The following is a 55,584-nucleotide window of genomic DNA, read 5'->3' on the forward strand; positions in this document are numbered from 1 at the left end:
TGCGACTCGATGCCTTCACCGAGCCGGTCCACATCCTGAGAGTGAGGGAGCTGGGATCATGATCACCGTCGAACCCGCCATCCGCGAGTCCGTGGCCGGGGGAACCCACCACGACCCGCATTCGATCCTCGGAGCGCATCCCGAGCCCGAGGCCGACGGCCGCCTCACCACCGTCGTCCGGGCGCTTCGCCCCCTCGCGGAGAGCGTCACGGTCCTGCTCTCGGACGGCGGGGAGGTGCCGCTGGCCCACGTCGGGGACGGCATCTGGGAGGGCAGGGTCCGCGGGTCCGTCGGGCCGTACCGGATCTCCGCCGCGTACGAGGACGGATCGGAGTGGGTGGTCGCCGATCCCTACCGCCACACGCCGACCGTCGGCGAACTGGACCTGCACCTGATCCGCGAAGGACGGCACGAGAGGCTGTGGGAGGCGCTCGGCGCCCACCATCGGATCTTCGAGGGCGACCCGGGAACGGCGTTCGCGGTCTGGGCTCCGCACGCCCGAGCAGTCCGCGTGGTCGGCGACCACAACGGCTGGGACGGCCGTCTGCACGCCATGCGCTCGATGGGCGCCAGCGGCGTCTGGGAGCTGTTCATCCCCGACGTGGAGCCGGGAACGCGGTACAAGTACGAGATCCTCACCCGCGCCGGGGACTGGATCCTCAAGGCCGACCCCATGGCCCAGCTCGCCGAGGAGCCGCCCGCGACCGCATCCGTGGTCACCGCGTCCGCGCACACCTGGCAGGACGGGGCGTGGATGACCCGTCGCGCCGCCACCCACGCGGTCGCCCAGCCCCTGTCGGTGTACGAGGTGCACCTGGGCTCGTGGCGCCCGGGGCTGGGCTACCGCGCGCTCGCGGACGAGCTCATCGGGCACGTCACGGCGACCGGCTTCACGCACGTGGAGTTCATGCCGGTGGCCGAGCACCCCTTCGGCGGCTCCTGGGGCTATCAGGTCACCGGCTACTACGCGCCGACCCGCCGGTACGGCACGCCCGACGACCTGCGCTATCTGATCGACCGGCTTCACCAGGCCGGCATCGGCGTGATCCTCGACTGGGTCCCGGGGCACTTCCCGAAGGACTCCTTCGCGCTGGCGCGCTTCGACGGGGAGCCGGTCTACGAGCACCCCGACCCACGACGCGGCGAGCATCAGGACTGGGGCACGCTGATCTTCGACTACGGCCGTGACGAGGTGCGCAACTTCCTCGTCGCGAACGCGCTGTACTGGCTGGAGGAGTTCCACGCCGACGGGCTGCGCGTGGACGCGGTGGCCTCGATGCTCTATCTCGACTACTCGCGCCGGGACGGCGAGTGGGAGCCGAACGTGCACGGCGGCCGGGAGAACCTGGAGGCGATCCGCTTCCTGCAGGAGGTCAACGCGACCGCGTACCGTCGGAACCCCGGCGTCCTCATGATCGCGGAGGAGTCCACGAGCTTCCCCGGCGTGACCGCGCCGACCGACCACGCCGGTCTCGGATTCGGGTTCAAGTGGAACATGGGCTGGATGAACGACTCGCTGGAGTACATCCATCGCGACCCCCTCTATCGCGGCCACCACCAGGGCGAGATGACGTTCTCGTTCGTCTACGCCTTCGGCGAGAACTACATCCTGCCGATCAGCCACGACGAGGTCGTCCACGGGAAGGGAAGCCTCCGGTCCAAGATGCCCGGCGACCACGCCGCGAAGCTCGCGAACGTGCGCGCCTACCTCGGGTACATGTGGGGGCATCCGGGCAAGAACCTGCTGTTCATGGGTCAGGAGTTCGGGCAGCTCGCCGAGTGGTCCGAGTCGCGGGGCCTGGACTGGTGGCTGCGGGATCAGCCCTCGCATGCGCAGCTGGAGCAGTTCGTGGCCGCGCTCAACCGGACGTACCGGTCCCACGCACCGCTGTGGGAGCGCGACGACGACGCCACCTCCTTCACCCGCATCGGCGCTCCGGAGTGGGATCCGAGCGTCGTGGCGTTCGTGCGCCGGGACGCACACGGCGGCCAGCTCGCGGTGATCAGCAACTTCGCGGGCGTGACGAGGACCGGCGTCCCGCTGGATCTGCCGGTCCCCGGCACGTGGACCGAGGTGCTCAACACGGACGCCGCCGAGTTCGGCGGGTCCGGGGCGGGGAACCTGGGCTCCGTCTACGCGCCGGACCGTGAGGACGGCCCCGCCCGGGCGACGCTGACGCTCCCGGCGCTGTCGACGCTGTGGCTGCGTCACGTCCGCGACCCGCACCTGCCGCGCGCGGGCCGGCTCACCTGACGGTCAGCGTCCCCGCACGCCCTGGGCGGTGAGGATGGCCACGGCCGTCAGCGCCGCGAGCCCGAAGACCATCCACTGGGCCGAGCCCAGCGCACTCGCTCCGAAGCTCACGAACGTCCCGCCGAGCGCGGAGGCGATCGTGTTGGCGATCAGCTGCGTGGTCGACAGCGCCGCGGCCGCCTGAGCGCCGACCGCTGCGTCCGCGGAGCTGCGCATCGCCGCGACGCCGAGATGGGGGAAGGCGAGGCCGATCCCGGCTCCGGCCACGAGCAGGGCCAGGGCCCAGCCGATGACCCGGCCGATGTCCGCACCGTCGTGCAGCAGCACGCCGAACAGCACGAGGCCGCCGGTGAGCAGGAGCGGAGCGCAGCGCAGCACGGCTCCGACCGTCCGGTCCGGGAGCGACACGCTGAACAGCTGGGCACCGACCCAGCCGATCGACAGAGCGGCCCCGAGGAATCCGGCCATCAGGGGCGACAGTGACGCGAGCTCCTGCCCGAAGAGCGGGATGAAGTTCTCCGTCATCACACCCGCGCAGATCAGCGCGACCGTCAGGTACACCCACTTCAGCGGGTTCCTGCGCTGGTACGTCAGCTTCGGGAGCACACCGGACGCCGATCGGGCGTCGACGACGAGGAACACCACCAGGAGGACGGCTCCGAGAGCGAGCGCCGCGGCGACGGCGGGGCCGGCCGGGACCACGGACGACATGCTGAACGCCGCCGCGGCGAGCGTCAACAGGACCAGCGACGCGTACGGGACCGACATCCGCGCGTCGGCGGATCGGTCCGCCCCCGGGAGCACGCGGGTGCTCGCGATGGCGAGGACCACGGCCACGGCGGCGAGGGCCGCGAACGCCCACGGCCACGCGTGCAGCTCGGCGAACAGCCCGCCGACGCTCGGGCCGACGAGAGTGCCCACGCCCCACATCGCCGAGACCAGGCCCGCCGCGCGGGTCCACAGCGCGGGTGGCAGGGCGGTGCGGATCACGGCGTACCCGAGTCCTGCGAGCAGACCCCCGCCGAGCCCCTGGATCACCCGGCCCGTGATGAACAGGCCCATGGTCGGGGCCAGCGCGCTCAGGACGGCGCCGGCGGCGAAGACGAGGAAGCCGACCGCGTAGGACGCCGCCGCTCCCCATGCCCCGAGGATGCGGCTGACGAGCATCGAGGAGATCACCGCCGCGAGGAGGAACCCGGTGGCGGCCCAGGCGTAGTAGGCGCTCCCGCCGAGGTCCTGGACGATCGACGGCATCAGGGCCGCGGCGATGAAGAGGTTCATCGCGTACAGGCCGACGCCCCCGGCGAGGACCGCGGACACGGCCAGCCGGCGGCCCGAGAACAGGTCCCGCCAGCGGTCCTGGACGACCTCCGGCGGCGCGGCGACGGGGATTTCACTGGTTTCTGTGCTCACGGTGATCTACCGTAGAACTTCAAGTGTTCTTGAAGTCAAGGAGCTCCGTGCGCACACCGACAGACCTCATGACCATCGGCGACCTCGCGGCGAGGGCCGGCGTCGCCACCTCCGCCGTGCGCTTCTACGAGGAGCAGGGTCTCATCCGCTCCGAGCGCACCGCGGGCAACCAGCGACGGTATCCGCGGCACATGCTGCGGCGCCTGTCGCTGCTTCTGTTCGCGCGACGGCTCGGCATCCCCCTCACCGAGATCGCGGAGGTCTTCGCCGAGCTCCCCGAGGAGCGGATGCCCGGCAAGCGCGACTGGGCGCGCATCTCGGCACGGTGGCACGCGCACCTCGAGGAGCGTCGCCGGGAGATCGAGCGCCTGGAGGCGGAGCTGACCGGCTGCATCGGGTGCGGCTGCCTGTCGTTGCGCCGATGCCGGATCCTCAATCCCGAGGATGCGCTGTCCGACGAGGGCCCGGGCCCGCGTCGTCTGCTCGCCGAGCACGACGACGAGCCCGGGGCCTGACGCCGCGGGCGACGGCTCCGCGGGAACGGCTCGGGCGAGCCGGCTCAGAACAGGAGGGTCGCCAGCCGCTTGCGTGCGGAGACCACCCGCTCGTCGGCGTCCCCGACGAGGCCGAAGAGCTCGACGAGGCGCTCGCGGACGCGGCCGCGGTCGTCCCCCTGCACGGCCGTGAACAGGTCCAGGAGCCGGTCGAAGGCGTCCTGGACGTGTCCGCCGGCGATGTCCAGGTCCGCGACCGCGAACTGGGCGTCCACGTCGCCGGGAGCGGCAGCCGCCGCCTCGCGCACCGCGGTGAGGTCGAGACCCTGCGTGCGGTGCAGCAGCCGGACCTGACCGAGCCCGGCGCGCGCGTCCTCGTCCCGAGGGTTCTCCGCCAGTGCCTTCTCGTAGGCCGCGATGGCGGCGGCGAAGTCCCCCGCCTCGATCGCGTCGAAGGCCGCCTGGTGCAGCGGCGGCAGCGGCGGCTCCTCGGGAGCGGCCGTCTCACCCTCCGCGCGCCCGCCGCCGTCCACGGGGACCGATCCGGTGACGCCGTTCTGCGCCGCCAGGGCGAGAAGCTGGTCGAAGACGTCCCGCACCTGCTGCTCCGGGACCGCGCCCGTGAACAGCGGCACGGGCTGCCCGGCGACGAGGGCCACGACCATCGGGATCGACTGGGCGCGGAAGCTCTGCGCGAGCTGCGGGTTGGCGTCGACGTCCACCTTCGCGAGCACCAGGCGCCCCGCCAGCTCCGTCACGACCTTCTCCAGGATCGGGCTGAGCTGCTTGCAGGGGCCGCACCACTCCGCCCAGAGGTCCACGACCACCGGGACGGTGCGCGAGAGCTCGAGGACGCTTCCGAAGGTGGCGTCGGTGACGTCCACGACGAGGGTGCCGGACGCGGCGCCGGACGGCGCCTCCCCCGGTGCCGGCGACGCGGGACGGTTGCGCAGCGAGGACAGGTCGACGGCGCCGCGCAGCGCGGCGGCGGCGATGTCGGTCACGGGATGACCTCCACAGAGAGCAGCTGCTGCGTGGCAGCGAGCAGGGTGATCGGGGACGTAGAGCCCTGAGCGGGCACGGCGAAGAAGAGCTGCATGCTGTAGGTCGTGCGGAACCCGGTGGCCGAGGTGGCCGCGCCGGCGAGGACCGCCGTCGTGGAGTTCTCCGCAGTCCGGATGTCCACGCCCTCCTGGGTCGGCGTGACGGACTGGATGTCATCGACCGTGACCGCGACGATCGCTCCGCTGTCGATCGTGGAGATCGCGACCGGCTCCTCGTCCCCGGCGACGGCGTCGAACGCGGCGGCCGAGGTCGTCTCCGCCCCGGCGTCGATCAGGTCCTGGGTGACCGAGGCGCGACTGTCGTTCACGGCCTTGACGAACGCGAGCGAGGTCTCGTCGAACTGGTCGTACGCGGCGCTCTTCTCCCCGTTGTCGACGACGTCGGCGAACGTCTCGCCGAGCTTGTCCGGGGCCACGGTGAGGAACGGCGAGTCCGGCGGCGTGAGCTTCGCGCCGAGCCAGGCCGGAGCCATGTCCGGGAGCTTCGCGGAGGCCTGCATCTCGGAGACGTATCCGACCGTGTAGTTCGACCACGGGTCGGCCTGCGTCATCGTGAGGATCAGCGGCGGCACGGTCTCGTCGGAACCGTGCTCGACGAGCATCATGGTCGTGCGCGGCCAGGAGTCGTAGGCCTGGGGCACGAGGATGCGCACCTTCTCCGGCGGGATCGTGGCCGGGAGGGCGAAGTCCGCCACGGTGCCGCGCACGGTGTACGCGGTCTCGCGCTCGGCCAGGGCCGCCCCCGACAGACGCGTGGCCGCGAGCGTCGCATCGCGCTTCTCGTCCGCCTCTGCGACCGTCGCGGCGAGGTTCTCCAGGATGCGTGCCGCCTGCGTCTCGGTGACGGCCGGCGCCTGCTGGGTCGCGTCGGGCGTGGCGGTCGGGGTGGGCGTCGGCGTCGGCGAGGCGGTGAACTGCGGCCAGGCGTCGGGCGTGCACCCGGACAGGAGCGCCGCGGACAGACCCATCGCGGGAACCACGAGCAAAGCCCGACGCACGCGGCGACGAGGCGCAGCCGAGCGCTCGGCCCGGGAGGCGTCCGACGACGCCCCCGTGTCGATGGCCCCCGTCCGGCCGCGGGCGAGCTCGATCGGCTCGGTCGGCGGCATCGGCGGCGGGCCCTTGCGCCGCGGTCCCTTGCCGCGGCGGGAGTGACGCACGGCGAGGACGTAGAGGATCAGCCCGAGCAGCGCGAAGACGCCACCGGCCACCATCAGCGGGCCGGCCCAGGGCGTGGCGTTGTCGAGGGGCCAGGAGACCGCCACGTCCGCCGGCGCCTCGGCCGTGCCGTCGGAGGCGAGGAGAACGCTCACGCCGTCCGGGATCTGCATGCGGTCGATCACGGCGTTCTCGTCGGTGAGCTCGTCCAGCCACAGGTCCGAGCCCGCCGGGTCGCGCCCGTCGGCGGAACCGGCTGCGGCATCGGTCGACTCCTCCGGCTCCACGACCGTCGCCGCCGGCTCGCCCGCGTCGTCGAGGGCGATCCGGTTGTAGGGCACGTCGGACAGCCAGGCCTCGAGGTCGGCGGTGCGCGCCTGGGCCACGAAGATCGTGCCGTCGCCGTGCGCCACCAGGGTCTGCTCGCCCGGGTGGGAGCGGAGCACCTCACCGTCGATCATCGTGTAGCGCTGAGGCTGGTCGACGGACAGCTCCGCGGTCACATCCTTCGGGCCGAGGAAGATGCTCCGCTGCGCGATACCGGTCCCGATGAGGACCGCAGCCAGCACGAAGGCCAGGACGGCCCATACAAAACGCACGAAAAGTCTCCTCCGTGATCCGCCGGCGGACGCCCGGGATCTCCGCTCGACGTTTCAGACTAGCGAAACGACCTGAAAGGATGCCACGAGGGGCACGATCCTGGGGCGTCGCGCCCCGGTTCCGTCCCTGCTCGCGACTACGCTGTGGTCGTCCGAGACCGAGGAGCCGCATGAAGATCCACAACCCGTTCCGCACCGCCCTGGTGGCGACCCTGGGCGTGGGTCTGGGCATCATGCTCATCAACAGCGTCGAGTCGCTGTCCACGATCCTGCTGTACGTCGGCACGGCCCTGTTCCTCAGTCTCGGTCTCGACCCGGCCATCACGTTCCTCACGCGGCACCGCGTCCCTCGGTGGGCTGCGGTGCTCGTGACGATCCTCGCGGTCCTCGGGGTGTTCACCGGCATCGTGCTGATGGTCCTGCCGATCCTGATCGACCAGATCACTCAGCTGGTGCGCCAGATCACGGTCTTCTTGCAGAGCACGGCCCTGGAAGACGTCAAGGACTGGGTGCTGTCGGTCTTCCCCGGCCTCCAGCCGGCCTTCCTCGACGACCTCATCAGCAACGCCACGGACTGGCTGCTGCGCAACTGGGGATCCATCACCGAGAGCGTGGTGGCGGCCGGAACGGCGATCGTGACGGGTCTCGCCGGGGCCTTCATCGTGCTGATCCTGACGATCTACTTCACCTCGGCGATCCCCTCGCTGAAGAGCTCCGTCTACCAGCTCGTCCCCGCCTCCAAGAGGGCGCGGTTCGTGGACCTCGCGGAACAGATCACCGCCTCCGTCGGCTACTACGTGATGGGGCAGGTCACCATGGGCGTCATCAACGGAGTCCTCAGCGCCATCCTCCTGTCGATCATCCAGGCGCCGTTCCCCGCGGTGCTCGCGGTCATCGCCTTCTTCTTCTCCCTGATCCCGCTGGTCGGCACCCTCACGGGGTCCACGCTGATCGTCCTCATCTGTCTCATCCCGGGGCTCGGCGGGCTGCCGTATCCGACCACGGCGATCATCGCCGCGGTGTACTACCTCGTCTACATGCAGATCGAGGCGTACGTGATCTCCCCGCGCGTCATGAACCGGGCGGTCTCGGTGCCCGGTGCCGTGGTCGTGATCGCGGCCCTGGCCGGCGGCGCGCTGCTGGGCCTTCTCGGCGCCCTGATCGCGATCCCGGTGGCCGCGAGCATCCTGATCATCTACCGCCAGGTCCTGATCCCGCGGATGAACGAGCGGTAACACCCGCGATGCGGCTCGTCCCGGCGGTCAGCGGGCAGCCGGCCAGTGCAGCGGCAGCGGCAGGGCCGCCGGGTTGACGGCGGCGACGATCTCCGTGAGCACCCGCCGGGTCTGGGACTCGCCCACCCAGAGGTGCCGCCCGCCCTCGACCGCGATGAGCGTCGCGTGCGGGATCGCTGCGAATCGCCGCGCGGCCTCGTCCGGACGCAGGTAGTCGTCGAGCTCCGGGATGAGGGCGATCACGCGCCGCGGGTCGTCGGCCCACCCGGCGAGCTCGGCGTCGGTGGTCCGATGCAGCGGAGGCGAGAGGAGGATGACCCCGTCCACCGCGTGATCGCGGCCGTACTTCAGCGCCAGCTCGGTGCCGAACGACCAGCCGAGGAGCCACGGAGCCGGCAGGCCCCGCTCGCGGACGAGGGCCATCGCGGCCGCGACGTCGTGCTCCTCGTCGACACCGCCGCCGAAGGACCCCTCGCTCGTGCCGCGCGGCGACCTCGTGCCCCGCGTGTTGAACCGCAGCACCGCCAGGTCGGCGAGCGCCGGAAGCCGGGCGGCGGCCTTCCGGATGATGTGGGAGTCCATGAACCCGCCCGCCGTGGGCAGGGGGTGGAGGGTCACCAGCGTGGCCACCGGATCCCGGTCGAGCGGAAGGGCCAGCTCACCGACGAGGGTGAGCCCGTCGGCCGTGCGCAGGGTCAGGTCCTCTCGCCGCGCAGGAAGGTCCAGAGGCCCACGGATCTCCATCAGCGCCTCCGCCAGCACCCGTTGTGCCAGTGGCGCCGTGCCGCGAGGTCGGCGGCGTCGCCGAGCACGCCGTCCGCGCGCCACGTCACGACGTGGGCGACGCCGGGCAGCACGAGGCTCCGGCATCCGGGGCAGACGTACTCCTTCTGCGCCTGCGCGGCCGAGATCGGCTGCACGTACCACTCCACGCCGCCGCGGATCTCCGTGCGCTTCCACCCCGCGATGAGGCGGTCGAGGGCGTCGTCGCGCGGGCGTTCAGGACGACGACGGTGCGATCGGGGCATGGCGGGCGCGGACGCTCACCACCAGTGGTTGGCGGACCAGAAGCCGACGGCCTCCGCCCAGCTCCCGTACCGGCCCTTCGCATAGCCGTCCGCCCAGCGGAGGTTGTCCACCGGATCGAAGCAGCTGCCCGGCACCTTGTCGCACGGAAGCGCCTGGACGAGCCCGCTCGCGCCGGACGACGAGTTCACCGCATTCGGGTTCCAGCCGCTTTCCCGGCTCACGATGTAGTCGACGTAGCCCCAGTCCTCCGGCGCGATGCCCGCCGCCGCCATCCACGCGGCCGGGTCGCCCCCTCCGGTGTAGTACATGGGGCCGCCACCGCCCCCGCCACCGGACGACTCGCCCGACTCCTCGGACGCGCCGGAGCCCGGATCCGAGGCGGGCTCCGGGGTCGGCGTCGGAGTCGGCGTGGGCGTCACGTACACCTCGAAGCCCTCGCGCGCGATCGGGGTCGCCTGAGCGCCCTGAGCGCCCTGCACCGTGATGTCGAAGGTCTGGGCGTCCTTGGCGGCCAGCGAGTACACGCTCTGCGCGGCCGCCGGTTCGTCGGCGGACGGGGTCGCCATGGCGATGCCTGCCGGCGCGACGATCGCAGCGGAGAAACCGACGACGGCCAGACCGGCGAGGATCGTCGCGGTCGTGCGGCGCCGGGGCGTCGCGGCGCCGCGGCGCGGCGCCTTCGCGCGGACGGAGACGTCGGCTCGGGCAGCGTCCGTCGAAACCAAATCGTTATCGGGAGTCACAATGCGCCCCAGTCTAGCGACCCGATGCTGAATCCACCATGAGCACGCGCGCTCGCGGTCAGCGGACCGCGAGGAGCACCTCGATCGTGGCGTCCAGCAGCGCATCCACCTGCTCCTCGCGGTATCCGCGCCGCTGCATCCGGAAGGCCGTGTGACGGACCTGCTCCGCCGACAGCGCGTCACCGTCGCGGAGGTAGCGGACGATCCGCTCGGCCACGTGGTCCACCTCGTCCACCCGGTAGCCGAAGGTGAGCAGTCCCGTCCGCCCGAAGCGATGCCCCTTCGGGCGGTTCAGGTGGTCCAGGATGACCTGGGCCTCGGAACGCGCGCGGCTCACCCAGGCGCGCGCGCCCTTCTGCGAGAGCGCCGTGCTGCGCTCGCGTCCCGCGAACGCGTCCTCGACCCGCGCCAATGCGGCGTCGACCTCGGCGATGCGGTAGCCGCCGCGGACGAGCGGGAACGAGACGGCCCGCACGCTGGCCGCGTCGAGCTCGGGCGGGTTCGCCTCGAACGCGGTCTTGGCCCGCGCGAGGAAGGCGTCCACCGCGGAACGCTGATAGCCCTTCTCGCGTCCCTGAGCGAGGGGGAAGGGCGCCGAGGCGCCGTCGGCCGGAGAGGAGGAGAGGGTCACGATACCGCCAGGGGGCTGAGGAGATGGAACAGGGCCAGGGCGACCACCGCAGAGGGGAGGATGCTGTCGAGACGATCGAGGAGGCCTCCGTGGCCCGGGAGCCACGAGCTCATGTCCTTGATGCCGAGGTCGCGCTTGAGCATCGACTCGGCGAGGTCGCCGAGGGTCGCGGATGCGACCAGCGCGGCGCCGATGATCAGTCCCGCCCACCACGGCAGCCCGAGCAGGAAGACGCCGAGCAGCGCACCGGCGAGGAGGGAGCCCGCGACCGCGCCCGCGAAGCCCTCCCAGGTCTTCTTCGGGCTCACCCGCGGAGCCATCGGATGCCGCCCGCCCCGGCCGAACAGCAGGCCGGAGGCGTAGGCGGCGGTGTCTGCCACGACCACCACGATGATGAACGAGAGCACCCACCACTCCCCCCGCTCCTCGCGCAGCAGCATGAGCGCGGTCGCAGCGAGGAAGGGGATGTAGATCTGGATGAACCCCGCGGAGACAGCGTCGGTGAGGACGTCGCCGTACGTGCGCCCGTCCCTGGCGGCCATCTGCCCGACCAGGCGCCACACCACGACGACGAACACCGCGACGAAGAGCATCACCCAGCACAGCCACGGGTCGGCGAAGTAGCCCGCCGTGACGAGCGCCGCGCCGACGACGAGCTGCGGCCAGAGATCCGCCCGCCGCCCGCCCGTGCGCAGGGCGAGGACGAGCTCTCCGATCGCCAGCAGCGCCGCAGCGACCGCGAAGATCACGAACGCCCACTTGACGAACACGAGGGACGCCAGCAGGGCCCCGCCGATCAGCAGCCCGATCAGGATCGCCACGACGAGGTCACGGCCCGTCCGCTCCTTGATGCGCTCGTTCGCCTGGTCGAGCTGATCCCGGGCGTGCGAGACCTGAGTGCCGATCTCGGCCTTCTTCGCCTGCCACTGCGCATGCAGCTGATCACCGTGGCGAGGAGCGGGAAGCGGAGGGCGCGGCGGGATGTCCTGCGGTTCGTCCGCCGAAGGACCTGTCATCCCGACCTCACACCTCGAGCAGTTCGGCCTCTTTGCGCTTCACAGCCTCGTCGATGAGGTCGACGTGCTGGCGCGTGAGGGCGTCCAGCTCCTTCTCGCCGCGGGCGATCTCGTCTTCACCGAGCTCGCTCTTGAGCCCGTCGAGCTCGTCCTTGGCCTTGCGGCGGATGCCGCGGACGTGGACCTTCGCGTCCTCGCCCTTGGACTTCACGAGCTTGACGTACTCCTTGCGGCGGTCCGCCGTGAGCTCCGGCATCGTCACCCGGATGATGTTGCCGTCGTTCGAGGGGTTCGCGCCGAGGTTCGGCATGTCGCGGACGGCCTGTTCGATGGCCTTCAGCGCCGACTTGTCGTAGGGCGTGATCAGGAGCGTGCGCGCCTCGGGGTTGGCCAGGGACGCGAGCTGGGCGAGCGGAGTGGGCGAGCCGTAGTAGTCGACCATCAGCTTCTGGAAGAGCTGCGGGTTCGCGCGGCCGGTGCGCACCGTGGCGAAGTCCTCCTTCGCAGCCTCGACGGCGCGCTGCATGCGGGAAGTGGTGTCGGCGAGGACGTCCGCGATCACGGGGGCTCCAATCGTCAGAGGGTTCGTCTCAGTCTACTCGGGGCGGCCCGCCGCCCCCGTGCGGGGCGCCGGGCCGGGCGCGGCGCTCAGGCCGTGACGCGGGTGCCGATGGCTTCGCCGCGCAGCGCACGGGTGATGTTGCCGGCCGGCTCCATGCCGAACACGCGCATGTCCATGCCGTTGTCCATGCAGAGGCTGAACGCCGTCGAGTCCACGACCTTGAGCCCCTTCTGCAGGGCTTCGCGGTAGGTGACGTGGTCGATGCGCTCCGCGGACGAGTCCTTGTTCGGGTCCGCGGTGTAGATCGCGTCCACGCCGTTCTTGGCGACGAGCACCTCCGTCGCGCGGATCTCGAGCGCCCGCTGGGCGGCGACGGTGTCGGTGGAGAAGTACGGAAGGCCGGCGCCGGCACCGAAGATGACGACGCGCCCCTTCTCCATGTGCCGCTCGGCGCGGAGGGGGATGTAGGGCTCGGCGACCTGGGTCATGGCGATCGCGGACTGCACGCGCGGCTCGGCGCCGGCCTGCTCGAGGAAGTCCTGGAGGGCGAGGGCGTTCATGACGGTGCCCAGCATGCCCATGTAGTCCGCACGTCCGCGGTCCATCCCGCGCTGGCTCAGCTCCGCGCCGCGGAAGAAGTTGCCTCCGCCGACCACGACCGCGATCTCGACCTCGTCGGTCGCCGCCGCGATCTCGCGGGCGATCTGGCCGACGATGTCGGGGTTGACCCCGAGCTGGCCGCCGCCGAACGCCTCGCCCGACAGCTTCAGAACGACGCGACGGCGTCCGGGTCCTTGCATCATGGGGTTGTTCCTCTCGTCCCTGATCAAAATAGCGTGCGCGCCTCGCGGCGGGCATGAAGAAGGGGTTCGGATCGCGATGATCCGAACCCCTTCCGCGGTCTTACGCGCCGACCTTGAAGCGCGCGAAGTCCGTCACTGTGATGCCGGCGTCCTTCGCGACCTGGCCGACGGACAGCTTGTTGTCCTTGGCGTAGTCCTGCTCGAGGAGCGCGACCTGCTTGAAGAACGCGGACACACGGCCCTCGACGATCTTCGGCAGGGCCGCCTCCGGCTTGCCCTCGTTGCGGGAGATCTCGGTGACGATCTCGCGCTCCTTCTCCACGTCCGCCGCCGGGACGTCCTCACGGGTGAGGTACGACGGGTTGGCGAAGGAGATGTGCTGGGCGATGCTGCGCGCGGTCTCCGCGTCGTCACCCGTGTAGGCGACGACGACGCCGATCTGCGGCGGCAGGTCCTTGCTCGTGCGGTGCAGGTACACCGAGACGGCGTCGCCGGTCACGGTGCGGACGCGCCGCAGCTCGACCTTCTCACCGATGATGGCGGCCTCGTCTGAGATCAGCTGCTCGACGGTCTGGCCGCCCGCGGAGGCCGCGAGGACCTCCTCGACGGTGTTCGCCGACGCCGCGGCGGCCGCGTCCGCGACCTTCTCGGCCAGCGCGATGAAGCGCTCGTTCTTCGCGACGAAGTCCGTCTCGCAGGCGAGCTCGATCAGCGTGACGCTGTTGCCGTTCTCGCGGGCGACGACCAGACCCTCGCTGGTGGAGCGGTCGGCGCGCTTGGCGTTGCCCTTGGCACCCTTGAGACGCAGGATCTCGGTGGCCTTCTCGACGTCGCCGCCGGCCTCCTCGAGCGCCTTCTTGGTGTCGACCATTCCCGTGCCGAGCTGCTCACGCAGCGCCTTGATGTCGGCGATGGTGAAGTTGGCCATGTGTGGTGGCTCCTTGCTACGTGTCGTGTGTGTACGAGGGATTACTTGTCGGCGGCCTCAGCGGCGGCGACCTCGGCGGGCGCCTCCTCGGCGGCAGCGGCGATCGCCTCGTCGTGCGCGGCGGCACCGGCCTCGTCCGCGGCCGTCTCGGTCGCAGCGGTCTCGGTGGCGGCCGCCTCGGCGTCGCCGCCCTCGAGCAGCTCGCGCTCCCACTCGGCGAGCGGCTCGGCGTCGCCCTGCTCCGGGTTGTGCTTCTGCTGCAGGCCCTCGGCCGCGGCGTCGGCGATGATGCGCGTCAGCAGCGAGACGGAGCGGATCGCGTCGTCGTTGCCGGGGATCGGGTATTGGAAGTCGTCCGGGTCCGCGTTCGTGTCGAGGATGCCGATGACCGGGATGCCCAGCTTCTTCGCCTCGTCGATGGCGAGGTGCTCACGCTTGGCGTCGACGACCCACAGGGCCGACGGGGTCTTGGTGAGGTTGCGGATGCCGCCCAGCGACTTGTGCAGCTTGTCGAGCTCGCGCTTCTTGAGCAGCAGCTCCTTCTTGGTGAAGCCCGAGGCGGCGGGGTTCTCGTAGTCGAGCTCCTCGAGCTCCTTCATGCGGGCCAGACGCTTCGCGATGGTCGAGAAGTTCGTCAGGAGGCCACCCAGCCAGCGCTGGTTGACGTAGGGCTGGCCCACGCGGGTCGCCTGCTCGGCGAGGATCTCCTGCGCCTGCTTCTTGGTGCCGACGAAGAGGATCGTCCCGCCGTGCGCGACGGTCTCCTTGACGAAGTCGTAGGCGCGGTCGATGTAGGCCAGCGACTGCTGCAGGTCGATGATGTGGATGCCACTGCGCTCCGTGAGGATGAAGCGCTTCACCTTCGGGTTCCACCGGCGGGTCTGGTGTCCGAAGTGCACGCCGCTGTCGAGCAGCTGGCGGATGGTGACGACGGCCATGGTCGTACTCCCCTGTTCTGGCGGTTCTCGCCGTTGCGGTTGATCGCCGACCGGGCGGTCGGCTGTCCTGGTGCCCGGCACACACCCCGCCCTCGGAAGGGACCGATGGGGTGTCGCACCACGATGGACGCTGTGGGCACGCGTAGTCACCTCGATCGCTCGAGATGCCTTGTCAGTGTATCAGCCTCGACGCCTCGCGAGCACCGCCCTCGTCCTGCACGAACACCGGTCCCCGGCCCGTCGTCCACCGTTCCGGCGCGGGGTCCGCGCCGACGGCGGCGCCCCGGCATCATCGGGCCATGTCGCCACGTCGTCTCCCTCCCGGTCGCGTCGCTCCGCCGCTCGCTCTCATGCTCCTCCTCGTCCTCCTCGGCTCCCCCGGGTCGGCCGCGGGAGCCGTCACCGCCGCGGCGACCATCTCCGCCCCGTCGGCTCCCGCGGCGACGGCTCCTGCGGGAGCCGACTGGCGATGGCCCGTGTCCGGACCCCGAACCGTCGTCGCCCCGTTCCGCGCCCCGGCGCACGCGTACGGCCCCGGCCATCGCGGGATCGACGTCGCCGCCGCCGGCCCCGTGAGGGCGCCAGCCGACGGCACGATCGCGTTCCGCGGCACCGTGGTGGATCGCCCGCTCCTCACGATCGACCACGGCGACGGGCTCGTCACGACCTACGAGCCCCTGCAGAGCGACCTCGACCCGGGCGCGGCGGTCGCCGTCGGAGACGCCGTCGGCAAGCTCGCTCAGGGAGGACACGCACTGCCCGGGACGCTCCACGTCGGCGTCCGGTGGCACGGCGAGTACATCAATCCCCTGCTGCTGTTCGGCGAGGTGCCGCGCGCCGTCCTGCTCCCCTGCGGCGGGGTCGTCTGCTGAGCGGTTCTCCGCTCACGCCCGGGGATGCGCGAGGCGGTACGTCGCGGTCAGCCGCTCGGCGGACACGTGCGTGTAGATCTGCGTGGTACCGAGGCTGGCGTGCCCCAGGATCTCCTGCACCGCCCGCAGGTCCGCGCCGCCGTCGAGCAGATGCGTCGCCGCGGAGTGCCGGAGCGCGTGCGGGCCGACCGTCTCCTCACCGAGCACGGGGCCGAGCGTGCGGGCGACGAGCGCGTAGACGGTCCGCGGTCCGAGCGCGCCGCCGCGCGCGCCCCGGAAGAGGGCGGGTGACGAGCGGTCCGTGCGCGCCGCCAGGGCCGGCCGGCCGCGCCGCAGATAGGCCGCCACCGCGTCCTTCGCGGGGACGCCGAACGGCACCACCCGCTCTCTGTCCCCCTTGCCCCGCACCCGCGCCGTGGCGCGGTCCAGGTCCACATCGTCGACCGCGAGGCCGCAGAGCTCCGAGACGCGCATCCCCGAGCCGTAGAGGAGTTCCAGGACGGCGCTGTCGCGCAGGCGGACCGGATCGCCGCCCGCGGCGTCGTGGCGAAGTTCGTCGAGCAGCTGCCGGAGCGAGTCCGCCGAAGCGACCACGGGGAGCGATCTGCCGCGCTTCGGCGCGACGAGTCGGAGACTGGGGTCGACCGGGATCCGTTCCTCCTCCCTGGCCCAGGCGAAGAAGGAACGGGCGGCGGCCGTCCGGCGCGCCAAGGTCGCGCGGGCGTCGCCGCGCTGCGTGGCGCGCCAGAGCCACTCCCTCAGGGTCTCGAGGTCCACGTCCTCCAGTTCCGGGTCGCCGGCGGCCCGGACCAGATCGGTCAGATCGTTGCGATACGCGCGGATCGTCGCCGCGGACAGCCGCCGCACCGACGCCAGGTGCGTCGTGAAGTCGTCCACCGCGTGGGAGAGTCGCACCCTCCCAGTGTGCGGCCCCGGCCGTTCGCAACGAGGAGCCTCGCCGTCAGACCGGCAGCCGACGCCACCCGCCGGGTGTGCGTACGACCGCCCCGTCCAGTTCCAGGATCCCGAGCAGCGCCGTGACCCGCTCCAGTGAGAGTCCGGCCGCACGGGCCAGCTCATCGACCGCGCGTCCGTGCCGCGTGCTCAGCGCGTCGGCGATCCGGATCATGTCCGGGTCCTCCGCGGGGATGCTCGGGGGCGCGGACGGGGCGGCCCCGAGCAGCTCCCGGACCTCGTCGGCGGTCGTGACGCACTGCGCCGCGTATTCGCGGAGCAGGCGATGGCATCCGGCCGATGTCGCCGACGTGATCGGTCCGGGAACCGCGCCGAGCGGGCGTCCGAGCGACGCGGCGTGACCCGCGGTGTTCAGGGAGCCGCTGCGCCGCCCCGCCTCCACGACCACGGTGGCCGCGGCGACGGCCGCGATCAGGCGATTGCGGGCGAGGAAGCGCCATCGCGTGGGCGCCGTCCCGCACGGGACCTCGCTCACGACGGCTCCCGAGCCGGCGATGCGAACGAGGAGCCCCGCGTGTCCGCTCGGGTAGGCCCGGTCCACTCCGCCCGCGAGGATCGCCAGCGTCCGGCCATCCGTTCCCAGAGCGACCCGGTGCGCCACCCCGTCGATCCCGTAGGCGCCGCCGGAGACGATGGAGGTCCCGTCGGCGGCGAGCGGGCCGACGATCTCGGCGGCCGCGTGCTCGCCATACGCCGTCGATGCCCGCGCCCCCACCACGGCGACGCCGAGCTCGCCGAGCGCCGACGGGTCGCCGCGGACCCAGAGAGCATGCGGCGCGTGCGGTCCGAGATCGGCGATCCGCCCGGGCCAGTCCGGATCGTCCGGGAGCAGCAGCGACGCCCGCACCCGGGACGCGCCGGCGAGCGCCGCGAGGACCGCCTCTCGCCGGAGGCGTGGCGCCCACCGGCGCCGCGCCTCCTGAAGGGCACGGCGGGCCGGGCGTCCGGAGTCCTTCTCCCCCGCGGAGGACGCGGCCGCGTCGAAGACCTCCTCCAGCGCGCCCCGGGCGCCGAGCGCAGCGACGAGGGCACCGGAGACGCCGTCGCCCGGCTCGGCGATGACGCTCCACACGACGCCGGCGCGGGCCTCGTCGGTCGAGCCCGCCGCGCGGACCTCGTCGAGCCTTCGGCCGATCTCGGGGTCGTCCATGATCGCCATGAGCTCCGCTGCCGGATCCACCCCGCGGTCGTGCCCGGTCACGCCGCCAGCCCCTTCTTCAGGAACAGCGCACGGCCGACGTGCTCCAGCCGCGGTGCGGCCGCACCGTCGAGGTCCGCGACGGACCAGGCCAGTCGCAGGACGCGATCGTAGCCGCGCAGGGTGATCGCGCCCCGACGCAGCGCCCGGTCGAGGGGCTCGCGCACCGGCGTCGGAAGCCGGTAGGCGCCACGTCGGAGCCACGCCCCAGGAACATGTGCGTTCACCCGCCAGGGCGTGCCCCGCCAGCGTCGCGCCGCCCTCTCGCGCGCCTCCCGGACCCGATCGCGCGCCTGCGCCGTGGAGACGGTGCCGCGCGTCGCGGCCGTGGCGAGGTCCGCGGAGACCCGGGCCACCTGGATCTCGATGTCGAGGCGGTCGCGCAGCGGACCGGACAGTCGCGACGCGTAGCGCCGAACGGCCGCGGGCGGGCAGACACACTCTTCCCCGGTCACACCGTAGACCCCGCACGGGCACGGATTGGTCGCCAGGACGAGCTGGAAGCGGGCCGGGAAAGAGGCGGTGAACTCGGACCGATGGATCTCGATCCGCCCCGATTCCAGCGGCTGCCGCAGCGCGTCGAGGACGGCGCGCGGCGCCTCCGACGCCTCGTCGACGAACAGCAGTCCGCCGTGCGCGCGGACGATGGCGCCCGGCCGGACCTGGCGGGACCCCCCTCCCACCAGCGCGGCGAGGGAGGCGCTGTGGTGAGGCGCGACGAATGGTGGCCGACGATCGAGATCCACGACCGCCTCACCCGCCAGGGAACGGACGCACGCGACGTCCAGAGCCAGGTCGTCGTCGAGGTCCGGCAGGATGCCGGGGAGCCGTCGCGCGAGCATCGTCTTCCCCGCGCCCGGCGGGCCGCTCAGGAGCACGTGGTGACCGCCGGCCGCGGCCACGGTCAGCGCGGACACGGCCTCGTCCTGGCCGATGACCTCGTCAAGATCCGGCTCCCGCTCCGTCGTCGTCGAGCTCTCCGCACGGGGGAGTCGCTCCGGTGCTGCAGGAGGATCCAGCTCGGCGCCGTGGAGCACCGCGGCATGGGCGAGCGTCGCGACGGCATGCACGTCCAGCCCGGGGACGAGCCGCGTCTCCGCCTCGTTCGCCCTCGGAACGATCGCTCGGGCGATCCCCGCGCGGACGGCGGCGTGAAGCGAGGGGAGCACGCCCGCCACGGGCCGAAGCCGGCCGTCCAGCCCGAGCTCGCCGATGTGCACGGTGCGGGCCAGCGACGCGATGTCCAGTCTGCCCTCGGTGCCGAGGGCGGCGAGCGCGATCGCCAGGTCGAACCCCGAGCCGTGCTTCGGCAGGCTCGCCGGCGACAGGTTCACCGTGAGCTTGCGCCGCGGAAGCTCCACGCCGCTGTTCTTGCAGGCGTTGTGGACGCGACGCACGGCCTCGCTCAGCGCCCGGTCGCCGAGACCGATCAGATGGAACTCCGGCGTCTGCTGCGAGAGGTCGGCCTCGACCTCGACGAGATGGCCGGTGATGCCGGTCAGAGCGACCGCCCAGGTGCGGGAGGTCCGCGACCCCGAGGTCCCCTCCTCCAGGAGCTCCGCCGTCATCGCAGGTCCGTCAGGTGCTCGAGGACGCCGCAGGAGGGCTCCGATCCGACGATCCCGATGGCCTCCAGCCGCAGCGGCCGGCCGCGCGCCGACAACGGGTGCTCCCGCACCCACGCATGCGCCAGGCGCCACATCCGTCGCCGCTTGCGCTCGTCGATCGCTTCGAACGGGTGCCCGAACAGAAGACTGCGCCGCGTCTTCACCTCGACGAACACGAGGACGTCGCGCCACTCGGCCACGATGTCCAGCTCGCCGAGCTCGCACCGCCAGTTGCGCGCGAGGATGCGGTATCCGAGATCCGTCAGATAGAGGGCCGCCCGGTCTTCGCCGGCTCGCCCGAGGTCGTCTTTCGCTGCCATGCCGACAGCCTCGTGCGCTCAACCGCCGCGTCCGGTGCGGGCCGCGGGATCCGCGGAGAACAACGCCGTCGTCCCCGGGTGTGGAGGACGAGGCTCGCCGACCCCGCGAGAACACGTGCTCTCCGCAGAAACACGGGTCCTCCGCGGAAGCACGGGTCCTCCGCCCGGGGCGTGATCCTCCGTATGAGCGCGTGATCTCCGCGGTACAGAATCCGTCCCGGAGGACAACACCCCTTCGCGCGGACGAATGTCGGTCAACCCTCCGCCGATGCGCGGGATCTCCGCCGACGCGCGCGATCTCCGCACGAGATTGCGACGAGCGACGGCGGGTCGGCCGTCGCTCAGAGCTGTGTCACTCGCCGTCGAGCGAGAGCTCCTGCGGAAGCTCGAACTCCCGCCGGGACAGCTCCTCGATGTTGACGTCCTTGAACGTGAGCACACGCACGGCCTTCACGAAGCGGTCCGCCCGGTAGATGTCCCAGACCCAGACGTCGGTCATGGACACCTCGAAGTAGAAGTCGTGCTCGGTGTCCCGGCGGACGACGTTGACGTCGTTCGCGAGATAGAAGCGGCGCTCGGTCTCGATCACGTAGGCGAACTGCGAGACCACGTCGCGGTACTCGCGATACAGGGCGAGCTCGAGCTCACGGTCGTAGTCGTCGAAGGCGTCCTCATCCATATCCGTCCATCCTAGGCCGTGCGGGCCGCTGCCGACGCCCCGTCGCCGACGGGTCAGAAGAGCGTGGGGGCCTCCGCGATCGCCCACGACGACCGGTGCAGCGGGCTCAGCCCGAGCCGGCGGATCGCGTCACGGTGCTCCGGGCTCGCATAGCCCTTGTTCCGCTCCCACTGGTAGTCGGGGTGGGTCTCGTGGAGGTCGACCATGAGGGCGTCGCGCGCGACCTTCGCGATGACCGACGCGGCGGACACGGAGGCGCAGTCGCGGTCGCCCTTCACGACCGTGCGCACGGTGACGGAGGACGGGTGGACCGCGGACAGGTAGTCGTGGTTCCCGTCGAGGATGACGAGCGCCGTGGCCGGGTCCACGGCGTCGGCGCACGCGGCGATCAGCGCACGCGAGGCGGCGAGCCCGAGCGCGCGCATGATCCCGACCTCGTCGATCTCCGCGTTATCGGCCCAGCCGACGGCGCTGGACAGCACCCACCCCTGGGCACGGGCGGCGACGTCGGCACGACGGGCGGACGGCACGAGCTTGGAGTCGCGCAGCCCCTCGGGCACGCGTCGCCGGGCACCCGAGGCGTCGATGATCGCGGCGCCGACCGCGACCGGGCCGGCCAGGGCGCCTCGGCCGACCTCGTCGAGCGCGATGATGTGCTGGTGCTCGCGCAGCAGGCGGCGCTCCAGCGTCAGCCGAGGCGCGACGACGGTCACCGCGCGTCCTCCTCGCGCTCCCGCTCCTCGACGCCGTTGAACACGGCGTAGTGGCCGTCGATGAGCCCGAACCGGTCGAAGGGCCAGCTGATGAGGAACGCGCGTCCGACGACGTTGTCGAGCGGGACGAAGCCGTTCCCGGGCTGGTCCTGGTTGTACCGGGAGTCCTGGGATCGGTCGCGGTTGTCGCCGAGCACCCACACCGATCCGGCGGGGACGGTGACGTCGAACGGGATCTCCGACGCGAGCGTGTCCCCCGGGGGGAGCTTGAGGTACGACGACTCGTCGATCGGAGAGCCGTTGACCGTGATCTGGCCGAGCGAGTTGCAGCACTGCACCCGGTCGCCCGGGAGTCCGATCACCCGCTTCACGAGGTGGTCGTCCGAGTCCGGCGCCGCGATGCCGACGATCGTCAGGAGCCACTCCCCCGCCTCCAGCAGGGGCGATCGCGGAGGCTGCGGCTCACTCGGCGGCAGCCACCCGCCGGGGTCCTTGAAGACGACGACGTCACCGCGGTGATACGGGTTCCAGCGGGGCGTGATCTCGTCGACGAGGATCCGGTCCTTGACCAGGAGCGTGTCCTCCATGGAGCTGGAGGGGATGAAGAAGCTGCGCACGATGAAGCTCTTCACCAGGAAGGAGACGAGTACGGCGACGAGCACGATGACGAGCACGTCTCTCAGGAACACGAGCCAGCCGCGACGGCGCGACGGGGCACGGCGGTCGCGGCGCAGCGCAGCCGGAGCGGAGGCGGTCTCGTCTGTCATCGGCTTCCTTCACGAGGGGAACGGCCGCCTCGTGACGGCCTCTCTAGCGTCGCACACGTCGGGGAGAACAGAGCACCCCGGGACACCGTGTCCCGGGGTGCTCTGTGATGGATCGGCGCGTCAGTTCTCGCGCTTCTCCTTGATCTTCGCCTTCTTGCCGCGGAGGTTGCGCAGGTAGTAGAGCTTCGCGCGACGCACGTCACCGCGGGTGACGACCTCGATGTGGTCGATCACCGGGGAGTGCACCGGGAAGACGCGCTCGACGCCGACCTGGAAGCTGATCTTGCGGACCGTGAAGGTCTCGCGCACGCCGTCGCCCTGGCGGCCGATGACGACGCCCTGGAAGACCTGGATGCGGGAGCGGTTGCCCTCGGTGATGTTCACGTGCACCTTCACGGTGTCGCCGGGGCCGAAGGCGGGGATGTCGGAGTGGAGCGAAGCCGCGTCGACGGCGTCGAGGATCTGCATGATCGTCTCTCTCTGCACTCGCCTCAGGTCGCGTGCACTCGGAAGGAAGGAAGGATGGTGTGTGTCGAACGGCGCGCAGGGCGTCCGCAGGCTCCCCTGAGGCAGAGCCGGGTCACGGCACAAGGATTCATTCTGTCATGGATCTCGCACCGTTCCAAAACGCGGACGGCGCCGCGCAGGGTGCGCGTCAGTGCCCGCCGGCGTCGCCGGGGCGTCCTGCCTCCGCGATCACGATGACCTCGCCGCGCGGCGTCCCCCGGACCGGCCCGCTGCGGTCATCACCGCCGATCGTGGTCGCCCAGACCGTCTCGGACTCGGCGACGACGCGGCGCCCGCCCCGCGCCTCGGTCCACAGCTGCCAGAGCGACGACCAGAACAGGGCGAGGAACGCCGCGATCGCGCCGGTGAGGAGCCAGGCGAAGGCCCCCTCCGGGAAGCAGCCCACCGCGACCGTGAGGCCGTGCCACACCGTGAAGCCCAGCACGTCCCACCACGACACCGCTCGCTCGGCCCGGACCGAGGGACGCGCGCGCACGAGCAGCAGGAGCACGAGCTGCCCCACCAGCACCGACGGCACGGCGATGAAGAGGACCCAGAGGAACGCCCATCCGCCCGCCTGGAACACGCCCCAGCCCACGAGGAGCCATACCGGCAGCACGGCCGCCGCCAGCGGGAGCCATCGGAAGAACACGCGCCGCAACCACATACCGAGATCGTACGTCGCTCCCGTCCGGCGGGCGCCGATCTTCCGCGATCATGAGCGAAGTCGCAGGCACGGATGCGGGAGAATGGAGGGCGACGAGAGGAACACCCCCGATGATCGAACTGCGCACGCCCACCGAGATCGACGAGATGCGCGCCGCCGGGCGCTTCGTGGCCGAGACGCTGGCGACCCTGCGCGAGGAGACGAAGGTCGGGACCAACCTGCTCGCGATCGACCGCCGCGCGCACGACCTCATCCGCAAGGCCGGCGCGGAGTCGTGCTACATCGACTACCACCCCTCGTTCGGCGCGAGCCCGTTCGGCAAGGTGATCTGCACATCCGTGAACGATGCCGTCCTGCACGGCCTCCCCCACGACTACGCGTTGCGCGACGGCGACCTCGTCTCGCTCGACTTCGCCGTGTCGGTGGACGGGTGGGTGGCGGACTCCGCCGTCTCGTTCGTCGTCGGCACGCCCCGCGACGAGGATCTCCGCCTGATCGACACGACCGAGCGCGCGCTGGACGCGGCCATCGCTGCGGCGACCGTCGGCAATCGCATCGGCGACATCTCCGCCGCGATCGCCGCCGTCGCGCGCGGCGAGGGCTACTCGATCAACACGGACTTCGGCGGCCACGGCGTCGGCCGGATCATGCACGGCGACCCGCACGTGCCCAACGACGGCCGCGCCGGACGGGGCTTCCCGCTGCGCGCAGGTCTCGTCATGGCGCTCGAGCCCTGGTTCCTCGCCACGACGGACGAGCTGATCACCGACCCGGACGGCTGGACGCTGCGCAGCGGCGACGGCTCGCGGGGCGCGCACTCCGAGCACACCATCGCGGTCACGGAGGACGGCCCGATCATCCTCACCGACCGTTCCTTCCTCGGCGTCGACTGACCGCACTCAGGCGGGCGGCGACGCTTCCCCGCCGCGGCCTCGGCTGTCATCCTGGGTCCATGATCCCGCAGGACCGCCCCGTGCCGCATCGGCTCTTCCTCGCGCGCCACGGCCAGACGGCCTGGAACCGGGAGGGACGTCTGCAGGGACAGCTCGACTCGCCGTTGACCTCGGACGGCGTCGCCCATGCCCAGGAGATCGCACGCCGAGTGCGCGGTCGCGGCATCCGGACCATCTGTTCGAGTCCGCTCGGCCGGGCGGTGCGCACCGCCGAGATCATTGCCGAGATCCTGGAGGCCGAGGTCGTCCTCGTCCCCGGTCTCGCGGAGATCCATCATGGAACCCTGGCGGGACGGACCTGGGCCGAGATCGAGGCCGAGCTCCCGGGCACTCGCGCGGAGCGTGCGGACAACCGCTACGGATGGGCCTTCCCCGGGGGTGAGAGCTACGCCCAGGCCCGCGGCCGGGTGCGGCAGGCGCTCGAGCACTGCACGGAGGTCGCCGACGGCGTTCCGCTGCTCATCTCCCACGAGATGATCGGACGGATGCTCCGCGGCGAGATGCGGGGGCTGAGCCCGCACGCCTCGTTGGACCTCCGGCATCCCCACGGGGTGGTCTTCGAGCTCACGCACGAGGCGGAGCGGGTGCTCTGACGCGCTCAGCCGTCGAGCAGGTCGGGCCTGCGGGCGGCGGTCCGTTCCACCTGCTGCTCGCGGCGCCAGCGCGCGATCCGGCCGTGATCGCCGCTGAGCAGGATCTCCGGCACCGCACGGTCGCGCCAGACGGACGGCTTCGTGTAGGACGGGTACTCGAGAAGGCCGTCCTCGTGCGATTCCTCGACCAGGCTGTCCGGATTGCCGACCACGCCGGGAATGAGCCGGCCGATGGCCTCGACCATCGCCATGGTGGCCACTTCCCCGCCGTTGAGGACGTAGTCGCCGAGGCTCAGCAGCCGCACGTCGCCGAGCTCGGCCGCATAGTCGAACACGCGCTCGTCGATGCCCTCGTACCGGCCGCATCCGAAGACGAGATGATCGTGTTCCGCGAGCGTGCGGGCGGTCGCCTGGGTGAAGACCTCCCCCGCCGGGGAGGGGAACACGATGGTGGGACGCGCGGCGGCGCCGTCGGCCGCGACCAGTGCGTCCAGCGCCTCGCCCCAGGGCTCGGGCTTCATGACCATGCCCGCGCCGCCGCCGTAGGGGGTGTCGTCCACGGTCCGGTGGCGATCGTGCGTCCACTCGCGCAGGTCGTGCACGCGAAGATCGATGAGGCCGCTCTCCTGCGCCCTGCCGAGCAGTGACAGGGTCAGGCCGTCGAAGTACGACGGGAAGATCGAGACGACGTCAATCCGCACCGGGCGCGTCCTGCTCGTCCGCGGGCGCCGCCGCCTCGTCGGCCAGCTCCTCGAACAGTCCCGGCGGAGGCGTCACCACCAGGCGTCCGGCGGCGATGTCGACCGTCGGGACGATCGCGGAGACGAACGGCACCATGACCTCCGCCGCATCTCCGGAGACGCCGGCCCGGCGGACGATGAGCAGATCCTGTGCCGGAAGGTGATCGACGCGGATCACGCGCCCGACGACGACGTCGTCGCGCACGACCTCCAGCCCGACGAGCTGATGGTCGTACCAGGCGTCCTCCTCGGGCGCCTCGGTCTCGTCCTGGTCCATCCAGAGGATCGCCCGGACCAGGCTCTCCGCCGCGGTCCGGTCCTCGACGTCCTCGAAGAAGACGACGGAGCTGCCATTCATCACCCGATAGTCGCGCACCGTGAGCGACTTCCCGTGCCAGGGAGACGCCTCGGGGACCTGCAGCGTGAACGACGCCCCGGGCACGAACCGCCCCGCCGGATCGTCGGTGTAGAGCTCCAGCTTGAGCGCGCCCTTCAGCCCGTGCGCCTTGACGAGCCGGCCCACGCGCAGCTGGTTCCGTCCTCCTGCGCGCCCGTTCGCGGGCACGTCAGTCGTCCGCGACGTCGACACGGACGCGCCGCCCGTCCGCGAGCGCGGAGACGAGCGTGCGCAGAGCCTTGGCGGTGCGGCCGCCGCGCCCGATCACGCGCCCACGGTCGTCCGGGTGCACACGCACCTCGAGCAGTTCGCCTCGCGGCGACGTGGATGCGGTGATGCGCACATCCTCCGGGTGATCGACGATCCCCGTGACGATGTGTTCGAGCGCGGCGGCGAGCACGGCGGATTACTCGGCGTCGGTCGCGGCCTCGGCCGCGTCCTCGACCGGCGCCTCGGCGGGAGCCTCCTCAGCGGGAGTCTCCTTCTTCTCCGCCTTGGGCTTGATGACCGACTTCTTGGCGGCGTCGGCCTCGAAGGCCGGCTTCGCCTCGGCGACCTTGAGCGTGGACTTCGCGTCCTTCTCGCCCTTGAAGGTGCCCCAGTCGCCCGTGATCTTGAGGATGGCGGTGACCTGCTCGGTGGGCTGGGCGCCCACGGACAGCCAGTACTGCGCGCGCTCCGAGTCGACCTCGATGAACGAGGGCTCCTCGGTCGGGTGGTACTTGCCGATCTCCTCGATCACACGACCGTCGCGCTTGGTGCGCGAGTCGGCCACGACGATGCGGTAGTAGGGCGCACGGACCTTGCCGAGGCGCTTGAGACGAATCTTGACAGCCACGATTCTCCTGAATGGTGTGGAAGGAACGAACTGGTCACCTGGAGCGTGGGGTGCACACCCGGTGGAAGCTCTTCGGGTGGATGGCGCGCTGGATAGAGGGTCGAGCGGGCCGTCCGACCCTCTATTCTGCCAGATCGCCCGCCCCGCCGCGAACCGCGTCACGGCGCGCCACGGCCGCGTTCGTGACGCCGCGCGTCAGGGACACGGGGAACGGGCGGCGCCGCGTGCCAGACTGTGCGGGTGACGATCCGCTTCGCCGAATCCGCGCGCTCGACGGTCGGCGTCGAGTGGGAGCTGATGCTCGCCGATCCCCTCTCCGGGGATCTCGTCGGGCGCGCCCCCGAACTGCTGGCCGCGCTGGAGGACGACAGCGCGGCGGAGCGCCACACCGTCACCGGCGAGCTGCTCACCAACACGATCGAGGTCACCAGCGGCGTGGGCGCCACCGTCGCGCACGCGATCGACGACGTCCGCCGGGCGATCCAGGCCGTCCGCGCGGCGACGGATCCCGCCGGCATCGCGCTGCTGTCGGCGGGCAGCCATCCCTTCGCACAGTGGTACGACCAGCGGGTCAGCGACAAGACCCGCTACCACACCCTCATCGATCGCACCCAGTGGTGGGGGCGGAACATGATGATCTGGGGGATCCACGTCCATGTCGGGATCGAGGACCGTGACAAGGTGCTCCCGATCATCGGCGCGCTGACCGCCTATCTCCCGCATCTGCAGGCCCTCGCCGCCTCGAGCCCGTTCTGGGCGGGCGAGCGCACCGGATACGCGTCCAACCGCGCGCTCGTGTTCCAGCAGCTGCCGACCGCGGGATTGCCGTGGCCGCTGACCACCTGGGCCGAGTTCGAGGCCTACCTGGAGGACATGCGCAGGACGGGGGTGATGGCCGATGCCACCGAGGTGCGCTGGGACATCCGGCCCGCACCCCGCTGGGGCACGATCGAGGTGCGCGCCTGCGACGGCCTGTCGACGCTGCCCGAGCTCGCCGCCGTCGCGGCGCTGGTCCAGACTCTCGTCGAGAGGTTCTCCCGCGAGCTCGACGAGGGCCGGACCCTCCCGACCCTGCCGCCGTGGTTCCACCGCGAGAACAAGTGGCGTGCGGCGCGGTACGGACTCGACGCCGAGGTCATCGTGGACTCCTCGGGATCGCAGCGGCCGGTCCGCGAGCACCTCGCCGAGACGCTCGAGCTCCTGGCCCCGGTCGCGCTGGACCTGCAGTGCCCCGCCGAGCTCACCCGGGTGGCGGGGATCCTCGACACCGGGGCGAGCTACGCCCGCCAGCTCGCGGTCGCGGACGCGCAGGGCGACCTGCGGGCCGTCGTCGCGCATCTCATGGAGGAGTTCCGTGCAGGGCTCGACTGAGCCCGCCGCTCAGCGCTCGCCCGACTCCGCCAGCCGGCGCGCCAGCCCCTCGTCGAGCACCACGTCGGTGACGAGCCCGGCGGAGATCGCCGCCTGGAGGCTCGGGAGCTTCTGGAGCCCGGCGACGACACAGAGACGCCGCGGCACACGACGCAACCGGTCGAGCGTCGGCCCGGTGGCCCTCGCGTTGAGACGGATGTCCTGCCAGGTGCCGTCCGCACGGAAGAAGACCGTCGCGACGTCTCCGATGGCACGATCCTCGCGCAGGCTCCGGTAGTCGTCACGGCTGAGGTAGCCGCCGACGTACACGCGGCTGGGCACCTCGGCCGTCGGTGAGCCCAGGCTGAACACCGCGATGTCCATCTTCGCCTGAAGGTCCAGCACGCGCCGCGTGCTGCGCTCGCGCCACATCGCCTCCCGCGTGAGGGGGTCGTCGAAGAAGGCCGGCACGGGGAACAGCTGCACCTGTGCGCCGAAGGCCCGACCGAACCGCTGCAGGATGTCGCTCGAATACTCCAGACCGCTCGTCTGCGTGTTGCCCGCACCGTTGAGCTGGACGACGGTGGTTCCATGGGTCTCCTGCTGGCCGAGCTCGCGGCTGACCGCGCTGATCGTCGACCCCCACGCGATCCCGACGACCATGTTCGAGTCCACGAAGGACGTCAGCAGCCGGCCCGCGGTGAGCGCCACGCGCTCGAGACGCTCCACCTCGGTCACGCTCTCCGACATCGGCACGACATGGGCGGAGACGCGCAGACGCTGATGGATGCTCTCCTCGAGCATGCCGGCGCGCTCGAACGGCGAGTTGATCCGGATGTCCACCAGCCCGACCTGACGCGCGAAGCTCAGCAGGCGCGAGACCGACGAGCGCGAGGTGCCCAGCTCCTCGGCGATGACCTCCATGGTCTTGTCCTGCATGTAGTAGAGCTGCGCGGCGGTGAGCGCGGCTTCGAGCTTCGCATCGCGCGTCCGTGCATCCTGAGAGCCCATGTCCGACCCCCTTTCCCCCCGATCCTTGCACATTCGTGCACGGAGGTTGCGCAAAGTGCCGAAGGAGTCGATGCTGTGAGCAAGCTCGACGTGATGAGCAGGCAGGAAAGGGGACGACGATGACCGAGCAGCTCTCGTCCGCGCAGGAGCGCACCGATGTCCGACGGGTCCGGGAGGCCGGCCGCACGACCGTTCTGGTGATCGGCGGCGGGATCAACGGCATCTCGACCTTCCGTGAACTGGCTCTGCAGGGCGTCGACGTCGTGCTGGCCGAGCGCGGGGACTTCGCCTCCGGAGCGTCGGCCGCCTCCAGCCACATGGTCCACGGCGGCATCCGCTACCTCGAGAACGGCGAGTTCCGCCTGGTCAACGAATCGGTGCACGAGCGCAACGGACTGCTGAAGATCGCGCCGCACTACGTCAAGCCCCTCCAGACCACGATCCCGATCTACTCGACCTTCTCCGGGATCCTGTCGGCGCCGCTGCGCTTCCTCACGCACAAGTCCGGCAAGCCGAAGGAGCGCGGCGCCTTCCTCATCAAGATGGGGCTGATGATCTACGACACCTTCTCGCGCGACGGCGGGACGGTGCCGAGGCACCGCTTCCACGGGCGCAAGAAGTCGCTCGAGGCGCTGCCGATGCTCGATCCGAAGATCAAGTACACCGCCACCTACTACGACGCGTCCATGCACGACCCGGAGCGGCTCGCGCTCGACGTCCTCCAGGATGGCCGGGCCGCGCACCCCGGTGCGGTCGCGCTGAACTACGTCGAGGCCGTGGGGCGCGACGGTGACCGGATCCTCCTGCGCGATCTGGAGACGGGGACCGAGTTCGGCGTGGCGGCGGACGTCGTCGTGAACACCTCTGGCCCCTGGACGGACCTCACCAACGAGGCCCTCGGCACGCAGACGCGGTTCATGGGCGGGACCAAGGGCTCGCACATCGTGCTGGACCACCCGGAGCTGCTCGCGGCAACGGGCGGCCGCGAGATCTTCTTCGAGCACTCCGACGGCCGCATCGTGCTGATCTACCCCCTCAAGGGCCGCGTGCTCGTCGGGACCACCGACATCGACGCCGACCCCCGCGAGATCGCCCTGTGCACGGAGGAGGAGGTCGACTACTTCTTCGAGCTGATCCACCACGTCTTCCCGTCGATCTCCGTCGACCGGGGCCAGATCGTCTACCGCTTCTCCGGGATCCGCCCGCTGCCCCGCCACGAGGACACCGCACCCGGATTCGTGTCGCGCGACTACCGCGTCGAGGTCGACCGCGAGGGCGCCGTGCCGCTGGTGTCGCTCGTCGGCGGCAAGTGGACCACCTTCCGCGCCCTGGGCGAGTCCCTGTCCGACACCGTCCTGGGTCTGATCGACCGCACCCGCACCGTCTCCACGGCCGGGCGCGCGATCGGCGGCGGACGCGACTACCCCGCCGACGACGCGCGCGACGCCTGGCTCGCGCGGAACCTCCCCGGCGCCGGTGCCCGCGCCGAGCTGCTCCTGGCGCGGTACGGCACGCGTGCCGCCGAGGTGTGGGAGCACATCGAGCAGGGCCCGGACACCCCCCTGGCCGGCGGCGCCGTCTCCACCCGGGAACTGGAGTGGATGGTCGAGAACGAGCTCGTCGTACGCCTCGCCGACATCGTCCTGCGCCGCACCAGCCTCGCGTTCACCGGCGATGTCGACGAAGCGGTGCTGGAGCAGCTCGCGGCGGCCCTGGCGCCGCTGCTGGGCTGGGACCGCGCCCGGACCGACGCCGAGGTCGACCGCACCCGCGCGCTGCTGAACGAGCGCCACGGACTCGCTCTTCCCTCCCCCGCCCGGGGCTGAGGGCCGCAGGACGCCGCCCTCGATTCGGCTCCACCCACCCAGCACCGGCAGAGGGGTCGGTGCCCCGTGAAAGGTCAAAGAAGACATGACTGAGGTCAACCTCGGGCTCTACTTCCTGTCAGAGCTCGTCGGCACCGCCATGCTGATCCTGCTGGGCTGCGGCGTCGTCGCGAACGTCGCCCTGGTCAAGAACAAGGGATTCGGCGGCGGATTCCTGATGGTCAACTGGGGCTGGGGTCTGGCGGTCTTCGCCGGTGTCCTGGTCTCCGCATACTCCGGCGCGATCCTGAACCCCGCCGTCGGCATCGGCCTGCTGATCGCGAACAAGATCAGCTTCGCGCAGTTCGCCGTCGCCACCGGAGCCGAGCTTCTCGGCGCCATCATCGGTGCGATCCTGTGCTGGCTGGCCTACAAGCAGCACTTCGACGAGGAGCCGGAGCCCGCGAACAAGCTGGGCGTCTTCTCCACGGGGCCGGCGATCCGCTCGTACGGCTGGAACCTGGTCACCGAGATCATCGGCACGTTCGTGCTGGTGTTCGCGATCTTCGCGTTCGCCGACTACGGCGACATCGAGGTCGGCGTCCCCGGGGGCCTCGGCCCGCTGACGGCCCTGCCCGTCGCGCTGGTCGTCGTCGCCATCGGCGCCTCGCTCGGCGGCCCGACCGGCTACGCGATCAACCCCGCGCGTGACCTGGGCCCGCGCATCGCCCACGCGATCCTGCCGATCAAGGGCAAGGGCTCCAGCGACTGGGCGTACTCGTGGGTCCCCGTGGTGGGCCCGCTGATCGGTGGTGCGATCGCCGCGCTGCTCGCTCCGGTCCTGCTGGGCCTGGCCGCCTGATCCCCGAACCCGAAGGAGAAGAACCATGGCCGACTACATCATCGCCATCGACCAGGGCACGACCTCGAGCCGTGCCATCATCTTCGACCGCAAGGGCAGCATCATCGCCACGGGTCAGAAGGAGCACGAGCAGATCCTGCCGAAGGCCGGCTGGGTCGAGCACGACGCCGCGGAGATCTGGGCCAATGTCCAGGAGGTCATCGGCCTCGCGCTGACGCGCGCGCACCTCACGCGTCACGACATCGCGGCGGTGGGCATCACCAACCAGCGCGAGACCGCCGTCGTGTGGGACAAGACGACGGGCAAGCCGGTCTACAACGCCATCGTCTGGCAGGACACCCGCACGCAGGAGATCGTCGACCGCCTCGCCGCCGACGGCGGGGTCGACCGGTTCAAGCCGATCGTGGGCCTGCCGCTGGCGACCTACTTCTCCGGCACCAAGATCGCCTGGATCCTGGAGAACGTCGACGGTGCGCGCGAGAAGGCGGAGGCCGGGGACCTGCTGTTCGGGACCACGGACTCCTGGGTCCTGTGGAACCTCACCGGCGGCGTCAACGGCGGCGTGCACGCCACCGACGTCACCAACGCCTCGCGGACGCTGTTCATGGACCTCGAGACGCTGGAGTGGCGCGACGACATCCTCGAGGCGTTCGGCGTGCCCCGTTCGATGATGCCCGAGATCCGTTCGTCGTCCGAGGTCTACGGCGCGGCGGAGAGCTCGTCGCTGCTGCGCGAGACGCCGATCGCCGGAATCCTCGGCGACCAGCAGGCGGCGACGTTCGGTCAGGCCGCGTTCAACAAGGGCGAGAGCAAGAACACCTACGGCACGGGCTGCTTCCTCATCTTCAACACGGGCGAGGAGATCGTCCACTCGAAGAACGGGCTGCTGACCACCGTCGGCTACAAGCTCGGCGACGCGCCGACGCACTATGCGCTGGAGGGCTCCATCGCCGTCACGGGGTCTCTGATCCAGTGGCTGCGCGACCAGCTCGGCATCATCGACTCCGCCCCGCAGGTGGAGGAGCTCGCCGACAAGGTGGAGGACAACGGCGGCGTGTACATCGTGCCGGCGTTCTCCGGCCTGTTCGCGCCGTACTGGCGTCCGGACGCCCGCGGTGCGATCGTGGGCCTGACCCGCTTCGCGAACAAGAACCACATCGCGCGCGCCGCGCTGGAGGCGGTCGCCTTCCAGACCCGCGACGTGCTCGACGCGGTGAACGCGGATGCCGGGGTGGACCTCACGGAGCTGAAGGTCGACGGCGGAATGGTCGCCAACGACGCGCTCATGCAGTTCCAGGCGGACGTGCTGGGCGTCCCGGTCGTCCGGCCGGTCGTCGCCGAGACCACTGCGCTCGGCGCCGCGTACGCCGCGGGTCTCGCCGTGGGCTTCTGGAGCGGCCTGGACGACCTCTCTGCCAACTGGCAGGAGGACAAGCGCTGGGAGCCGTCGATGGACGAGGGCGAGCGCGACCGTCAGCTGCGCCTGTGGCGCAAGGCCGTCACCAAGTCCATGGACTGGGTCGACGACGACGTGAAGTGATCGTCCACTGACGACGACGAAGGGCGGGGCCGGTCGATCCGGTCCCGCCCTTTCCGTGTCGGTTCGGGGCGCTGCGCGGGGATTCGGGGCGCATGACAGTGCCGGATCGCCCCGGATCGGACCCCGAACGGGTCAGTTCTTGCCGAAGAGCTTCTGGATCTCGGCGAGGTCCGCCTCGGAGGGCGCCTTCTGTCCGCCGAGGCCGAAGCCGGTCCCCGTCGGCTGGGAGTTCGCCGCGGCGAGGCCCGCGTTCTCCGCCGCGCGCTTGGCCGGGTTGCCCGAACGGGACCCGCCGCTCTTGGCCTTCTTGCCTCGCTTCGACGAGCCGCCGGGGCGTCCCATGCCGGGCACCGGCCCCATGCCGGGGATGTTGGGGGTGCCGCCGCGGGCGACGGTCTTCATCATCTTCGCCGCCTGCTCGAAGCGCTGCACGAGCTGATTCACGTCCGTCACCGTCATCCCGGAGCCGCGTGCGATGCGCAGACGGCGGGAGCCGTTGAGGACCTTGGGATTGCGGCGCTCCCCCGGCGTCATCGAGCGGATGATGGCCTCGGTCCGGTCGATCTCCCGGTCGTCGAAGTCCTCCAGCTGCTGCTTCATCTGGCCCATGCCCGGGAGCATCCCGAGCATCTTCTTCATGGAGCCCATCTTCTTGAGCTGCTGCATCTGCTCGAGGAAGTCCTCGAGGGTGAAGGTCTCGGTCGCGAGCTTCTCGGCGACCTTCATCGCCTCGGCCTCGTCGAACGCCTGCTGCGCCTGCTCGATCAGGGTGAGGATGTCACCGAGGTCGAGGATCCGGCTCGCCATCCGGTCGGGGTGGAACGGCTCGAGGTCGTCGAGCCCCTCGCCGGTCGAGGCGAAGATGATCGGCCGACCGGTCACCGAGGCGACGGACAGCGCGGCACCGCCTCGGGCGTCGCCGTCGAGCTTGGAGAGGACGACGCCCGTGAAGTCCACGCCGTCCTGGAACGCCTTGGCCGTGTTGACCGCGTCCTGACCGATCATCGCGTCGATGACGAAGAGGACCTCGTCCGGGTCCACGGCCTTGCGGATGTCGGCGGCCTGCTTCATGAGCTCGGCGTCCACGCCGAGGCGGCCGGCCGTGTCGATGATGACGACGTCGTGCTGCTGTCGGCGCGCGTGCTCCACGCCGTCGCGCGCGACGCGGACGGGATCGCCGACGCCGTTGCCCGGCTCCGGCGCGAAGATCGTCGCTCCCGCCTGCGCCGCCACCACCTGGAGCTGGTTCACGGCGTTCGGCCGCTGGAGGTCGGCGGCGACGAGGAGCGGCGTGTGCCCCTCCCCCTCCAGCTGCTTGGCGAGCTTGCCGGCGAAGGTCGTCTTCCCGGAGCCCTGGAGCCCCGCGAGCATGATGACCGTCGGCGGCGTCTTCGCGAACGCGAGGCGGCGCTGCTCGCCGCCCAGGATCGCGATGAGCTCCTCGTTGACGATCTGGACGACCTGCTGCGCCGGGTTCAGCGCCTTGTTGACCTCGTCGCCGAGCGCCCGCTCGCGCACCTTCGCGGTGAAGTCCTTGACGACCGCGAGCGCGACGTCGGCGTCGAGGAGCGCCCGCCGGATCTCGCGGACGGTGCCGTCGACGTCGGACGCGCTCAGCTTTCCCTTCGTGCGCAGATTGCGGAAGGTCTCGGTGAGCCGATCGGAGAGGGTGCCGAAGGTAGCCATGGTGCCTTCGATTCTACGGGAGGCGCGCACGCGCCCCGCCCGTCGGCGCCTAGGCACCCCAGGGCAGGGCGTGGATGCTCCGCAGTGCCTCGTCGAAGCGGGCCTCCAGGGAGGCCTGCCCGGCACCGTCCTCGGCCCAGACACGAATGGCGGACAGCACGGCGGTCGCGCATGCCGAGCCGAGGATGTCGGCCGGGATCACCGGCACGCCCGCCGCGCGGGCGGCCGATGCGACCCCCGCCGCGAGCGTCGCGTGGCGCAGGCCGCTGTCGCGACGCAGCTCGGTCTCGACGCCCATGGCGGACGCGTTGCGCAGCGCCAGGGTGAGGGGGTCGGGTGCGAGGTCCCGGATCACAGCGCTCAGCGCGGCGCGCACCCCGGGGCCGTCGGCCTTGGTCCCGAGGGCGCCCAGCGCCACCAGGGTCGCGTCGATCCGCTCGTCGAGCCCCGACCACAGCACGTCGCTCTTGGAGGAGAAGTAGTTGAAGAAGCTGGATCGGCTCACCCCTGCGCGACGGGTGATGTCGGCGATCGACGTGGCCTCGTAACCCTGCTCCAGGAACAGCTCGCACGCCGCTTCCGCGAGCGTCTCCCGGGAGGACGCCCGCGGACGCCCGGAGGATCGCGCGTCCGTGTGCATCCCCTCACCGTATCGCCACGCCGCGCCGCGAGGCCCCGACCGATCAAGGACGCTATTGTTGTACTCGATCCAATAACCGCTCCGGTTCGGAGGACCCATGCTCGACATCCAGACCGTCGGCCTCGCGCCGGACTTCGTGCCCTACCTCGACGGGTGGGATCTGCAGCGCCGCGTCCATGCGGAGGTCGTCGCGGGAACCCGTCCGGACACGCTCCTCCTGCTGGAGCACGAAGCCGTCTACACGGCGGGCAAGCGCACGGAGCCGCACGAGCGCCCCCAGGACGGCACTCCCGTGATCGACGTGGACCGCGGGGGCAAGATCACCTGGCACGGGCCGGGGCAGCTCGTCGGGTACCCCATCGTCCGGCTCGTCGAGCCGGTGGACGTGGTCGCGCACGTCCGGCGGATCGAGAGGACGCTCATCGACGTCCTCCGCGACTTCGGCGTGGACGGGTACCAGGTCGAGGGTCGCAGCGGCGTGTGGGTGCGCCGCCCGCTGTCGGAGGACAAGGTGGCCGCGATCGGCGTGCGTGTCCAGCAGGGTGTCACGATGCACGGGTTCGCGATCAACGCGGACAACACCCTCGCGGGGTTCCGCGGCATCATCCCGTGCGGCATCAGCGATGCCGGCGTGACGACGGTGAGCGAGGCGAGCGGCCGCCCGACCTCCCCCGCCGACCTGGCGGGAGCCGTCGCCGACGCCTTCTCCGCCCTGTACGCGACGGAGGTCGCCGCATGAGCGCCGCTCCCGAGGGCCGCAAGCTCCTCCGGCTCGAGGTCCGAAACGCCGAGACGCCGATCGAGCGCAAGCCGGAGTGGATCCGCACCAAGGCGAAGATGGGCCCGGAGTACCAGGCGCTGCACTCGCTGGTCAAGGGCGAGGACCTGCACACGGTGTGCCAGGAGGCGGGCTGCCCGAACATCTACGAGTGCTGGGAGGACCGCGAGGCGACCTTCCTGATCGGCGGATCGCAGTGCACCCGCCGGTGCGACTTCTGCCAGATCGACACCGGCAAGCCCGCCGACTACGACACCGACGAGCCGCGCCGCGTCGCGGAGAGCGTGCGGCGCATGGGCCTGCGCTACGCCACCGTGACCAGCGTCGCCCGCGACGATCTCCCCGACACCGGGGCGTGGCTGAACGCCGAGACGGTGCGTCAGATCCATGCGCTGAACCCGAACACCGGCGTCGAGCTGCTCGCGAACGAACACAACGCCGATCCCGCCTTCCTCGGGCAGATCTTCGACGCCCGACCGGAGGTGTTCGCGCACAACGTCGAGACGGTGCCCCGGATCTTCAAGCGGATCCGGCCCGCCTTCCAATACGAGCGTTCGCTGAACGTGATCACGCAGGGCCACGAGGCCGGGCTGATCACCAAGTCGAACCTCATCCTCGGCATGGGCGAGGAGCCCGAGGAGGTCGTGCAGGCGTTGCAGGACCTGCACGACGCCGGCTGCGACATCATCACGATCACGCAGTACCTCCGCCCGTCGCCGAGGCATCTGCCGGTCGCCCGCTGGGTCAAGCCCGCGGAGTTCGTCGAGTTCAAGGAGGAGGCCGAGCGCATCGGGTTCCTCGGCGTCCTCGCCGGACCCCTGGTGCGCTCGTCCTACCGGGCCGGTCGCCTCTGGGCGCAGTCGATGATCTCCAAGGGTCGTCCGATCCCCGAGCACCTCGCGCACATCGCGGAGGGTGCGGAGCTCGGGTTCGCACAGGCGGTCTGACGCCGGCTCGGTCGGGCGGCCACCGGGGGGATGCCGCCCGGCCCTCGAGTCAGTCCGCGCTCATCACCGAGAGTACGGAGCCGTCGGACCCGAAGTTCACCAGCAGCACATCATCCGTCGAATCGGCGTCCAGCGCGTACTCCAGCACCGCGAACGGGTCCGTGCCGCCGTGCTCGTCGGCGAGGATCGTCATGCTCATGAGACGCAGCGAGCGGATGATGTCGACCGCGGCGTCGCCGGACACGTCGACGAGGATGTCGTTCAGCTCGTCGCCGTAGGCCTCCTGCTGCTGCAGCACGAACTCCGTGACCTCGCTGGTGCGATCGTCCACCTCGGACAGCATGGCGTTGCGGGCGTTGCCGTCCACCGACTCGATGCCGGACACCAGCGCTGCGGCGATGTCGAGCGCCTCGGCCGACACGTCGTCCTGGTCCGGCGCCGTGAGATCCACGGTCACGACCTGATCCCCGAACTCCACGATCTCCGACCAGAAGATCGATCCGTCCGGGCCCGAGGACAGCAGTCCGAAGAAGTCGTGTTCGATCGCCATACGGCTATGAAACCAGTCGCCCGGGCGGTGCGGTACCCCCGCGCCGGTGCGTCTGCGGACCGATCAGCCGTCGACCAGCGCCTGGACGAACACGTGGGGGGTGAAGCCGGTCAGGTCGTCGATCCCCTCGCCCTGCCCGAGCAGCTTCACCGGGATGCCGGTGCGTTCCTGGACGGCGAGCACGAAACCGCCCTTCGCCGATCCGTCGAGCTTCGTCAGCACGAGTCCGGTGACCCCGGCGTGCTCGAGGAAGGCCTCCGCCTGCATCACGCCGTTCTGCCCCGTCGTGGCGTCGAGAACGAGCAGGACCTCGCTGATCGGCGCCTGCTTCTCGATCACCCTGCGGATCTTGGACAGCTCGTCCATCAGCCCGCCCTTGGTGTGCAGCCGCCCCGCCGTGTCGACGAGGACGATCTCGGTGCCGGTGCGCTGGGCGTGCTCGATGGTCTGAAACGCCACAGACGCGGGATCCTGACCCTCGTGCTGCGGACGGACGATCTCCGCCCCGCCGCGCTGCGCCCACGTGGCGAGCTGGTCGACGGCCGCCGCGCGGAACGTGTCCGCCGCGCCGACGACGACCGATCGGCCGTAGCTGCGGAGGAACTTCGTGAACTTGCCGATCGTCGTGGTCTTGCCGACCCCGTTCACCCCGACCACGAGCACCACGGCGGGACGCTCGGTGAGCTTCAGGGTGGTGTCGAACCGGGCGAAGTGCTCTTCGAGAGTCTCGCGCAGCATGCGCTGCAGATCCCGGGGATCCGTGGTGCGGTACCTCTCCACCTTCTCGCGCAGCTCGTCCACCAGGCGCTCGGTGATGTCGGGTCCGAAGTCGGCCGTCAGCAGCGCCGTCTCCAGGTCCTCCCACGTCGTCTCGTCGATGGTGGGCTTGACGAACATGCCGCGCAGGGCACGGGTGAGGGACCAGGACTTCTCCGCCATGGGATCCAGCCTACGGGGCAGGGCGTGGTTCAGGCGTTCGCGGCCTCGCGCTGTGCCCGGTCGCCGACGCGCTGTCCGACGACCGCGGACACCCCGTCCTGCCTCATGGAGACGCCGTACAGCGCGTCCGCGATCTCCATCGTGCGCTTCTGGTGAGTGATCACGAGCAGCTGCGAGCTCGCCCGGAGCTGCTCGAAGACGGTGAGCAGGCGCCCGAGGTTCGCGTCGTCGAGGGCGGCCTCGACCTCGTCCAGGATGTAGAACGGGCTCGGCCGCGCCTTGAAGATCGCGACCAGCAGCGCGACGGCCGCCAGGGAGCGCTCACCGCCCGACAGCAGCGAGAGGCGCTCGATCTTCTTGCCCACCGGGCGGACCGCGACCTCGATCCCGGTCGACAGGAGGTCGTCCGGGTTCGTCAGCGAGATGCTGCCCGTGCCGCCGGGGAACAGCAGGGGGAACACCTCGCCGAACGCCGTCTTCGTGTCCTCGAAGGCGTCGGCGAAGATCGTCTGCATCCGCTCGTCGAGGTCCGCGATGATCGTCAGCAGATCCTGACGCGTCTTGGTGAGGTCGGCGAGCTGCTCCGTGAGGAAGGCGTGGCGCTGCTCCAGGGCGGCGAACTCCTCCAGGGCCAGCGGGTTGACGCGCCCGAGCTGCGTGAGCTTGCGCTCCGCTTCCTGGAGGCGGCGCTGCTGCACCCGGCGATCGAAGGGAACGGCGGCGTCCTCGGATTCGTCCGGGTCCCCGGGGTCCCGCGGAACCGGCTGGTCGGGGCCGTATTCCGAAACGAGAATATCCTCGTCGAGCGCGAGCTCGCTGGACACGCGCTCGAGCAGGCTGGTGAGGTGCAGCTTCTTCTCGTGGATCTGCAGCTCGAGCCCGTGGACGCTCTCGGTGAGTCCGGCGAGCCGCTCCCGGATCGACGTCTCGCGAGCGCGCAGGGCGGTGAGCTCCTCGGTCTGTGCGGCGCGGGCGGACTCCGCCGCCGCCAAGGCCACCCGGGCCTCGGCGACGGAGCGGTCCAGCGAGTCGAGCACCCGGGGCAGCTCAGCGGCGACGCCGGACGCCGCCTCCCGCTGGGCGCGGCGGATCACCGCCCGCCGGGCGGCCTCGGCCGCCGCGTCCCGCTCACGCTCGCGCTGACGCTCCAGCGTCGCGACTCTCGTCTGCGCCGCGCGGACCCGTTCCCGGAGCGTCTCGATCCCGAGGCGCGCCTCCAGCTCCTCCTCGCGCGCCTTCTCGAGCGCCTCGAGCAGGCCGTCGCGCGCGGATGCGTCCAGGATCGGGCGCGGCGCCGCCTGCGCCTGCTCGAACTCGGCCTTGGCCGACTCGGCCTTCGCCTCGGCCTCGGCGACGGTGGCCTGCACCTGGGCGAGGCCGGCCTCGAGGCGCTCGCATTCGGCGATCGCGGACTCGTGCCTCACGGTGACCCGGTTCACCTGCTCCGTGTGGGCGGCGAGCGCGGCGTCGTGCTCGCGCAGCGTCCGCAGCGCCTCCTTCGCCGTGCGACGGGCCGTCTCCAGGGTCTCGGACGCGTCCGCCCGCGCGCTCCGGAGCGTGTCGACGATGACGCGCACCTCCTCGAGCCGCTCGACCGCGGCGTCGCGTTCCGCGATCAGCTCCAGACGCGAGCGCTCCCCGGCCGCGCCGGCGCGGAGGGTGTGCGCGGTGAGCACCTCTCCGGTCTGCGTGACGATCGTGACCGGCGGTCCCGGAAGGGCCGCCGCGGCCGCCCGCACCGTCCGCGCGGCGTCGAGATCGGGGACGATCAGGACGTGGGAGAGGACGCCGAGGATGCCGGGCGGGCCCGTGACGACCTCGCTCGCCGCGGTGGCGCCGTCGATCGCGGGCGGCTCCGCGGGCGAGACGGACGCGCCGGGCTCCGCGATCACCAGATCGACGCCACCGGCGTCGATCGCCTCCGCCGCCAGCAGGAAGGCGGCCTCGTCGTCGTCGACGAGCACGCCCTCGGCGAGGGGGCCGAGCACCGCGGCGACGGCGGCCTCGTACCCGGGGCGCACCTGGACGGCATCGCCGACGAGTCCGCGGACGCCCGGTCCGCCCGCGCGGACGATCTCCGCCGCTCCCCCGGACACGGCGACCGCGCTGCCGAGGGCGGCCGCCTTCGCCGTGAGAGCGTCGGCCTCGCGCTCGGCTTCGTGCAGGCGCTCCCGCAGCCCCTCCAGCTCCGCCTCCGCGGCCGTCACGGCCGCCTGGGCGGATTCGTAGGCAGCGGTGTGCTCGGCGGCCGTTCCCTCGGGCGCCTCGCCGTCCTCGATGGCCTCGCGCGCCTCGGCCGCCTCACGGCGCCGGGCGTGTGCCGCTTCGAGCGCGTTCTCCTGCCTCAGCACGGCGCCGCGCACCGCGGCCAGGGCCGAGGCCGCGGCCTCCGCCTGGCCGCGCAGCGTGGTGATCCGCATGTCGTGCGCGGAGACGAGGGCGCTCTGCTCGGCGATGTCGGCGTCCAGCGCGTCGAGCTCCGCGCGTGCTCGCGCGACCTCGCGCGCCGCCTCCTCGGCGGCATCCTGCGCGTGACCCAGCCCCGAGCCGATCTCGGTGATCTCGTCCTTCGCCTCGTCGATCGTCGCCTGCGTCACCGTGACGGCGGTGACGGCCGCATCGTCCTCCTCGGTGCCCAGCAGGGCGAGCCGCTGATTGGCCAGCGTGAACAGCCCCCGCATGCGCTCCTGCACCTGCTCCAGACCGAAGGCGACACGGCGGGCCTCGTCCACGGCGGCGGAGTTCTGCAGCGCCTCGAGACGGGCGATCTCCGCGCGCACCTCGTCGGACTGCTCGGACAGCACGACGCGCTCGGCATGCCGCTCGTGCTCGTTGCGGGTGTGGTCGGCGAGCGCGGCGCGCAGCGCGACCACATCGTCCGCGAAGATCCGTGCCTTCGCGTCCCGGACGACCGCGGCGATCGTCTGGGCCTCGCGGGCGATCTCAGCCTGGCGCCCGAGCGGCTTGAGCTGACGCCGGATCTCCCCGGCCAGGTCGCTGAGCCGGGTGAGGTTGGCCTCCATCGCGTCGAGCTTGCGGAGGGTCTTCTCCTTGCGGCGGCGGTGCTTGAGGATCCCCGCGGCCTCCTCGATGAAGCCGCGGCGATCCTCCGGAGACGCCTGGAGCACGGTGTCGAGGCGCCCCTGCCCGACGATCACGTGCATCTCCCGGCCGAGCCCGGAGTCGCTCAAGAGCTCCTGGACGTCGAGCAGCCGGCATCCCTCACCGTTGATCGCGTACTCGCTGGACCCGTTGCGGAACAGCGTCCGGCTGATCGTCACCTCGGCGTACTCGATCGGCAGCGCACCGTCGCTGTTGTCGATCGTGAGCTGGACCTCGGCACGGCCGAGCGGGCCGCGCGAGGAGGTCCCGGCGAAGATGACGTCCTCCATCTTGCCGCCGCGGAGCGTCTTCGCCCCCTGCTCGCCCATGACCCATGCCAGCGCGTCCACGACGTTGGACTTCCCCGACCCGTTGGGCCCGACGATGCAGGTCACCCCCGGCTCGAACGCGAACGTCGTGGGCTGCGCGAAGGACTTGAACCCCTTGAGGGTCAGGCTCTTCAGGTGCATGCGCGCGGCTGCCGTCCGGGTCGGATCACGCCCATACGCTATCCGACGCCACCCGGCCGCGACCGCGGAAACGCCCGGATGTCAGCGAATCCTGTGTGTTCGCTTGACGCGCGTCGGCGCGGTCGGATAGCGTGACGAACCGAACAGCCGAGAAAGGAGGTTGCCGACATGATGATGAAGCTTCGCGCTCAGACGACACTCACCCCATTCCGCGGGGTCACCGCCATCGCGGCGATCTCCGCCGGCATCACCCGCGCCGCGGCCGCATAGCGCGCCGCCCGCCCGGGTACCGCCCTCCCCACGGGACGGCGCCGTCCGTGGTGCACTGCGCACTACCGCGCCCTGATCGTCACGATCCTCCGGCGCCTCCCGGACCCCTCTTCGGGTCCCCTCTCCGATCCGTCACGGATCACTCTCCACCGCGCCCCGGTCCCGGTCCTCGTGATCAGCCGGCTTCGCCGTTCCCCGGCGGCGCGCCCTTTCACCGCCAACGAAAGCGACAATCGTGAACACCTCACTGACCGCCTCGCAGGATCAACCCTCGAAGCACCTGTCCCGACCCGCCGTGTCGGGTACCGACCATCTGGCCGTGGAGTTCCCCCGCGAGGACGAGCTCCGACGCCTGTCCCTCGCGGATCGCCTGGCCTTGCGCGTCGCCCTGTGGCTCGTGCTGCACGCCCGTCGGGACGCCGACCCCGCCGAGCAGCACCGGCGCCACGAGGCACGCCTGCGCGTGCTCGCGGAGTACGAGCACCGGCGTCTCAACGCCGCGCGCTCGCCCCAGCTGTTCTGAGCCGTCGCGGACCCGAGGTCCGCAGAAGGGATCGCACGACGATCATGATCGACCACACCCTCGCCGACGCGCCGCCGATCGATCCGGCGGATGTCGTCGCCCTGCCGGAGGGGGCGCGGATGTACCCGCTCCCCCTCCCGGCACCGGGACAGGGCCCCACCGCCCTCGTGCACGCTTACGCCGCGGTGCGCAACCGGAGCTCCTGGGAGACCTCGGGGCGCGGTGACGACCAGTTCACCGCCGAGGAGCTCCTTCCGCTGCTCGACTCCAACGCGGACATGGTCCGTCGGCAGTGGTGCATCGAGCAGGACGGCGCCCTGATCGGGTGCGCGGTCCTGAACATCCGCCAGGACGGCGGCGCCGACGTCGCGCAGTGGTATCTCGCGCTGCTGCGGGACGTGTGGGGACGCGGCATCGGATCGGCCGCGTACGCCGAGATCGAGCGCGTCGCGCGCGCAGACGGCGTACGGGAGCTCCAGCTGTGGGCCGAGCACGCGGACGTCCACGCGGACGGCGCACGCCTCGAGTCCCCCAGCGGGTTCGGCAGCGTCCCGCAGGACCACGCGACGCGCTTCCTCTCGCGTCACGGGCACACCATCGAGATGATCGACCGGGTCAGCATGCTGACATGGGACGACGCCACGATCCCGCACCTGCGCGGGCTCCTTGCCGACGCTGCGGCGCATGCGGAAGGGTACCGAGTGGTCCACTGGACGCTCCCCACCCCGCCCGAGCGCCGGGACGGCTACGCGTGGATGAAGTCCCGCATGTCGACGGACGCCCCGAGCGGCGACCTCGCCTCGCCCGAGGAGGCCTGGGACGCCGAGCGCGTCGTCCGTCATGACGAGCGGTACGCGGCGCGCGGCCAGTCCGTGCTCGTGACCGCGGCCGAGCATGTCGGCACCGGGGAGCTCTGCGCGTTCAACGAGCTGGCCATCGGCATCGACCGCACGGCCACGACCCATCAGGAGGAGACCCTCGTGCTGTCCTCCCATCGCGGGCATCGCCTCGGCATGCTCGTCAAGTGCGCCGGCCTGCTGGCCTGGCGCGAGATCCACCCGCGGTCCCCCTCGGTCGTCACGTACAACGCCGAGGAGAACCGCCCCATGCTCTCGATCAACGAGGCGATCGGCTTCACGGCCATCGCCGCCGAAAGCGCCTGGAAGAAGGTACTGACATGACCATCGACGCGACGACCCCGACGCTCGAGATCGCTCCGCTCGTCGTCCCCTCCTCGATCGACGCGGCCGACGCCGCGGAGTTCCTCGCCTACGCCGAGCTCAACCGGCGGATCTGCGCGCAGGACGCGGGCCGCGCCGAGCTCGCGCCCAGCGCCGCCGAGATGCTCCCGGAGTGGCATGACACCACCGATGTCCTGCCGCTGGGCTTCGTGGCCCGGCGGGACGAGGAGATCGTCGGGATCCTCACGGTCTACCTTGCTCAGGAGGACGGCGCGACCGCGGCGGAGTTCGATCTGCTCGTCGCGCCCGAGCACTGGGACTCCGGCGCCCCGGAGGCGCTGCTGCGGAAGGCGCGTGAGGAGGCCGTGCGCCACGGGCGCACGGCGCTGCAGACCTGGACGCTGCACCGGCCTGACGCCGGCGCGGCCGAGGCGCTGACGCCCCTCACCGGCTGGGGCCGGGTCACCCGCACGCCCCTCGCATCGCTCCTGGAACAGGACGGCTACGCCCTGGAACAGGTCGAGCGCAACAGCGAGTTCGACCTGCGTGCCGACCCGTCGGCGCTCCGGGAGCGGCTCGATGAGGCCCTGTCGTTCGCGGGCGAGGACTACCGGGTGCGGCACTGGACGAGCCCGACGCCGCCGGAGCTGCGCGAGCGCTACGCGGCGATCCTCTCCCGGCTGTCCACGGACGCCCCGAGCGGCGGGCTGCACGTCGATGAGGAGTCGTGGGATGCGGGCCGGGTCGAACGGCGCGAGGCGCAGTTCGCCGAGGCCGGACAGCTCGTCTCCGTCGTCGCGGTCGAGCACGTGCCGTCAGGCGACCTCGTCGCGTACAACGAGCTGGTGATCGCCGGGGATCGCACGGGCATGACCCACCAGTACGGCACGCTCGTGCACGCCGATCACCGGGGTCACCGGCTGGGGACCATCGTCAAGTGCGAGAACCTGCTGCGCTGGCGGGAGCTCGCTCCGCACTCGCCGACGGTCTCCACCTTCAACGCGGAGGAGAACCGGCCCATGCTCTCGATCAACGAGGCGATCGGCTTCACCGCCGTGTCCTTCGCCGCCGCCTGGCAGAAGCGCCTCGATTTCTGAGATCCGGGCGGGGCCGCGGGGCCCTGCCCGGATCTCATCCTCCGGGATGACACGGTGCCCGCCATCTCCCTCTGCGGGGCGACGATCCGCGTCCTCCGGCCGACGAGGCTGGAGGCATGAGCACCGCAGTGACCCCTTTCGTCATCCAGGCCCAGGGCCTCGTCAAGACCTTCGGCACGACCAGAGCCCTCGCCGGCGTGGACCTCGGCATCGCCCCCGGCGAGTCCGTCGCGATCATGGGCGCGTCCGGATCGGGAAAGACGACCCTGCTGCACGTCCTCGCGGGCATCACCACCCCCGACGCCGGCCGCGTCGCCTTCCAGCCCCGCGGCGGCGCCGCGGTGGAGGTGAGCGCCCTGGACGAGACGAGCCGGTCGCGGCTGCGCCGGGAGCGGTTCGGCTTCGTCTTCCAGCAGGGTCTGCTGATCCCCGAGCTGACCGCGATCGAGAACGTCGCGCTGGCCGCCATGATCAACGGGACCTCGCGCGCCGAGGCCACGCAGTACGCCGCCGGGTGGCTCGCCTCCCTGGGACTGGCCGGGATGGAGGACCGCCGCATCGGAGAGCTGTCCGGCGGACAGGCGCAGCGCGTGGCCATCGCCCGCGCCCAGGTCACCGGCGCCGAGATCGTGTTCGCCGATGAGCCGACCGGGGCGCTGGACTCCGTCACGTCCGGCGAGGTCATGGACGCCCTGCTGTGGTCGACGACCGGACAGGGGCGCACGCTGGTCGTCGTCACGCACGATCCCCAGGTCGCGGCCCGCTGTGCCCGCACCGTGTCCGTCCGCGACGGCGCGATCGTCTCGCAGGGGGTCGCGGCGTGAACCTCTCCGTGCTCCGCCTGCTGCTGCGGCCGGCTCCCGGCAGCCTCGGCCCCCTCCTCATCCCCGCCGCCGCCTTCGCGATCGTGTCGGCGCTCATCCTCACCGTCGTGGGCGGGGCGCAGGCGTTCTGGCGATGGGACGACGAGTACGCCATGATCTACCAGCTCCTCGCGACCATCGCGCTGGTCCTCCTCGTGGTGCCGCTCGGCACGCTCGGCGGTGCGGCGGCGCGCCTGTCGGCCCGTCGCCGCGACGAGCGGCTGTCCACGCTGCGACTGCTCGGCGTGACGCCGGCCGGCGTCGGCGTCGTCGCCGTCGTCGAGTCCACGATGATCGCCGCCGCGGGCGTCGCGGTGGGCGTCGTCATCTCCTACGCGCTCGTTCCCGCGATCGCCCTGATCCCGTTCCGCGGCGCGCCCCTCGGCACGGACGCGATCCTGGTGTCCCCGCTCGTCGTGGCCGCTATCGGCCTGGGCACGATCCTGCTCGCGACGGTGAGCGCGGTCATCGGGCTGCGTCAGGTGGTGATCTCGCCCCTCGGCGTCCGGACCCGCGCCACCCCGCCCCGCCTGCACTGGATCCGGGCCGTGATCGGCGTGATCGTGATCGCCGGCGGAGTGATCCTCGCCAAGCTCGTCCCGTCTCTCGGAGGCGTGCTCATCATCACCGCGGTGCTCGGCGGGCTCTTCGCGGTCGCACTGGTCGTCCTGAACCTTCTCGGCCCCTGGCTCCTGCAGGTGTCGGCGCGGCGACAGGCCCGGACGGCCCGAACGCCGCACCGGCTGCTGGCGGCGCGGATCGTCCTCGACTCCCCCAAGGCCGCGTGGCGACAGGTCAGCGGGATCGCGATGTCCAGCTTCATGGCCGTGTTCGCCGGAACCGGTGTCGCGCTCATGAACACAATGAGCGCGGACGACGCCTCCGCGCAGGACCTCGCCCTCGTCACCGACATGCGCACGGGGCTCATCATCACCCTCGTCGGCTCCTTCCTCATGGTCGCCGCGTCGGTCGGGGTGACGCAGGCGTCGGACATCCTCGACCAGAGGGAGCTCCACCGCAGCCTGCACTACCTGGGCATGCCGCTCGACACCGTGGACGCCGCCCGGCGTCGCGCGATCATGTCGCCGCTGCTGTTCACGGCGCTGGGATCGGCGCTGTGCGCGGCCACGCTGATCTTCCCCCTGCTCGGGATCGCCCTGATCACCGCGCCGGTGTCGCTGCTGACGATCGCGCTCGTCCTCGCCGCCGGCATCGGGCTCGTCTGGGTCAGCACACGCGCCACCCGCCCGCTGCTGTCGCGCTCGTTCGCCGCCTGAGCCGACGAAGCGGAGGGACCGTGCCCGCCTCGGGCGCGGTCCCTCCCTCCCACAGCCGTCGGGGGTGAGGCCCGTACGGCTCCCGCCTCACCCGCGGCTGCGCTCGTACAGCGCGATCCCGGCCGCGACGGACACGTTCAGCGACTCGACCCCCGCCGTCATCGGCACCGCGTACCGCCACCGGGCGAGACCGTCGAGCCGGCGGGAGGCGCCGCGGCGCTCCGCGCCCATCAGGATCGCGATCCGACCGGGGATCGCCGCCACGCCGCTGAGCGGCGCGCCCGCGTCGGCGGCGAGGCTCACGAGCGGGATCCGTTCGGCGGCGAGGAATCCCTCCAGACCCGCCGCCGTCGTCCGCAGGACCGGCAACGAGAACACGAGCCCCCGGCTCGCGCGGATCAGCCGGCGATCGTGCACCGAGGAGAGTCCGCTGTCGACGAGGACGACGCCTGCGACATCGAAGGCGCACGCCGTCCGCACGATCGCGCCGATGTTCCCGGGGATGCGCACGCCGTCCAGGACGAGGACGTCTCCAGGACGCCGGGACAGGCCGGCCCAGGTGGGAGATGCCGGCGCCACGGCCAGGGCGAAGACCGGGACCAGCTTGTCGCTGCCGAAGAGCGCGCGCAGCACGCGGTCGGCGACGACGACGAATGCGGCCGACGGCGCCTGAGCGTGGACCCGGCGCCCGGCCTCCTCGTGGCTCTCCGCCGCGTACACCGTCGCGATGCGCACCCCCGCACGAATCGCCTGCGCGACGTTCTCCTCGTCGTCCACGACGATCGTGCGCGGACGCGGGGAACGGGAACGGAGGACGTCGGCGACGCGCCGGATCGCAGGGTGTCGAGGGTCGCGGACCACGGTCTCGTCCGTGCGGTCCTCGGCGTGCGAAAGAGGGAGAAGCGCGCTGGTCATGCCTCCAGCGTCAGCCCTGACGTTACGTCAGGGTCAAGCAGGGTATCGAGAGGCCACGGGCCGTCATCATCCGGATCACCGGCGCCGCTGGCAGCGGGGGCAGTAGTGCGAGGAGCGGTTCATGAACGCCTCCCGACGGATCGGGCCTCCGCACCGCGGGCACGGCTCTCCCCCGCGCCCGTAGGCGTTCAGCGAGTGCGCGAAGTAGCCCGCCTGTCCGTTCACGTTGACGTACTGGGCGTCGAAGCTCGTGCCGCCCTCCGCCAGCGCCTTGTGGAGCACGGCGCGCACCTCGGCCATCAGGCGCCGTACGGCCGGGGTCGAGAGAGCGGAGGCCGAGGTCTCCGGATGGATCCGGGAGGCCCACAGCGACTCGTCCGCGTAGATGTTCCCGACGCCGCTGATGAGGGTCTGGTCCAGCAGCGCGCGCTTGATCGCGCTTCCCCGACGGCGCAGCGCCGCGCGCAGCAGATCGTCGTCGAACGCCGGATCCAGCGGGTCCCGCGCGATGTGCGCGACCTGGGTCGGGACCATCGCGGCGTCGGTCCCCCAGCCGGCGGCCCGGCCGTCCGGCGTGGGCACCAGCGCATCGATCGCCAGGGAGCCGAAGGTGCGCTGATCAGAGAAGACGACCGCGAGCTCGCCGTGCCGCGGATGCTCGACGATCATGCGCACCCGCTCGTGGCGCTCCGGCGCCGCATCCGGCCGTCGCAGCAGGAGCTGGCCGCTCATCCCGAGGTGCCCGACCACGGCGTGCGCCGGGTCGCCGGAGTCGGAGGCGGCGAGCGGCATCCAGAGGAACTTGCCCCGGCGGGCGACGCTCTGGACCTCCGCGCCCTCCAGGCGTCCGACGAAGTCCGCGGCTCCGGGGAGGTGGCGGGTCAGCGCACGCTCGTCCAGGACGTCGACGGAGGAGATGCGCGCGCCCGTCATCGCAGGCGCGAGGCCGGCGCGGACGACCTCGACCTCGGGCAGCTCAGGCACGGTCGCTGAGGACGTGCCAGGCGCGCAGCGCCGCGGCCATCTCGGCCGTCTTCTTGCTGCTGCCCTCGCCGGTGGTGGTGACGTCTCCGACGACGACCGTCGCGGTGAACCGCCGGTCGTGGTCCGGGCCGTCGGATTCGACCGAGTACTGCGGCGGCGTGGCGCCGAGACGCGCCGCGATCTCCTGCAGGCTGGTCTTGGGATCCATGGCAGCCCCGTACCGCTCGGGGTCCGCGAGCAACGGTTCCGTCAGCCGGAGCACGAGAGCCGTCGCGGCCTCCGCCCCCGCGGACAGGAAGGTCGCGCCGATCACGGCTTCCATCGAGTCCGCGAGGATCGAGTCCTTGTCACGGCCACCGGTCTGCTCCTCGCCGCGGCCGAGCAGGAGATGGTCGCCGAGTCCGATCTTCCGCGCGACCTCCGCCAGCGCCACTGTGGAGACCACGCTGGCGCGCCGCTTCGCGAGGGCGCCCTCGTCCAGATCCGGCAGCGTGGTGAACAGCATCACCGTCACGGCCTGCCCCAGGACGGAGTCGCCGAGGAACTCGAGCCGCTCGTTGTGCGGGATCCCGCCGTGCTCGTACGCGTACGACCGGTGGGTGAGCGCCAACTCAAGAAGCTCGGGGTCGATCTCGACCCCGAGCGTCTCGGTGAGAGGTCTCGTCCCCCCAGGGACCTCCGTCACGATCGTTCGAACGCGATCAGACGTCGGCGACCTTGCGGCCCTTGTACTCCAGGAAGAGCTCGGTGCCCTGCGAGTCGGTGACGACCTTGGCCTGGTGCGGGCGGCTGTAGACGACCTTGCCGTTCTCGACGGTCTTGACGAGCGCGGGAGCCTCGGCCTTCCACTGCGCGCGACGCGAGCGGGTGTTGGAACGGGAGACCTTGCGCTTCGGGGGGTTACCGGCCATGACTAGTTACCTTCTGTGTTCTCGGGCGCACGGTCTGCCGCGCTCCCTTGGTCCGTGATCTGCTGGAGCGCGCTCCATCGAGGATCGATGGGAGCCACAGTCTCCGTGCCGGCATTCCTGACCAGCCGCTCACCGGTCTCGGGGTCGAGTCCAGGGCAATCCGGCTGGCACACCGGCTGAAACGGGAGCGATAGAACCACCGCATCCCTGACCAGAGTTTCAAGATCCACGTGGTCGTCTTGAACCTCGAAGTCGTTCGCTTCCTCTCCAGGATAGGCGAAAAGCTCCTGAAACTCGACTTCGACAGGCTCCTCGATCGGATTCAGGCATCGGCTGCACTCGCCGCGGTACCTCGAGTCGACCGTTCCGGAGGCCAGGATGCCCTCGTGCACGGACTCCAAGCGGACGTCGACGCTCACGTCGGTACCGGCCTCGACGGCGACGAGCCCCTCACCCCACTGCTCGGGCAGGGCGACGGTGATCTCGTGCTCGCGCATCTCGCCCGGGCGTCGGACGATGTCGCGGACGGGCAGCACGAACGGTCCGTTCAATCTCGTCTTCACCCCGCAAGTCTACCGGCCGCGCGGCGTCCCGGACCGGGGCCGACGGCGTGCGGGCCGGGGTCAGAGACCGCGTGCGCCGGTGTCCAGGAACCGCGCGACCGGCGCCGGGACGAACGGCGACACGTCGCCGCCGAGCGCCGCCACCTGACGGACCAGCGAGCTGGAGACCAGCGCGTGCGCCGGGTCCGGCAGCAGGAACACGGTCTCGATGTCGGCGAGGTGGCGGTTCACGATGGCCATGGGCGACTCGTACGCCACGTCGACCTGCGAGCGGATGCCCTTGACGAGCACTCCCGCGCCGACATCGCGCGCGTAGTCCACCAGGAGCCCCATGCTCCAGGAGCCGACGATGACCTGGCCGGCGACCCCCGCCTCCGCGATCGACTCCTCCAGCAGCGAGAGCCGCTGGGACACCGGCAGCATCGCCTGCTTGTCGGGGTTGTGCACGACGAGCACGTGCAGCTCGTCATACAGCGCGGCGGCTCGACGGATGACGTCGAGGTGCCCCAGAGTGGGCGGATCGAAGGAACCCGGGACGACGGCGATCCGGCTGCTCACTTCGACTCCTTCGTTCGGTCAGTGCACCGCATCCGTCCAGCCTAACGGGGTCGTCACCGGTCGTGACGCGTCCTCGCCCCACGCTCAGTTCTTCGCCAGGGCGGCGCGGTCCTCGTCGCTGAGCCGGCGATCGATCGCCTGTCGCAAGCCGGGATGCTGCTGGAGCCCCGGATCCCCGCTGAGGATCTCCTCCGCGATCTGCCTGGCCCGCACGATCAGCTCCTCGTCCTTGATGACGCGGAGGAGCTTGAGGGACGATCGGGCGCCGGACTGCCGCGCCCCGAGGACGTCGCCCTCGCCGCGGAGCTCCAGGTCGACCTCCGCCAGGGCGAATCCGTCCAGCGTCGCCGCGACCGCCTCGACCCGGTCTCGGGCGGGCGTGCCCTGCTCCGCCTCGGTGACGAGCAGGCACAGCCCCGGAACGCTCCCGCGTCCGACGCGGCCGCGGAGCTGATGCAGCTGCGAGACCCCGAAGCGGTCGGCGTCATGGACGATCATGGTCGAGGCGTTCGGCACGTCGACCCCGACCTCGATCACGGTCGTCGCCACGAGCACGTCGATCTCACCGCGGGCGAACGACCGCATCACGGCGTCCTTCTCCTCGGCCGGCATCCGCCCGTGCAGCCCCGCGAGCCGCAGCCGCCCCACGCGCGGATGCGTCTCCAGGGCGGCGAGGAGCTGCACGACGCCCCAGCGCGGGCCCGTCGGCGCCTCGCCCTCGATCTCGGGCTCGGCCTCCCCGGCTTCGACGGTGTCCTTCTCGGTGTCGATCGCAGCGCACACCGCGAACACCTGTCGCCCCTGAGCGACCTCCTCCGCGGCACGCTCCCAGACGCGGGCGAACCAGCCGGGGTGATCGGCCAGCGGTGCCACGTGCGTCTCGATCCCCGCGCGTCCCTCGGGCATGGTGCGGATGACCGACGTGTCCAGGTCGCCGAAGACCGTCATCGCGACCGTCCGCGGGATCGGGGTGGCGGTGAGGACGAGGGCGTGCGGACTCGCTCCCTTGGCGCGAAGCGCCTCGCGCTGCTCGACCCCGAACCGATGCTGCTCGTCGACCACCACGAGGCCGAGGTCCGCGAACGTCGTCTTCTCCCCGAGGAGCGCATGCGTGCCGACCACGATGAGCGCCTGGCCGGAGGCCACCCGGAGGGCGGCCTTGCGTCGTTCGGGTGCGGACATCTGCCCGGTGAGGAGCGTCGGCATCAGCTGCGGCGCCAGCTCCGGTCCGAGCATCTTGGTGATCGATCGCAGGTGCTGGGCGGCGAGGACCTCCGTCGGCGCGATCAGCGCCGACTGACCGCCCGACTCGGCCACCTGGAGCATGGCCCGCAGCGCCACGAGCGTCTTGCCCGACCCGACCTCGCCCTGGATCAGACGGTTCATGGGCGCGCCGCCGACGAGATCCCGCTCGATCACCGCGCCGACCGCCTCCTGGTCGGCGGTGAGAGAGAACGGCAACGCGGCGTCGAAGCGCTCCCGCAGTCCTCCGGGCCGCGCCTCACGCCGCGTGGCCGGCAGGCTCCGGACGACGCCCCGCTGCTCGAGCAGCGCCGTCTGCATCGTGAGTGCCTCGTGCATCCGCAGCGTCCGCAGAGCGGGCTCGATCTCGTCCCGCGTCCGCGGCCGGTGCACCTGCTCCAAGGCCGCCCGGGCGTCGAGCAGGTGCTCCTCCCGCCGCAGGTCCTCCGGCAACGGGTCCGGCACGGGACCGAGCTCGTCCAGGACGACGGCGACCATCTTCTCGATCTGCCACGTCGCCAGGGCCGACGTGGCGGGATACAGGGGGATCGGTCGCGTGACGACCTTGTCCGCCTTGGTGCGCGCCTCGAGCTCGTCGTCGAACAGCTCGTACTGCGGATGGGCGAACTGCGTGACGCCCTTGTAACGGCCCACCTTGCCGGAGAAGACGCCCCGGCGCCCCAAACGCAGCTCCTTCTCCCGCCACTCGAGCTGGCCGCGGTGCTTGCCGAAGAACGTGAGCGACATGCGTCCGATGCCGTCGCCGATCGTGACCTCCATCATCGCGCCTCGGCGGTTGCGCATGTCCCGCACGGACACGCTCATCACCTCGGCCACGATGGTGACGGTCTCCCCCACGGGCAGGTCGAGGATCGGCGTCAGCTCGCCCCGGCTCGCATAGCGCCGCGGATAGTGCGACAGCAGATCGGCGACGGTCTGCATCCCGAACGCCTTCTCCAGCGCCTTGGCGTTGGTCGCGCCGACCGCGGCGTCCAGCCGGGTCTCCAGGGTCACGGGCATGTTCCGAGTCTAGGGTCGCGCACCGACACGGATCCGCGGGCCGGGAGGGAGCGCGTCCGGCCGCGGGCTAGGCTCGCCGGGTGACGAGAATCATCGCGGGAGCCGCAGGCGGCCTGCGTCTGGACGTGCCGGCGAGCGGGACCCGCCCCACCAGCGACCGCGTCCGCGAGTCGCTCTTCGCGGCTCTGGAGTCGGCGGATGCGATCGAGGGGGCCCGAGTGCTCGACCTCTACGCCGGCTCCGGCGCGCTGGGCCTGGAGGCGTTGAGCCGTGGCGCGGCGAGCGCGGATCTCGTCGAGCGCTCCCGCCCGGCTGCGGGCGTCGTGCGCCGGAACGCCCAGCGCGTCGCGAAGGCGCTGGGGAGCGCGCGCAGCGCCCCCGCGCGGGTCCACGAGAGCACGGTCCACGCCTTCCTCTCTCGCGCCGCGGGACCGTACGACCTCGTGTTCACCGATCCGCCCTACGACCTCGACGACACGGCCATGACAGCGGATCTCGTGGCCCTCGCGCCCCTGCTCTCGCCGGAGGCCCTCGTCGTCGTGGAACGCGCCAAGCGGGCCGCCCCTCCGGAGCTCGACGCCGCCGGGCTGGTCCTCGTCCGCGAGCGCGCCTACGGGGACACCCGCGTGTGGTGGGCGGAGCCCGCCTCGGACGACGACGCGGGCGACGCGGACGACGAAACGGGTCAGCCCGACGCGGCGTCCCAGTCGCGGTAGGGGTCCCACCCCGCGACGTCGACCGGTTCGTCGTCGCACGTCACCCGGGCCTCCGCCCGCGCCGGGACCACCCGGCCGATCTCCCGGAATCCGGGAGGCAGGGCACCCGGGGGGAACGTGGCGAGCAGGGCGTGGTCCTCGCCGCCGGCCAGCGCACGTTCCGGAGCCGGTCCGAGCGCGTCGCGTCGGAGCTCCAGGGTGACGCCCGAGGCCTCCGCCATCCGACGAGCGTCCAGGGCCAGCCCGTCCGAGACGTCCATCATCGCCGTCGCTCCGGCCATCGCGGCGACCGGCCCCAGTCCCACCGGCGGCGCCGGTCGCAGCTGGGCGTCCACGAGCTCCCGTTCCCCCGGGCCGAGCGAGGCCCCGTCCACCGGGACCGGTTCGCCGCCGCGCCGGAACCGCTGGAACAGGATGGCGAGCCCGGCTCCGGCCGCCCCCGCCTCGCCGGCGAGCGCGACCGTGTCGCCGACGCGGGCGCCCGCCCGCGTCACCGGCGCCCGCCCGTCGAGATCGCCCAGCGCCGTGACCGCGATCGTCAGCACGTCGGACGTCGTCAGATCGCCCCCGACGACGGCGCACCCCGGGGCCAGCGCAGCGCCGGCGTCGCGCAGGCCGTCGGCCAGGCGCTCCACGAACGACACCGTCATCTCCCGGGGGATCGCGAGGGCCACGAGCAGCGCCGTGGGGCGGGCGCCCATCGCGGCGACATCGGCGAGGTTCACCGCTGCGGCCTTCCACCCCAGGTCGTAGCCGCTCGACCACGCCAGGCGGAAGTCGGGGCCGTGCACCAGGGTGTCGGTCGTCGCGACCACGGATCCGGACGGAGCGGCGAGCACGGCCGCGTCGTCACCGGGACCGATCAGGGCCAGCTCCGCCGCCGGAGTGCGCGCCAGGATCGCGCGCAGCAGCGCGCCCTCGGAGACGTCGGAGATACGGGGGTCGTCGGGATCCGCGGCGGCGGAGCCTGGGAGGCGGGGCATGGCTCCCACGGTAGCCTGGACTCATGCCCCGCCGACTGCTCGCCGCCCTCCTCACGGTCGTCGGCGGAGCAGCCGTCCTCACCGGGTGCTCCTCCACCGTGCACCTGG

Annotated in this window: 59 protein-coding genes (2 of these 59 running past the window's edge); 20 read left to right on the plus strand and 39 right to left on the minus strand. The window is 71.5% G+C overall.

What is annotated here, in order from left to right; all coding sequences use genetic code 11:
* Positions 1-62: the final stretch of a maltotransferase domain-containing protein gene (locus K8F61_RS05765; RefSeq protein WP_418888076.1), read on the plus strand. It extends 2,023 nt beyond the left edge of the window; the window shows 62 of its 2,085 coding nt (coding positions 2,024-2,085); its start codon lies beyond the left edge, outside the window; the stop codon is at positions 60-62.
* Positions 59-2,254, plus strand: a complete 2,196-nt coding sequence (gene glgB, locus K8F61_RS05770) for a 1,4-alpha-glucan branching protein GlgB (protein WP_231820998.1) — start codon at positions 59-61, stop codon at positions 2,252-2,254. The genes K8F61_RS05765 and glgB overlap by 4 nt, the downstream gene beginning before the upstream one ends.
* 3 nt (positions 2,255-2,257) lie before the next feature.
* On the opposite strand, the gene K8F61_RS05775 is transcribed toward glgB, so the two are convergent.
* Positions 2,258-3,667, minus strand: coding sequence for an MFS transporter (locus tag K8F61_RS05775; protein ID WP_231820999.1), 1,410 nt, complete (start codon positions 3,665-3,667; stop codon positions 2,258-2,260).
* Positions 3,668-3,735: 68 nt separating this feature from the next.
* Between K8F61_RS05775 and soxR the strand changes: the two genes are divergently transcribed.
* Positions 3,736-4,182, plus strand: a complete 447-nt coding sequence (soxR, locus tag K8F61_RS05780) for a redox-sensitive transcriptional activator SoxR (RefSeq protein ID WP_219084795.1) — start codon at positions 3,736-3,738, stop codon at positions 4,180-4,182.
* 44 nt (positions 4,183-4,226) lie between these two features.
* Here soxR and K8F61_RS05785 read toward each other — a convergent pair whose 3' ends face one another.
* Positions 4,227-5,165 carry a tetratricopeptide repeat protein gene (locus K8F61_RS05785; RefSeq protein ID WP_231821001.1) on the minus strand — a complete coding sequence of 313 codons (939 nt, stop codon included), beginning with the start codon at positions 5,163-5,165 and terminating at the stop codon, positions 4,227-4,229.
* Positions 5,162-6,982 (minus strand): DUF8094 domain-containing protein, encoded by a 1,821-nt coding sequence (locus tag K8F61_RS05790; protein ID WP_231821002.1) that lies wholly within the window; start codon positions 6,980-6,982, stop codon positions 5,162-5,164. Before K8F61_RS05790 ends, K8F61_RS05785 begins: the two co-directional genes overlap by 4 nt.
* Positions 6,983-7,152: 170 nt before the next feature.
* Here K8F61_RS05790 and K8F61_RS05795 point away from each other — a divergent pair, with 170 nt between their 5' ends.
* Entirely contained in the window at positions 7,153-8,217 is a 1,065-nt protein-coding gene (locus K8F61_RS05795; protein ID WP_067243226.1) for an AI-2E family transporter, read from the plus strand.
* A gap of 27 nt (positions 8,218-8,244) precedes the next feature.
* Here the strand turns inward: K8F61_RS05795 and K8F61_RS05800 are convergent, their stop codons facing one another.
* The 9 genes from K8F61_RS05800 to rpsB all read right to left on the minus strand — a co-directional run bounded on the left by K8F61_RS05800 (position 8,245) and on the right by rpsB (position 14,867).
* Entirely contained in the window at positions 8,245-8,961 is a 717-nt protein-coding gene (locus K8F61_RS05800; RefSeq protein WP_231821003.1) for an alpha/beta hydrolase, read from the minus strand.
* Positions 8,961-9,245 carry a hypothetical protein gene (locus K8F61_RS05805; RefSeq protein ID WP_067243225.1) on the minus strand — a complete coding sequence of 95 codons (285 nt, stop codon included), beginning with the start codon at positions 9,243-9,245 and terminating at the stop codon, positions 8,961-8,963. The genes K8F61_RS05800 and K8F61_RS05805 overlap by 1 nt, the downstream gene beginning before the upstream one ends.
* Positions 9,246-9,260: 15 nt before the next feature.
* Positions 9,261-9,971, minus strand: coding sequence for an aggregation-promoting factor C-terminal-like domain-containing protein (locus K8F61_RS05810; RefSeq protein ID WP_219084771.1), 711 nt, complete (start codon positions 9,969-9,971; stop codon positions 9,261-9,263).
* A gap of 76 nt (positions 9,972-10,047) precedes the next feature.
* Positions 10,048-10,620, minus strand: coding sequence for a DivIVA domain-containing protein (locus tag K8F61_RS05815; protein ID WP_231821004.1), 573 nt, complete (start codon positions 10,618-10,620; stop codon positions 10,048-10,050).
* Positions 10,617-11,636 carry a phosphatidate cytidylyltransferase gene (locus K8F61_RS05820; protein ID WP_219084770.1) on the minus strand — a complete coding sequence of 340 codons (1,020 nt, stop codon included), beginning with the start codon at positions 11,634-11,636 and terminating at the stop codon, positions 10,617-10,619. Before K8F61_RS05820 ends, K8F61_RS05815 begins: the two co-directional genes overlap by 4 nt.
* A 7-nt stretch (positions 11,637-11,643) precedes the next feature.
* The gene (gene frr / locus K8F61_RS05825; protein ID WP_067243223.1) at positions 11,644-12,198 is read right to left on the minus strand and encodes a ribosome recycling factor; all 555 of its coding nucleotides are present in this window, start codon (positions 12,196-12,198) and stop codon (positions 11,644-11,646) included.
* Between the two features lie 86 nt (positions 12,199-12,284).
* Entirely contained in the window at positions 12,285-13,001 is a 717-nt protein-coding gene (gene pyrH, locus K8F61_RS05830) for a UMP kinase (RefSeq protein WP_219084769.1), read from the minus strand.
* Positions 13,002-13,101: 100 nt separating this feature from the next.
* Entirely contained in the window at positions 13,102-13,929 is an 828-nt protein-coding gene (gene tsf, locus K8F61_RS05835) for a translation elongation factor Ts (RefSeq protein WP_067243222.1), read from the minus strand.
* A 41-nt stretch (positions 13,930-13,970) separates the two neighbouring features.
* Entirely contained in the window at positions 13,971-14,867 is an 897-nt protein-coding gene (rpsB, locus tag K8F61_RS05840; RefSeq protein ID WP_231821005.1) for a 30S ribosomal protein S2, read from the minus strand.
* A gap of 299 nt (positions 14,868-15,166) precedes the next feature.
* Between rpsB and K8F61_RS05845 the strand changes: the two genes are divergently transcribed.
* A complete protein-coding gene (locus tag K8F61_RS05845) occupies positions 15,167-15,739 on the plus strand; it encodes a murein hydrolase activator EnvC family protein (protein WP_231821006.1) in 573 nt (190 codons plus the stop codon).
* Between the two features lie 12 nt (positions 15,740-15,751).
* Here K8F61_RS05845 and K8F61_RS05850 read toward each other — a convergent pair whose 3' ends face one another.
* From K8F61_RS05850 to K8F61_RS05890, 9 genes are all read right to left on the minus strand, one after another.
* Entirely contained in the window at positions 15,752-16,654 is a 903-nt protein-coding gene (locus tag K8F61_RS05850; RefSeq protein WP_231821007.1) for a tyrosine recombinase XerC, read from the minus strand.
* Positions 16,655-16,700: 46 nt separating this feature from the next.
* Complete coding sequence (gene dprA, locus K8F61_RS05855) at positions 16,701-17,915, minus strand: DNA-processing protein DprA (RefSeq protein WP_231821008.1); 1,215 nt, start codon at positions 17,913-17,915, stop codon at positions 16,701-16,703.
* Positions 17,912-19,480, minus strand: a complete 1,569-nt coding sequence (locus tag K8F61_RS05860; RefSeq protein WP_231821009.1) for a YifB family Mg chelatase-like AAA ATPase — start codon at positions 19,478-19,480, stop codon at positions 17,912-17,914. The genes dprA and K8F61_RS05860 overlap by 4 nt, the downstream gene beginning before the upstream one ends.
* A complete protein-coding gene (locus K8F61_RS05865; protein WP_231821010.1) occupies positions 19,477-19,839 on the minus strand; it encodes a YraN family protein in 363 nt (120 codons plus the stop codon). The genes K8F61_RS05860 and K8F61_RS05865 overlap by 4 nt, the downstream gene beginning before the upstream one ends.
* 352 nt (positions 19,840-20,191) lie before the next feature.
* Positions 20,192-20,518 (minus strand): DUF2469 family protein, encoded by a 327-nt coding sequence (locus K8F61_RS05870; RefSeq protein WP_067243216.1) that lies wholly within the window; start codon positions 20,516-20,518, stop codon positions 20,192-20,194.
* A gap of 53 nt (positions 20,519-20,571) precedes the next feature.
* Positions 20,572-21,231 carry a ribonuclease HII gene (locus tag K8F61_RS05875; protein WP_067243215.1) on the minus strand — a complete coding sequence of 220 codons (660 nt, stop codon included), beginning with the start codon at positions 21,229-21,231 and terminating at the stop codon, positions 20,572-20,574.
* Entirely contained in the window at positions 21,228-21,998 is a 771-nt protein-coding gene (gene lepB / locus K8F61_RS05880; RefSeq protein WP_067243214.1) for a signal peptidase I, read from the minus strand. The genes K8F61_RS05875 and lepB overlap by 4 nt, the downstream gene beginning before the upstream one ends.
* Positions 21,999-22,118: 120 nt before the next feature.
* Positions 22,119-22,466 (minus strand): 50S ribosomal protein L19, encoded by a 348-nt coding sequence (rplS, locus tag K8F61_RS05885; protein WP_231821011.1) that lies wholly within the window; start codon positions 22,464-22,466, stop codon positions 22,119-22,121.
* Between the two features lie 187 nt (positions 22,467-22,653).
* Complete coding sequence (locus K8F61_RS05890; protein ID WP_231821012.1) at positions 22,654-23,172, minus strand: MFS transporter permease; 519 nt, start codon at positions 23,170-23,172, stop codon at positions 22,654-22,656.
* A 110-nt stretch (positions 23,173-23,282) separates the two neighbouring features.
* Between K8F61_RS05890 and map the strand changes: the two genes are divergently transcribed.
* Together map and K8F61_RS05900 are read left to right on the plus strand one after the other, a co-directional pair.
* Positions 23,283-24,065 carry a type I methionyl aminopeptidase gene (gene map, locus K8F61_RS05895; protein WP_231821013.1) on the plus strand — a complete coding sequence of 261 codons (783 nt, stop codon included), beginning with the start codon at positions 23,283-23,285 and terminating at the stop codon, positions 24,063-24,065.
* Positions 24,066-24,124: 59 nt separating this feature from the next.
* A complete protein-coding gene (locus K8F61_RS05900) occupies positions 24,125-24,718 on the plus strand; it encodes a histidine phosphatase family protein (protein ID WP_231821014.1) in 594 nt (197 codons plus the stop codon).
* Positions 24,719-24,723: 5 nt separating this feature from the next.
* On the opposite strand, the gene trmD is transcribed toward K8F61_RS05900, so the two are convergent.
* From trmD to rpsP, 4 genes are read right to left on the minus strand one after another with little or no spacing between them, the layout of a single operon-like run.
* Entirely contained in the window at positions 24,724-25,419 is a 696-nt protein-coding gene (gene trmD / locus K8F61_RS05905; RefSeq protein WP_219084764.1) for a tRNA (guanosine(37)-N1)-methyltransferase TrmD, read from the minus strand.
* A complete protein-coding gene (gene rimM / locus K8F61_RS05910; RefSeq protein ID WP_067243209.1) occupies positions 25,409-26,023 on the minus strand; it encodes a ribosome maturation factor RimM in 615 nt (204 codons plus the stop codon). Before rimM ends, trmD begins: the two co-directional genes overlap by 11 nt.
* A 1-nt stretch (position 26,024) precedes the next feature.
* Positions 26,025-26,255 (minus strand): RNA-binding protein, encoded by a 231-nt coding sequence (locus tag K8F61_RS05915; RefSeq protein WP_067243208.1) that lies wholly within the window; start codon positions 26,253-26,255, stop codon positions 26,025-26,027.
* A gap of 6 nt (positions 26,256-26,261) precedes the next feature.
* Positions 26,262-26,693 (minus strand): 30S ribosomal protein S16, encoded by a 432-nt coding sequence (gene rpsP, locus K8F61_RS05920; protein ID WP_067243207.1) that lies wholly within the window; start codon positions 26,691-26,693, stop codon positions 26,262-26,264.
* A gap of 240 nt (positions 26,694-26,933) precedes the next feature.
* On the opposite strand from rpsP, the gene K8F61_RS05925 reads away from it, so the two are divergent.
* Positions 26,934-28,064, plus strand: a complete 1,131-nt coding sequence (locus K8F61_RS05925) for a glutamate--cysteine ligase (protein WP_231821015.1) — start codon at positions 26,934-26,936, stop codon at positions 28,062-28,064.
* A gap of 9 nt (positions 28,065-28,073) precedes the next feature.
* On the opposite strand, the gene K8F61_RS05930 is transcribed toward K8F61_RS05925, so the two are convergent.
* Positions 28,074-29,054 (minus strand): sugar-binding transcriptional regulator, encoded by a 981-nt coding sequence (locus K8F61_RS05930; RefSeq protein ID WP_231821016.1) that lies wholly within the window; start codon positions 29,052-29,054, stop codon positions 28,074-28,076.
* Positions 29,055-29,173: 119 nt separating this feature from the next.
* Here K8F61_RS05930 and K8F61_RS05935 point away from each other — a divergent pair, with 119 nt between their 5' ends.
* From K8F61_RS05935 to glpK, 3 genes are all read left to right on the plus strand, one after another.
* Positions 29,174-30,880, plus strand: a complete 1,707-nt coding sequence (locus K8F61_RS05935) for a glycerol-3-phosphate dehydrogenase/oxidase (RefSeq protein WP_231821017.1) — start codon at positions 29,174-29,176, stop codon at positions 30,878-30,880.
* Between the two features lie 85 nt (positions 30,881-30,965).
* Positions 30,966-31,721, plus strand: coding sequence for an MIP/aquaporin family protein (locus K8F61_RS05940; RefSeq protein ID WP_067244499.1), 756 nt, complete (start codon positions 30,966-30,968; stop codon positions 31,719-31,721).
* 25 nt (positions 31,722-31,746) lie between these two features.
* The gene (gene glpK / locus K8F61_RS05945) at positions 31,747-33,261 is read left to right on the plus strand and encodes a glycerol kinase GlpK (RefSeq protein WP_067244497.1); all 1,515 of its coding nucleotides are present in this window, start codon (positions 31,747-31,749) and stop codon (positions 33,259-33,261) included.
* A 132-nt stretch (positions 33,262-33,393) separates the two neighbouring features.
* Here the strand turns inward: glpK and ffh are convergent, their stop codons facing one another.
* Positions 33,394-34,947 carry a signal recognition particle protein gene (gene ffh, locus K8F61_RS05950; RefSeq protein WP_067244495.1) on the minus strand — a complete coding sequence of 518 codons (1,554 nt, stop codon included), beginning with the start codon at positions 34,945-34,947 and terminating at the stop codon, positions 33,394-33,396.
* Positions 34,948-34,996: 49 nt separating this feature from the next.
* Entirely contained in the window at positions 34,997-35,587 is a 591-nt protein-coding gene (locus tag K8F61_RS05955) for a TetR/AcrR family transcriptional regulator (protein ID WP_231821018.1), read from the minus strand.
* A 97-nt stretch (positions 35,588-35,684) separates the two neighbouring features.
* Here K8F61_RS05955 and lipB point away from each other — a divergent pair, with 97 nt between their 5' ends.
* On the plus strand, positions 35,685-36,326 hold the full coding sequence (gene lipB / locus K8F61_RS05960; RefSeq protein WP_231821019.1) for a lipoyl(octanoyl) transferase LipB: 642 nt from the start codon (positions 35,685-35,687) through the stop codon (positions 36,324-36,326).
* Entirely contained in the window at positions 36,323-37,312 is a 990-nt protein-coding gene (gene lipA / locus K8F61_RS05965; RefSeq protein ID WP_067244489.1) for a lipoyl synthase, read from the plus strand. Before lipB ends, lipA begins: the two co-directional genes overlap by 4 nt.
* Before the next feature lie 49 nt (positions 37,313-37,361).
* On the opposite strand, the gene K8F61_RS05970 is transcribed toward lipA, so the two are convergent.
* The 3 genes from K8F61_RS05970 to smc form a co-directional block, all read right to left on the minus strand.
* Positions 37,362-37,862 carry a DUF2004 domain-containing protein gene (locus K8F61_RS05970; RefSeq protein WP_067244487.1) on the minus strand — a complete coding sequence of 167 codons (501 nt, stop codon included), beginning with the start codon at positions 37,860-37,862 and terminating at the stop codon, positions 37,362-37,364.
* 63 nt (positions 37,863-37,925) lie between these two features.
* A complete protein-coding gene (gene ftsY / locus K8F61_RS05975; RefSeq protein ID WP_231821020.1) occupies positions 37,926-38,801 on the minus strand; it encodes a signal recognition particle-docking protein FtsY in 876 nt (291 codons plus the stop codon).
* Between the two features lie 29 nt (positions 38,802-38,830).
* Complete coding sequence (smc, locus tag K8F61_RS05980; protein WP_231821021.1) at positions 38,831-42,373, minus strand: chromosome segregation protein SMC; 3,543 nt, start codon at positions 42,371-42,373, stop codon at positions 38,831-38,833.
* A 505-nt stretch (positions 42,374-42,878) separates the two neighbouring features.
* On the opposite strand from smc, the gene K8F61_RS05985 reads away from it, so the two are divergent.
* From K8F61_RS05985 to K8F61_RS06005, 5 genes are all read left to right on the plus strand, one after another.
* The gene (locus K8F61_RS05985; protein WP_067244480.1) at positions 42,879-43,166 is read left to right on the plus strand and encodes a hypothetical protein; all 288 of its coding nucleotides are present in this window, start codon (positions 42,879-42,881) and stop codon (positions 43,164-43,166) included.
* A 44-nt stretch (positions 43,167-43,210) separates the two neighbouring features.
* A complete protein-coding gene (locus tag K8F61_RS05990) occupies positions 43,211-44,347 on the plus strand; it encodes a GNAT family N-acetyltransferase (protein WP_231821022.1) in 1,137 nt (378 codons plus the stop codon).
* Positions 44,344-45,444, plus strand: a complete 1,101-nt coding sequence (locus K8F61_RS05995; RefSeq protein WP_231821023.1) for a GNAT family N-acetyltransferase — start codon at positions 44,344-44,346, stop codon at positions 45,442-45,444. The genes K8F61_RS05990 and K8F61_RS05995 overlap by 4 nt, the downstream gene beginning before the upstream one ends.
* Before the next feature lie 116 nt (positions 45,445-45,560).
* The gene (locus K8F61_RS06000) at positions 45,561-46,268 is read left to right on the plus strand and encodes an ABC transporter ATP-binding protein (RefSeq protein WP_231821024.1); all 708 of its coding nucleotides are present in this window, start codon (positions 45,561-45,563) and stop codon (positions 46,266-46,268) included.
* Positions 46,265-47,584 carry an FtsX-like permease family protein gene (locus K8F61_RS06005; protein WP_231821025.1) on the plus strand — a complete coding sequence of 440 codons (1,320 nt, stop codon included), beginning with the start codon at positions 46,265-46,267 and terminating at the stop codon, positions 47,582-47,584. Before K8F61_RS06000 ends, K8F61_RS06005 begins: the two co-directional genes overlap by 4 nt.
* Before the next feature lie 87 nt (positions 47,585-47,671).
* Here the strand turns inward: K8F61_RS06005 and K8F61_RS06010 are convergent, their stop codons facing one another.
* The 7 genes from K8F61_RS06010 to K8F61_RS06040 form a co-directional block, all read right to left on the minus strand.
* On the minus strand, positions 47,672-48,499 hold the full coding sequence (locus K8F61_RS06010) for a TrmH family RNA methyltransferase (RefSeq protein WP_231821026.1): 828 nt from the start codon (positions 48,497-48,499) through the stop codon (positions 47,672-47,674).
* 75 nt (positions 48,500-48,574) lie between these two features.
* Entirely contained in the window at positions 48,575-49,483 is a 909-nt protein-coding gene (mutM, locus tag K8F61_RS06015) for a bifunctional DNA-formamidopyrimidine glycosylase/DNA-(apurinic or apyrimidinic site) lyase (RefSeq protein WP_067244466.1), read from the minus strand.
* A complete protein-coding gene (gene rnc / locus K8F61_RS06020; protein WP_067244463.1) occupies positions 49,476-50,168 on the minus strand; it encodes a ribonuclease III in 693 nt (230 codons plus the stop codon). The genes mutM and rnc overlap by 8 nt, the downstream gene beginning before the upstream one ends.
* A gap of 16 nt (positions 50,169-50,184) precedes the next feature.
* Positions 50,185-50,394 carry a 50S ribosomal protein L32 gene (gene rpmF / locus K8F61_RS06025; RefSeq protein ID WP_050721097.1) on the minus strand — a complete coding sequence of 70 codons (210 nt, stop codon included), beginning with the start codon at positions 50,392-50,394 and terminating at the stop codon, positions 50,185-50,187.
* 2 nt (positions 50,395-50,396) lie between these two features.
* Complete coding sequence (locus tag K8F61_RS06030) at positions 50,397-50,945, minus strand: YceD family protein (RefSeq protein ID WP_067244461.1); 549 nt, start codon at positions 50,943-50,945, stop codon at positions 50,397-50,399.
* Between the two features lie 72 nt (positions 50,946-51,017).
* Positions 51,018-51,515, minus strand: a complete 498-nt coding sequence (gene coaD, locus K8F61_RS06035; RefSeq protein ID WP_219084751.1) for a pantetheine-phosphate adenylyltransferase — start codon at positions 51,513-51,515, stop codon at positions 51,018-51,020.
* A gap of 84 nt (positions 51,516-51,599) precedes the next feature.
* Positions 51,600-53,777, minus strand: coding sequence for an ATP-dependent DNA helicase RecG (locus K8F61_RS06040; RefSeq protein ID WP_067244457.1), 2,178 nt, complete (start codon positions 53,775-53,777; stop codon positions 51,600-51,602).
* An 80-nt stretch (positions 53,778-53,857) separates the two neighbouring features.
* On the opposite strand from K8F61_RS06040, the gene rsmD reads away from it, so the two are divergent.
* Positions 53,858-54,493, plus strand: coding sequence for a 16S rRNA (guanine(966)-N(2))-methyltransferase RsmD (rsmD, locus tag K8F61_RS06045; RefSeq protein ID WP_231821027.1), 636 nt, complete (start codon positions 53,858-53,860; stop codon positions 54,491-54,493).
* On the opposite strand, the gene thiL is transcribed toward rsmD, so the two are convergent.
* Entirely contained in the window at positions 54,463-55,476 is a 1,014-nt protein-coding gene (gene thiL / locus K8F61_RS06050) for a thiamine-phosphate kinase (RefSeq protein ID WP_231821028.1), read from the minus strand. The two genes, rsmD and thiL, sit on opposite strands and share 31 nt — an antisense overlap.
* Positions 55,477-55,499: 23 nt before the next feature.
* On the opposite strand from thiL, the gene K8F61_RS06055 reads away from it, so the two are divergent.
* A protein-coding gene (locus K8F61_RS06055) for a hypothetical protein (protein ID WP_067244449.1) crosses the window boundary here: on the plus strand, positions 55,500-55,584 show its 5' end (the start). The gene runs 440 nt beyond the window's last position; the window shows 85 of its 525 coding nt (coding positions 1-85); the start codon lies at positions 55,500-55,502; its stop codon lies beyond the right edge, outside the window.

Origin of the sequence: Microbacterium resistens, assembly GCF_021172025.1 — a bacterium.
Lineage (GTDB): Bacteria > Actinomycetota > Actinomycetes > Actinomycetales > Microbacteriaceae > Microbacterium > Microbacterium resistens.

Bases quoted from the DNA above. Each gene is read 5' to 3' on its own strand.
- glgB (WP_231820998.1), top strand. From the start codon at position 59: ATGATCACCGTCGAACCCGCCATCCGCGAGTCCGTGGCCGGGGGAACC.
- soxR (WP_219084795.1), top strand. From the start codon at position 3,736: ATGACCATCGGCGACCTCGCGGCGAGGGCCGGCGTCGCCACCTCCGCC.
- K8F61_RS05795 (WP_067243226.1), top strand. From the start codon at position 7,153: ATGAAGATCCACAACCCGTTCCGCACCGCCCTGGTGGCGACCCTGGGC.
- K8F61_RS05800 (WP_231821003.1), bottom strand. From the start codon at position 8,961: ATGGAGATCCGTGGGCCTCTGGACCTTCCTGCGCGGCGAGAGGACCTG.
- K8F61_RS05805 (WP_067243225.1), bottom strand. From the start codon at position 9,245: ATGCCCCGATCGCACCGTCGTCGTCCTGAACGCCCGCGCGACGACGCC.
- K8F61_RS05820 (WP_219084770.1), bottom strand. From the start codon at position 11,636: ATGACAGGTCCTTCGGCGGACGAACCGCAGGACATCCCGCCGCGCCCT.
- pyrH (WP_219084769.1), bottom strand. From the start codon at position 13,001: ATGATGCAAGGACCCGGACGCCGTCGCGTCGTTCTGAAGCTGTCGGGC.
- tsf (WP_067243222.1), bottom strand. From the start codon at position 13,929: ATGGCCAACTTCACCATCGCCGACATCAAGGCGCTGCGTGAGCAGCTC.
- rpsB (WP_231821005.1), bottom strand. From the start codon at position 14,867: ATGGCCGTCGTCACCATCCGCCAGCTGCTCGACAGCGGCGTGCACTTC.
- K8F61_RS05845 (WP_231821006.1), top strand. From the start codon at position 15,167: ATGTCGCCACGTCGTCTCCCTCCCGGTCGCGTCGCTCCGCCGCTCGCT.
- K8F61_RS05860 (WP_231821009.1), bottom strand. From the start codon at position 19,480: ATGACGGCGGAGCTCCTGGAGGAGGGGACCTCGGGGTCGCGGACCTCC.
- K8F61_RS05865 (WP_231821010.1), bottom strand. From the start codon at position 19,839: ATGGCAGCGAAAGACGACCTCGGGCGAGCCGGCGAAGACCGGGCGGCC.
- K8F61_RS05870 (WP_067243216.1), bottom strand. From the start codon at position 20,518: ATGGATGAGGACGCCTTCGACGACTACGACCGTGAGCTCGAGCTCGCC.
- lepB (WP_067243214.1), bottom strand. From the start codon at position 21,998: ATGACAGACGAGACCGCCTCCGCTCCGGCTGCGCTGCGCCGCGACCGC.
- rplS (WP_231821011.1), bottom strand. From the start codon at position 22,466: ATGCAGATCCTCGACGCCGTCGACGCGGCTTCGCTCCACTCCGACATC.
- K8F61_RS05890 (WP_231821012.1), bottom strand. From the start codon at position 23,172: ATGTGGTTGCGGCGCGTGTTCTTCCGATGGCTCCCGCTGGCGGCGGCC.
- map (WP_231821013.1), top strand. From the start codon at position 23,283: ATGATCGAACTGCGCACGCCCACCGAGATCGACGAGATGCGCGCCGCC.
- K8F61_RS05900 (WP_231821014.1), top strand. From the start codon at position 24,125: ATGATCCCGCAGGACCGCCCCGTGCCGCATCGGCTCTTCCTCGCGCGC.
- K8F61_RS05930 (WP_231821016.1), bottom strand. From the start codon at position 29,054: ATGGGCTCTCAGGATGCACGGACGCGCGATGCGAAGCTCGAAGCCGCG.
- K8F61_RS05935 (WP_231821017.1), top strand. From the start codon at position 29,174: ATGACCGAGCAGCTCTCGTCCGCGCAGGAGCGCACCGATGTCCGACGG.
- K8F61_RS05940 (WP_067244499.1), top strand. From the start codon at position 30,966: ATGACTGAGGTCAACCTCGGGCTCTACTTCCTGTCAGAGCTCGTCGGC.
- glpK (WP_067244497.1), top strand. From the start codon at position 31,747: ATGGCCGACTACATCATCGCCATCGACCAGGGCACGACCTCGAGCCGT.
- ffh (WP_067244495.1), bottom strand. From the start codon at position 34,947: ATGGCTACCTTCGGCACCCTCTCCGATCGGCTCACCGAGACCTTCCGC.
- K8F61_RS05955 (WP_231821018.1), bottom strand. From the start codon at position 35,587: ATGCACACGGACGCGCGATCCTCCGGGCGTCCGCGGGCGTCCTCCCGG.
- lipB (WP_231821019.1), top strand. From the start codon at position 35,685: ATGCTCGACATCCAGACCGTCGGCCTCGCGCCGGACTTCGTGCCCTAC.
- lipA (WP_067244489.1), top strand. From the start codon at position 36,323: ATGAGCGCCGCTCCCGAGGGCCGCAAGCTCCTCCGGCTCGAGGTCCGA.
- K8F61_RS05970 (WP_067244487.1), bottom strand. From the start codon at position 37,862: ATGGCGATCGAACACGACTTCTTCGGACTGCTGTCCTCGGGCCCGGAC.
- ftsY (WP_231821020.1), bottom strand. From the start codon at position 38,801: ATGGCGGAGAAGTCCTGGTCCCTCACCCGTGCCCTGCGCGGCATGTTC.
- smc (WP_231821021.1), bottom strand. From the start codon at position 42,373: ATGCACCTGAAGAGCCTGACCCTCAAGGGGTTCAAGTCCTTCGCGCAG.
- K8F61_RS05990 (WP_231821022.1), top strand. From the start codon at position 43,211: ATGATCGACCACACCCTCGCCGACGCGCCGCCGATCGATCCGGCGGAT.
- K8F61_RS05995 (WP_231821023.1), top strand. From the start codon at position 44,344: ATGACCATCGACGCGACGACCCCGACGCTCGAGATCGCTCCGCTCGTC.
- K8F61_RS06000 (WP_231821024.1), top strand. From the start codon at position 45,561: ATGAGCACCGCAGTGACCCCTTTCGTCATCCAGGCCCAGGGCCTCGTC.
- K8F61_RS06010 (WP_231821026.1), bottom strand. From the start codon at position 48,499: ATGACCAGCGCGCTTCTCCCTCTTTCGCACGCCGAGGACCGCACGGAC.
- rpmF (WP_050721097.1), bottom strand. From the start codon at position 50,394: ATGGCCGGTAACCCCCCGAAGCGCAAGGTCTCCCGTTCCAACACCCGC.
- K8F61_RS06040 (WP_067244457.1), bottom strand. From the start codon at position 53,777: ATGCCCGTGACCCTGGAGACCCGGCTGGACGCCGCGGTCGGCGCGACC.
- thiL (WP_231821028.1), bottom strand. From the start codon at position 55,476: ATGCCCCGCCTCCCAGGCTCCGCCGCCGCGGATCCCGACGACCCCCGT.